General features: G+C 49.0%; 55 protein-coding genes (2 of these 55 only partly in view). 25 read left to right on the top strand and 30 right to left on the bottom strand.

Features of this window, described 5'->3' with window-relative positions; translation table 11 throughout:
* The 6 genes from C9I92_RS14265 to ttcA form a co-directional block, all read left to right on the top strand.
* On the top strand, positions 1-1,110 hold the 3' end of the coding sequence (locus tag C9I92_RS14265) for a heavy metal translocating P-type ATPase (RefSeq protein WP_047885433.1). The gene continues 1,287 nt to the left of window position 1, outside the view; only the last 1,110 of its 2,397 coding nucleotides appear in the window; its start codon lies beyond the left edge, outside the window; its stop codon occupies positions 1,108-1,110.
* Complete coding sequence (gene ccoS, locus C9I92_RS14260) at positions 1,103-1,303, top strand: cbb3-type cytochrome oxidase assembly protein CcoS (protein WP_047885432.1); 201 nt, start codon at positions 1,103-1,105, stop codon at positions 1,301-1,303. The genes C9I92_RS14265 and ccoS overlap by 8 nt, the downstream gene beginning before the upstream one ends.
* Positions 1,293-1,970: a sulfite exporter TauE/SafE family protein gene (locus C9I92_RS14255; protein WP_047885431.1), complete on the top strand. Its 678-nt coding sequence runs from the start codon at positions 1,293-1,295 to the stop codon at positions 1,968-1,970. Before ccoS ends, C9I92_RS14255 begins: the two co-directional genes overlap by 11 nt.
* Positions 1,971-2,045: 75 nt before the next feature.
* Positions 2,046-2,798, top strand: coding sequence for a fumarate/nitrate reduction transcriptional regulator Fnr (gene fnr, locus C9I92_RS14250; protein ID WP_047885430.1), 753 nt, complete (start codon positions 2,046-2,048; stop codon positions 2,796-2,798).
* Positions 2,799-3,069: 271 nt separating this feature from the next.
* Positions 3,070-4,017, top strand: coding sequence for a universal stress protein UspE (gene uspE, locus C9I92_RS14245; protein WP_047885429.1), 948 nt, complete (start codon positions 3,070-3,072; stop codon positions 4,015-4,017).
* 295 nt (positions 4,018-4,312) lie between these two features.
* Positions 4,313-5,242 (top strand): tRNA 2-thiocytidine(32) synthetase TtcA, encoded by a 930-nt coding sequence (gene ttcA / locus C9I92_RS14240; RefSeq protein WP_047885428.1) that lies wholly within the window; start codon positions 4,313-4,315, stop codon positions 5,240-5,242.
* A 138-nt stretch (positions 5,243-5,380) separates the two neighbouring features.
* On the opposite strand, the gene C9I92_RS14235 is transcribed toward ttcA, so the two are convergent.
* Positions 5,381-6,550: a D-alanyl-D-alanine carboxypeptidase family protein gene (locus C9I92_RS14235; protein WP_047885427.1), complete on the bottom strand. Its 1,170-nt coding sequence runs from the start codon at positions 6,548-6,550 to the stop codon at positions 5,381-5,383.
* Between the two features lie 312 nt (positions 6,551-6,862).
* Here C9I92_RS14235 and C9I92_RS14230 point away from each other — a divergent pair, with 312 nt between their 5' ends.
* Positions 6,863-8,347: a carboxypeptidase M32 gene (locus C9I92_RS14230; protein ID WP_047885426.1), complete on the top strand. Its 1,485-nt coding sequence runs from the start codon at positions 6,863-6,865 to the stop codon at positions 8,345-8,347.
* Positions 8,348-8,510: 163 nt separating this feature from the next.
* Here the strand turns inward: C9I92_RS14230 and C9I92_RS14225 are convergent, their stop codons facing one another.
* The 6 genes from C9I92_RS14225 to C9I92_RS14200 form a co-directional block, all read right to left on the bottom strand.
* On the bottom strand, positions 8,511-9,206 hold the full coding sequence (locus C9I92_RS14225; RefSeq protein WP_249037525.1) for an RES family NAD+ phosphorylase: 696 nt from the start codon (positions 9,204-9,206) through the stop codon (positions 8,511-8,513).
* On the bottom strand, positions 9,207-9,611 hold the full coding sequence (locus tag C9I92_RS14220) for an antitoxin Xre-like helix-turn-helix domain-containing protein (protein WP_047885425.1): 405 nt from the start codon (positions 9,609-9,611) through the stop codon (positions 9,207-9,209).
* Between the two features lie 490 nt (positions 9,612-10,101).
* Positions 10,102-11,334, bottom strand: coding sequence for a peptidase T (gene pepT / locus C9I92_RS14215; RefSeq protein ID WP_047885424.1), 1,233 nt, complete (start codon positions 11,332-11,334; stop codon positions 10,102-10,104).
* A gap of 172 nt (positions 11,335-11,506) precedes the next feature.
* Positions 11,507-12,634, bottom strand: coding sequence for an ABC transporter substrate-binding protein (locus C9I92_RS14210; protein ID WP_242551868.1), 1,128 nt, complete (start codon positions 12,632-12,634; stop codon positions 11,507-11,509).
* Between the two features lie 170 nt (positions 12,635-12,804).
* Positions 12,805-14,292, bottom strand: a complete 1,488-nt coding sequence (locus C9I92_RS14205; protein WP_242551867.1) for an ATP-binding protein — start codon at positions 14,290-14,292, stop codon at positions 12,805-12,807.
* Positions 14,293-14,457: 165 nt separating this feature from the next.
* Complete coding sequence (locus tag C9I92_RS14200; protein WP_047885421.1) at positions 14,458-15,162, bottom strand: response regulator transcription factor; 705 nt, start codon at positions 15,160-15,162, stop codon at positions 14,458-14,460.
* A 212-nt stretch (positions 15,163-15,374) separates the two neighbouring features.
* Here C9I92_RS14200 and ptsG point away from each other — a divergent pair, with 212 nt between their 5' ends.
* Complete coding sequence (gene ptsG, locus C9I92_RS14195) at positions 15,375-16,817, top strand: glucose-specific PTS transporter subunit IIBC (protein WP_047885420.1); 1,443 nt, start codon at positions 15,375-15,377, stop codon at positions 16,815-16,817.
* A gap of 109 nt (positions 16,818-16,926) precedes the next feature.
* Here the strand turns inward: ptsG and C9I92_RS14190 are convergent, their stop codons facing one another.
* Together C9I92_RS14190 and C9I92_RS14185 are read right to left on the bottom strand one after the other, a co-directional pair.
* Positions 16,927-17,586, bottom strand: a complete 660-nt coding sequence (locus C9I92_RS14190) for a DUF2987 domain-containing protein (protein ID WP_047885419.1) — start codon at positions 17,584-17,586, stop codon at positions 16,927-16,929.
* A gap of 64 nt (positions 17,587-17,650) precedes the next feature.
* Positions 17,651-18,451: a DUF2189 domain-containing protein gene (locus C9I92_RS14185; RefSeq protein WP_047885418.1), complete on the bottom strand. Its 801-nt coding sequence runs from the start codon at positions 18,449-18,451 to the stop codon at positions 17,651-17,653.
* A 391-nt stretch (positions 18,452-18,842) separates the two neighbouring features.
* Here C9I92_RS14185 and potA point away from each other — a divergent pair, with 391 nt between their 5' ends.
* The 5 genes from potA (at position 18,843) to C9I92_RS14160 (ending at position 24,101) form a co-directional block, all read left to right on the top strand.
* Complete coding sequence (potA, locus tag C9I92_RS14180) at positions 18,843-19,961, top strand: spermidine/putrescine ABC transporter ATP-binding protein PotA (protein WP_047885468.1); 1,119 nt, start codon at positions 18,843-18,845, stop codon at positions 19,959-19,961.
* Positions 19,945-20,802 carry a spermidine/putrescine ABC transporter permease PotB gene (gene potB, locus C9I92_RS14175; protein ID WP_047885417.1) on the top strand — a complete coding sequence of 286 codons (858 nt, stop codon included), beginning with the start codon at positions 19,945-19,947 and terminating at the stop codon, positions 20,800-20,802. Before potA ends, potB begins: the two co-directional genes overlap by 17 nt.
* Entirely contained in the window at positions 20,802-21,572 is a 771-nt protein-coding gene (potC, locus tag C9I92_RS14170; RefSeq protein ID WP_047885416.1) for a spermidine/putrescine ABC transporter permease PotC, read from the top strand. Before potB ends, potC begins: the two co-directional genes overlap by 1 nt.
* A gap of 92 nt (positions 21,573-21,664) precedes the next feature.
* Positions 21,665-22,696 carry an extracellular solute-binding protein gene (locus C9I92_RS14165; protein WP_047885415.1) on the top strand — a complete coding sequence of 344 codons (1,032 nt, stop codon included), beginning with the start codon at positions 21,665-21,667 and terminating at the stop codon, positions 22,694-22,696.
* A gap of 361 nt (positions 22,697-23,057) precedes the next feature.
* On the top strand, positions 23,058-24,101 hold the full coding sequence (locus C9I92_RS14160) for an extracellular solute-binding protein (RefSeq protein WP_047885414.1): 1,044 nt from the start codon (positions 23,058-23,060) through the stop codon (positions 24,099-24,101).
* A 75-nt stretch (positions 24,102-24,176) separates the two neighbouring features.
* Here the strand turns inward: C9I92_RS14160 and C9I92_RS14155 are convergent, their stop codons facing one another.
* Positions 24,177-25,058, bottom strand: a complete 882-nt coding sequence (locus C9I92_RS14155) for a LysR family transcriptional regulator (protein WP_047885413.1) — start codon at positions 25,056-25,058, stop codon at positions 24,177-24,179.
* A 90-nt stretch (positions 25,059-25,148) separates the two neighbouring features.
* On the opposite strand from C9I92_RS14155, the gene C9I92_RS14150 reads away from it, so the two are divergent.
* Positions 25,149-25,571, top strand: coding sequence for a PACE efflux transporter (locus C9I92_RS14150; protein ID WP_047885412.1), 423 nt, complete (start codon positions 25,149-25,151; stop codon positions 25,569-25,571).
* 76 nt (positions 25,572-25,647) lie between these two features.
* Here the strand turns inward: C9I92_RS14150 and C9I92_RS14145 are convergent, their stop codons facing one another.
* The 10 genes from C9I92_RS14145 to C9I92_RS14100 all read right to left on the bottom strand — a co-directional run bounded on the left by C9I92_RS14145 (position 25,648) and on the right by C9I92_RS14100 (position 36,327).
* Positions 25,648-26,019 (bottom strand): VOC family protein, encoded by a 372-nt coding sequence (locus C9I92_RS14145; protein ID WP_047885467.1) that lies wholly within the window; start codon positions 26,017-26,019, stop codon positions 25,648-25,650.
* A 195-nt stretch (positions 26,020-26,214) separates the two neighbouring features.
* Entirely contained in the window at positions 26,215-26,928 is a 714-nt protein-coding gene (gene cobB, locus C9I92_RS14140) for a Sir2 family NAD+-dependent deacetylase (RefSeq protein ID WP_047885411.1), read from the bottom strand.
* A gap of 299 nt (positions 26,929-27,227) precedes the next feature.
* Positions 27,228-28,304 carry a formate dehydrogenase subunit gamma gene (locus tag C9I92_RS14135; protein ID WP_047885410.1) on the bottom strand — a complete coding sequence of 359 codons (1,077 nt, stop codon included), beginning with the start codon at positions 28,302-28,304 and terminating at the stop codon, positions 27,228-27,230.
* A 92-nt stretch (positions 28,305-28,396) separates the two neighbouring features.
* Complete coding sequence (gene fdh3B / locus C9I92_RS14130; RefSeq protein ID WP_047885409.1) at positions 28,397-29,014, bottom strand: formate dehydrogenase FDH3 subunit beta; 618 nt, start codon at positions 29,012-29,014, stop codon at positions 28,397-28,399.
* A 12-nt stretch (positions 29,015-29,026) separates the two neighbouring features.
* Complete coding sequence (locus C9I92_RS14125; RefSeq protein ID WP_047885408.1) at positions 29,027-31,882, bottom strand: formate dehydrogenase subunit alpha; 2,856 nt, start codon at positions 31,880-31,882, stop codon at positions 29,027-29,029.
* 13 nt (positions 31,883-31,895) lie between these two features.
* Complete coding sequence (locus tag C9I92_RS14120; protein ID WP_047885407.1) at positions 31,896-32,096, bottom strand: twin-arginine translocation signal domain-containing protein; 201 nt, start codon at positions 32,094-32,096, stop codon at positions 31,896-31,898.
* Between the two features lie 65 nt (positions 32,097-32,161).
* On the bottom strand, positions 32,162-32,806 hold the full coding sequence (locus tag C9I92_RS14115) for a TorD/DmsD family molecular chaperone (protein WP_047885406.1): 645 nt from the start codon (positions 32,804-32,806) through the stop codon (positions 32,162-32,164).
* Positions 32,807-32,816: 10 nt separating this feature from the next.
* Complete coding sequence (locus C9I92_RS14110; protein WP_047885405.1) at positions 32,817-34,526, bottom strand: 4Fe-4S binding protein; 1,710 nt, start codon at positions 34,524-34,526, stop codon at positions 32,817-32,819.
* Positions 34,527-34,883: 357 nt separating this feature from the next.
* Positions 34,884-35,861: a DUF3306 domain-containing protein gene (locus C9I92_RS14105; RefSeq protein WP_053061832.1), complete on the bottom strand. Its 978-nt coding sequence runs from the start codon at positions 35,859-35,861 to the stop codon at positions 34,884-34,886.
* Complete coding sequence (locus C9I92_RS14100; RefSeq protein WP_053061831.1) at positions 35,851-36,327, bottom strand: DUF3305 domain-containing protein; 477 nt, start codon at positions 36,325-36,327, stop codon at positions 35,851-35,853. The genes C9I92_RS14105 and C9I92_RS14100 overlap by 11 nt, the downstream gene beginning before the upstream one ends.
* Positions 36,328-36,832: 505 nt before the next feature.
* On the opposite strand from C9I92_RS14100, the gene C9I92_RS14095 reads away from it, so the two are divergent.
* The 5 genes from C9I92_RS14095 to C9I92_RS14075 all read left to right on the top strand — a co-directional run bounded on the left by C9I92_RS14095 (position 36,833) and on the right by C9I92_RS14075 (position 42,544).
* Complete coding sequence (locus C9I92_RS14095) at positions 36,833-37,795, top strand: formate dehydrogenase accessory sulfurtransferase FdhD (protein WP_084712563.1); 963 nt, start codon at positions 36,833-36,835, stop codon at positions 37,793-37,795.
* Positions 37,796-37,815: 20 nt separating this feature from the next.
* On the top strand, positions 37,816-38,706 hold the full coding sequence (locus C9I92_RS14090) for a substrate-binding domain-containing protein (protein ID WP_207103694.1): 891 nt from the start codon (positions 37,816-37,818) through the stop codon (positions 38,704-38,706).
* A 613-nt stretch (positions 38,707-39,319) separates the two neighbouring features.
* The gene (locus tag C9I92_RS14085) at positions 39,320-41,308 is read left to right on the top strand and encodes an SDR family oxidoreductase (protein ID WP_047885403.1); all 1,989 of its coding nucleotides are present in this window, start codon (positions 39,320-39,322) and stop codon (positions 41,306-41,308) included.
* 9 nt (positions 41,309-41,317) lie between these two features.
* Complete coding sequence (locus C9I92_RS14080) at positions 41,318-41,836, top strand: DUF2505 domain-containing protein (RefSeq protein ID WP_047885402.1); 519 nt, start codon at positions 41,318-41,320, stop codon at positions 41,834-41,836.
* Positions 41,837-41,911: 75 nt separating this feature from the next.
* A complete protein-coding gene (locus C9I92_RS14075; protein WP_047885401.1) occupies positions 41,912-42,544 on the top strand; it encodes a TetR/AcrR family transcriptional regulator in 633 nt (210 codons plus the stop codon).
* A 122-nt stretch (positions 42,545-42,666) separates the two neighbouring features.
* On the opposite strand, the gene C9I92_RS14070 is transcribed toward C9I92_RS14075, so the two are convergent.
* From C9I92_RS14070 to C9I92_RS14040, 7 genes are all read right to left on the bottom strand, one after another.
* Complete coding sequence (locus C9I92_RS14070; protein ID WP_047885400.1) at positions 42,667-43,305, bottom strand: LysE family translocator; 639 nt, start codon at positions 43,303-43,305, stop codon at positions 42,667-42,669.
* Between the two features lie 203 nt (positions 43,306-43,508).
* Positions 43,509-43,871, bottom strand: a complete 363-nt coding sequence (locus tag C9I92_RS14065; RefSeq protein ID WP_047885399.1) for an MmcQ/YjbR family DNA-binding protein — start codon at positions 43,869-43,871, stop codon at positions 43,509-43,511.
* Between the two features lie 399 nt (positions 43,872-44,270).
* Positions 44,271-45,158: an alpha/beta hydrolase gene (locus C9I92_RS14060; RefSeq protein WP_248827378.1), complete on the bottom strand. Its 888-nt coding sequence runs from the start codon at positions 45,156-45,158 to the stop codon at positions 44,271-44,273.
* A gap of 264 nt (positions 45,159-45,422) precedes the next feature.
* Complete coding sequence (locus C9I92_RS14055; RefSeq protein WP_047885397.1) at positions 45,423-45,782, bottom strand: phasin family protein; 360 nt, start codon at positions 45,780-45,782, stop codon at positions 45,423-45,425.
* Positions 45,783-45,884: 102 nt separating this feature from the next.
* The gene (locus C9I92_RS14050) at positions 45,885-46,571 is read right to left on the bottom strand and encodes a phasin-related domain-containing protein (RefSeq protein WP_084712562.1); all 687 of its coding nucleotides are present in this window, start codon (positions 46,569-46,571) and stop codon (positions 45,885-45,887) included.
* Positions 46,572-46,927: 356 nt separating this feature from the next.
* Positions 46,928-47,209, bottom strand: a complete 282-nt coding sequence (locus tag C9I92_RS14045; protein WP_047885396.1) for a polyhydroxyalkanoic acid system family protein — start codon at positions 47,207-47,209, stop codon at positions 46,928-46,930.
* 210 nt (positions 47,210-47,419) lie between these two features.
* Complete coding sequence (locus tag C9I92_RS14040) at positions 47,420-47,944, bottom strand: lecithin retinol acyltransferase family protein (RefSeq protein ID WP_047885395.1); 525 nt, start codon at positions 47,942-47,944, stop codon at positions 47,420-47,422.
* Between the two features lie 524 nt (positions 47,945-48,468).
* On the opposite strand from C9I92_RS14040, the gene C9I92_RS14035 reads away from it, so the two are divergent.
* On the top strand, positions 48,469-49,518 hold the full coding sequence (locus C9I92_RS14035) for a transglycosylase SLT domain-containing protein (RefSeq protein WP_053061830.1): 1,050 nt from the start codon (positions 48,469-48,471) through the stop codon (positions 49,516-49,518).
* A gap of 247 nt (positions 49,519-49,765) precedes the next feature.
* Here C9I92_RS14035 and C9I92_RS14030 read toward each other — a convergent pair whose 3' ends face one another.
* From C9I92_RS14030 to C9I92_RS14020, 3 genes are all read right to left on the bottom strand, one after another.
* The gene (locus tag C9I92_RS14030; protein WP_146149694.1) at positions 49,766-50,191 is read right to left on the bottom strand and encodes a hypothetical protein; all 426 of its coding nucleotides are present in this window, start codon (positions 50,189-50,191) and stop codon (positions 49,766-49,768) included.
* Between the two features lie 556 nt (positions 50,192-50,747).
* Complete coding sequence (locus C9I92_RS14025; protein ID WP_047885394.1) at positions 50,748-52,793, bottom strand: sensor histidine kinase; 2,046 nt, start codon at positions 52,791-52,793, stop codon at positions 50,748-50,750.
* Between the two features lie 4 nt (positions 52,794-52,797).
* Positions 52,798-54,312, bottom strand: coding sequence for a sigma-54-dependent transcriptional regulator (locus tag C9I92_RS14020; RefSeq protein ID WP_047885393.1), 1,515 nt, complete (start codon positions 54,310-54,312; stop codon positions 52,798-52,800).
* A 326-nt stretch (positions 54,313-54,638) separates the two neighbouring features.
* On the opposite strand from C9I92_RS14020, the gene C9I92_RS14015 reads away from it, so the two are divergent.
* The 5 genes in view from C9I92_RS14015 to C9I92_RS13995 are tightly spaced (at most 21 nt apart) and all read left to right on the top strand, a layout consistent with a single transcriptional unit that may run on beyond the window.
* On the top strand, positions 54,639-55,421 hold the full coding sequence (locus tag C9I92_RS14015) for an ABC transporter substrate-binding protein (protein ID WP_373689487.1): 783 nt from the start codon (positions 54,639-54,641) through the stop codon (positions 55,419-55,421).
* Positions 55,422-55,442: 21 nt separating this feature from the next.
* Entirely contained in the window at positions 55,443-56,144 is a 702-nt protein-coding gene (locus tag C9I92_RS14010) for an ABC transporter permease (protein ID WP_047885391.1), read from the top strand.
* A 12-nt stretch (positions 56,145-56,156) separates the two neighbouring features.
* The gene (locus tag C9I92_RS14005) at positions 56,157-56,861 is read left to right on the top strand and encodes an ATP-binding cassette domain-containing protein (RefSeq protein ID WP_047885390.1); all 705 of its coding nucleotides are present in this window, start codon (positions 56,157-56,159) and stop codon (positions 56,859-56,861) included.
* Complete coding sequence (gene mobA, locus C9I92_RS14000) at positions 56,848-57,435, top strand: molybdenum cofactor guanylyltransferase MobA (protein WP_047885389.1); 588 nt, start codon at positions 56,848-56,850, stop codon at positions 57,433-57,435. Before C9I92_RS14005 ends, mobA begins: the two co-directional genes overlap by 14 nt.
* Positions 57,432-57,671, top strand: the 5' end (the start) of a protein-coding gene (locus C9I92_RS13995; RefSeq protein WP_047885388.1) for a bifunctional molybdopterin-guanine dinucleotide biosynthesis adaptor protein MobB/molybdopterin molybdotransferase MoeA. The gene runs 1,545 nt beyond the window's last position; only the first 240 of its 1,785 coding nucleotides appear in the window; it begins with the start codon at positions 57,432-57,434; the stop codon falls past the right edge of the window. Before mobA ends, C9I92_RS13995 begins: the two co-directional genes overlap by 4 nt.

The following is a 57,671-nucleotide window of genomic DNA, read 5'->3' as shown; positions in this document are numbered from 1 at the left end:
ATTATCGCGGCTGGCACCTGGCTGTTCTGGCATCAGCACAAACCGGAAGATGCGCTTTGGATCACTCTGGCTGTTCTGGTTGCGACCTGCCCATGTGCCCTGTCTTTGGCCACACCGACTGCCCTGACCTGCGCAACATCGCGTCTGGGTCGGATGGGAATGCTTTTACGTCGTGGTCATGTGTTAGAAACCCTGTGCAACGTGAACCAGTTAGTGATCGATAAAACAGGTACCCTGACCGAAGGTAATGTCCGATTGGTTGAAACTCGCTTGTTTTCGTCAAACCTGACGGAGCAAGAGGTACTCACAACGGCGGCCGAGTTAGAACGTTTTGCCAATCACCCTATTGCCCGTGCATTTGTTGGACACCGACTGGAAGTGCCGCAGTTCAGTGATGTGGAGAACATTATTGGTAGTGGCTTGAAAGGTTCTGACCAGGGACGGGAATGGCGAATCGGTAAAGCTGAGTTTGTGCTGGAGCGTGTCGCTGCCGAACACCAACCTGCTGCTGAACAGCTGGAACAGTACCAAGTTTGGCTCAGCCGTGATGACATCTGTATCGCCGCGTTCAAGCTGGATGACCCTATTCGGGAAGACAGCCCTGAGCTGATTCAGCAGTTTCAGGCGGCCGGTATCAATGTCACTATGCTGACCGGTGATAACTCTGCAAACGCTGCCAAAGTAGCAAAGGCGCTGGGAGTTGACCATCTGGTCGCGGGAGCCTCACCAGAAGGTAAACTGGACTATCTGCACAGTCTGGACCGTCATCAGGTTGCATTGATGGTCGGTGATGGCGTCAACGATGCTCCTGTTCTGGCAGGCGCTCACCTGTCAGTGGCCATGGGTGGCGGTACCGATGTAGCCAAGTCCTCTGCCGATATGGTATTACTGGGTGACCAACTTTCCCGAATTCTCCGTGCCAGAGCGCTTGCGCTGAAAACACGCAAGATTATTCGAGAAAACCTGGCATGGGCACTGGGCTACAACGTGGTTATCCTGCCTCTGGCTGTCGCGGGCCTTGTGGCACCGTATATAGCCGTTGCCGGCATGTCAGCCAGCTCAATCATCGTTGTCTCGAACTCTTTAAGGTTGCTAAAAGAAAATGGCTAGTCTGTATATCCTGATTCCCATCGCCATCATTTTTGTCTGCATCGCTGTCGGCATCTTTCTTTGGGCCGTCCGCAGTGAACAATTTGAGGATCTCGAACGTCAGGGCTACAACATTCTGTTTGATGAAAACGACAGCGAACAGAAAGTGAGCCAGCAACACAAACCATCAAACGAGAAGTCGCGTGAACAGTGATTTTTACGCCGCTTTTGTGATTGGTCTGATGGGAGCCGGACACTGTCTGGGTATGTGCGGCGGCGTTGCTGCCGCCATTACACTCGGCATGCCCGGCAACCAGACAACCCGACGGTGGCCCTATCTGCTCTGCTATAACACAGGGCGGATTGTTTCCTACATGATTGCCGGTGCCATCATCGGAGGCGCTTTTGCCGGTATGGCCAGCTTTAGCGGTCACGCCATGGCACTGGTCAGCCTTCGTCTTGTCGCGGCATTGCTAATGATTCTGCTGGCGCTCTACATCGGTCAGTGGTGGTCGGGGGTCAGCAAACTGGAATACGCCGGTAAATGGTTATGGCGTTACGTGTCCCCCCGCGCCAAATCGCTATTACCGCTGAAATCTCCCCTGGCTGCATTGCCGTTCGGCGCGCTGTGGGGCTGGCTTCCATGCGGATTGGTGTATTCCACTCTGAGTTGGTCAGCGGTTTCAGGCAGCGCCATCTCAGGCGCGGCTGTAATGCTGGCTTTTGGTCTTGGTACCTTGCCAGCAATGTTGGCAGTCGGTACGATGGCACAACAATTACAAAAGCTGTTACGCAACCTCTATTTCAGACGAGCAAGCGCCTTGCTGTTATTGATATATGGGGTTCATACTGGTTATATCGCAATCAAACAAATTATGTAGTGTTTTTTAACTCTCGTCATAATGATTCATATTGTGTTAAAATATTGACCTACATCAAATTGGTTAGACAGGCTTATGATTTCGGACAAACTAGCAACCAAACGCGTCCAGGCTGGCGGGTGTGCAATCCATTGTCAGGATTGTAGTATCAGTCAGTTATGCATTCCTTTTACGTTGAATGAGTCTGAGCTAGATCAGCTGGATCAAATTATCGAACGTAAGAAGCCTATCCAGAAAGGACAAGAGCTCTTTAAAGCTGGCGATGAACTGAAATCGCTATACGCCATTCGTTCTGGCACCATCAAAAGCTACACCATTACCGAACAAGGTGATGAGCAAATCACGGCCTTCCATCTTGCCGGTGACTTGGTCGGTTTTGATGCCATTAACGAAATGATGCACCCAAGTTTTGCGCAATCTCTTGAAACGTCAATGGTTTGTGAAATTCCATTCGAGATTCTGGATGATCTGTCAGGGAAAATGCCAAAACTTCGTCAGCAAATCATGCGTCTGATGAGTAACGAAATTAAAGGCGATCAGGAAATGATTTTGCTGCTGTCCAAGAAAAACGCGGAAGAGCGTCTGGCAGCTTTCCTGTACAACCTTTCTCTGCGCTTCTCACAGCGTGGTTTCTCACCTCGCGAGTTCCGTCTGACCATGACACGTGGCGACATCGGTAACTATCTGGGCCTGACAGTTGAAACAATTAGTCGTCTGCTGGGCCGTTTCCAGAAATCCGGAATGCTAAGTGTAAAAGGCAAGTACATTACTATCCTGGATCACGATGCCCTGTCGGCACTGGCTGGCATTAGTAAAGATAAAGCCTAATTTTTATCTTAACTGATTGAAAAGAAGTGATATGAGCTATGAGCCATATCACTTTTTTTATGCCCGCTGCTCCCCAATTTCTCCCCTATACGTTACAGTTATTAGTACCAAATCGATTATCTCTGTAATGGATTTACCTTTAACGATATGAGGCAAATCGTTGATTTGGTAAAGCACTTTATCTGTCAGCGACTTTCTTTAGACAGGTAATATTCCTTTGGGGAACAGAGACTGGTTTCGATGCCAACACAATTTGTGTAAGGGGGCAGTTATGACCAAGTACAAGAATATCCTTGTTGTGGCCGATCCGGCACAAGATCATCAGCCAGCACTATCTCGCGCTATTCATCTCGCTCGTAAATGTGAGAACGTTAAAATTACGCTCTTTCTGGCTATTTATGATTTCTCTTACGAAATGACATCGATGCTGTCCGCAGATGAACGTCAGGCAATGCGTCGTGGCGTTGTGATGCAACGAGAAGCCTGGCTTCAAGACATCATCCGGCCATATGTCGATGATGGTTTTGATATTGAGTTGATCGTGGTATGGCATAATCGGCCATACGAGGCAATTATTGCCGAGGTTTTCAGTAAGCACCATGACTTGCTGATCAAAGCTACCCATGATCACGACAAAATCGGCTCTGTCATTTTTACACCGACAGACTGGCATTTGCTCCGTAAGTGTCCTTGCCCGGTACTACTGGTGAAAGAACACAGCTGGCCGGAAAACGGCAAAGTGATGGCCTGTGTTAATTTGGCTTCTGAAGATGAAACCCATGACAAACTCAACGATGCTATTGTTGAGGAGGGTATTAGCTTTGCCGAGCTTCTCAATGCAGAAGTCAATATCGTCAACGCTTACCCGGCTACACCTGTCAACATTACGATTGAGTTACCTGAGTTTGACCCGGCAACCTACACGGATGCGGTTCGCGGTCACCATCTGAAAGCGATGAAAGCGCTGCGACACAAACACGGGCTTCCTGAAGAGCAGACCCATGTTTTAGAGGGGCTGCCTGAGGATATCATCCCTCAGGTCGCTGAAGATCTGGACGCCGAACTGGTCATTCTGGGCACCACAGGACGAACCGGTTTATCTGCGGTCTTTATCGGGAATACCGCTGAGCACACCATAGACAGCCTTAACTGTGATTTGCTGGCACTGAAACCAGAAGGTTACATCAGCCCTCTGAGCCCGAACCTGACCGATTCATAGAGCCTTGTTACAGCGATTCTATACATAAGACCGTCAATACTTTCAATTAACGACTCAGGCCTCCTTCGGGAGGCCTTTTTCTTGTGAGTTGTGCAGCTGCTAACCTGGTGTTTTTTCATCGAACAAACGGATTTAAGTGAAAAGTTACTGGCATCTGACGAGCTAATCCGTATCATACACGCCACAAACTTTCTGCCCCATAAGCGGCAGAAGAAGACGTCCAAGGTTTCTGAACAGACGGTGAGTGTCGAAATTTACGATGTAATACGACCGTTTTGTCAACGAGAGATTGAGAATGAGCGATACTCAAGAGCTAACCAAAGCTCAGCAATACAACTTTAACAAGCTGCAGAAAAAATTACGCCGTAACGTAGGCAATGCCATTGCTGACTTCAACATGATTGAAGACGGTGACCGCATCATGGTTTGCCTGTCCGGTGGTAAAGACAGTTACGCGATGCTGGATATCCTGCGTAGTCTGCAACGTAGCGCGCCTGTCAGCTTTGAGCTTATTGCTGTCAATCTTGACCAGAAACAACCAGGCTTCCCGGAACATATTCTGCCTGAGTACCTGGATAATTTGGGCGTGGAATACAAGATCGTTAACGAAGATACCTACTCTATCGTTAAAGACAAAATTCCAGAAGGTAAAACGACGTGTTCTCTGTGCTCACGCCTGCGCCGCGGCATTCTGTACCGTACGGCGAAAGAGCTGGGTGCAACCAAGATTGCTCTTGGTCACCACCGTGATGACATGCTGGAAACACTATTCTTGAACATGTTCTACGGCGGCAAAATGAAAGGTATGCCACCTAAACTGGTTTCAGATAACGGTGAGCACGTTGTTATCCGCCCACTGGCTTACTGCCGTGAGAAAGATATTGAACGCTTCAGCGAAATGAAGGCGTTCCCTATCATTCCTTGTAACCTGTGTGGTTCACAGCCGAACCTTCAGCGCCAAGTGATTAAAGAAATGCTACGTGACTGGGACAAGCGTTATCCGGGCCGTATCGAAACTATGTTCACCGCAATGCAAAACGTGGTGCCTTCACATCTGGCTGACTTCAATCTGTTTGGCTTTAAGAGCATTAACAAAGACTCTGGTGCGATTGACGGCGGTGATGTAGCTTTTGATAAGCAAGACATTCCAGCAACACCAGTATCAAGTGAAGACGTTGCTGAGTTTGACCCAAGCCAACAACTGGATGTACTTCAGGTAAACTGATTTTTATCCAGGTCATTTTTCCTGATATTAGGGAAATGGCAGCGAAAACAAAATAACAAAGAGCCGCTAATGCGGCTCTTTCTGTTTCTTATCGGTGTAATTACATCAATAGTGATGAGAAATAGTAACCGACTGTAATTATTTGAACAGGTTGACAAAGAAAAGCTTAATGTAGTCGATCAGTCGGCTGAACAAGCCGCCCTGTTCAACAGACTCTAACGCAACCAACGGAGCCTGGGCGATTTCGGTACCATCAACCTGATAGAAAATCTTACCCACGATCTGCCCCTTTTCAATCGGCGCAACCAGTTCCTGAGTCAATTCAACACTTGCCTGCAAGTTCTTGGCATCATTGCGTGACAGTGTCACGAAAGTATCAGACTGTGTCCCCAGCGCCAATGTATCGGCAGTCCCCATCCAAACTTTCTCGGTCAGAACCGTGGTACCTTGCTTATGTGGCGATACGGTTTCAAAGAAACGGAAGCCGTAATTGAGCAATTGTTTGCTTTCCGCCTCACGGGCTTTCTTGCTGCTAGCGCCCATTACGACCGAAATTAACCGCATATTGCCGGATGTCGCGGACGTTGCAAGGCTGTACCCGGCGCCACTGGTGAATCCGGTTTTCATGCCATCCACATTCAGGCTGCGGTCATACAATAAGCCATTACGGTTGTGCTGGGTTATCTTGTTATATGTGAAGGATTTTTCGCTATAGAGCGAATAAATATCAGGTAAATCCCGAATAATCGCTTGCCCCAACAGAGCAATATCATATGGCGTCGAATACAGTCCATCACTGTCCAGCCCGTGCGGATTAGTGAAAGCAGAATTGGTCATATTCAGTTTCTGTGCCCAACTGTTCATCAGGCTGACAAACGCCCCTTCCGACCCTGCCACATGCTCGGCAATGGCCATACTGGCATCGTTACCTGACTGAATAATCATCCCTCGGTACAGATCCATCATTTTCACTTCGGTATTCACCTCAATGAACATTTTGGACGAATCCGGGAAGTTTCGGGCCCACGCATTACGGCTGATGACGACCACGTCATCTTTACTGATATTCCCCTGCTTCATTTCCTGACCTGCGACATAACTGGTCATCAGTTTGGTCAGGCTGGCCGGGTTGAGTTTTGAATGCGCATTTTTTTCTACCAGAATTTGTCCGGTGTGGTAATCCATCAACACATAGCCTTTTGCTCCGAGTACCGGGGCATCAGGAATCACGCCAGGCGCTGAAAATGCCGAGGCAGAAAGCAGCATGCTGCCGGCCGCCAAAATGCGATAAGTTTTATTGAAAATCATCGTCTTGTTTCGCCATTAGTGGTCAATTACACAGCAGTATATCGAAGATAAATGTCATATCATGTGACCTTTACGAAGTCTTACGTTATTGTAAAAAACGTTACATCTCCCCCCAGTATTCAGGTACCAATTGACACATCCTACATCGGTTTATTGAGACTTCCACCGCATCGCTCACACCGTTTGAACAAGCATTAAAATGCTGTTGCACAAGAAATTCTTTCCCTGCACTGTTATGCTTTGGGAAATGCGGTTATGCTCAGATTGAGTGGTATAATCTGATGCCGATACGAGTCAACAAAAGGATAGGTAATGACTTTTTATCAAAAACTAGCACAACATCATAAGAAACTGTCAAAACTTGACCACTTAGAGGCCATCTGCGGCTGGGATCAGGCAGCAATGATGCCTGAAGGCGGTAATACTGCTCGCTCTGAAGCGATGGCAGAACTGGCAGTGATCAGTCACGAGCTGGCAACCGCACCATATCTGGCAGAGTGGTTTGAGCGCGCAGAGCGCGAAACGTTGACCGCAGAAGAAAAAGCCAGCTTGCGTGAAATGAAACGTCAGTGGCAGCAACACACGGTTGTACCAGCCGACCTGGTTGAAGAAAAATCGCTTGCCAGCTCGACCTGTGAGCATGCCTGGCGGTCACAACGTGCTCAGAATGACTGGCCGGGCTTTAGTGAAAACCTACAAAAGGTTGTCGAACTGGCGCGCCGTGAGGCTCAAATTCGTGCTGAGGCAACAGGTCTCAGTCGCTACGATGCCCTGCTGGATCTCTATGAACCGGGTATGTCCACAAAAGAACTGGACGCACTATTTGCCGATGTTAAGTCATGGCTGCCTGAGCTAATCAGTCAAATCCGAGAAAAACAGACTCACGACCAGATTATTCAGCCTGTCGGTCCTTTCCCGGTTGAGCAGCAAAAGCAGCTCAGTCTGGCAATCATGGATAAGCTGGGTTTCGATTTTAATCATGGACGACTGGATGTCAGCGCTCACCCGTTTTGTGGCGGTGTGCCAACGGATGTTCGTATTACAACACGCTATGATGAGAATGATTTTACCAGTGCCCTGATGGGGGTTATTCATGAAACAGGCCATGCCCGTTATGAACAAGGGCTGCCGGTTAAATGGGCCGGATTACCGGTGGGTAAAGCACGTTCCATGGGGATTCATGAGTCCCAAAGCCTCTTCTTCGAGATGCAGCTCTCTCGCAGCGAGGCTTTTATTGGTATTCTTGCTCCTCTTGCTGCAGAAACATTTGGCCGCACTGACGATCCAGCCCTGACGCCGGAAAACATGACGTTGATTAATACCCGAGTCAAACCAGGCTACATTCGCGTTGATGCGGATGAAGTCACCTACCCGGCTCATGTCATTCTGCGTTACGAAATCGAACGAGATCTGATTGAAGGCAACATTGAAGTCGCGGACATTCCTGAGCTGTGGGACAAAAAAATGTCTGAATACCTTGGTCTTAATACCAAGGGGAATTTTACTGACGGCTGTATGCAGGATATTCACTGGCCGATGGGTAGCTTCGGTTACTTCCCGTCTTATACGCTGGGTGCCATGTACGCGGCACAATTTATGGCGGCAATGCGTCGTGAAATGAACATTGAAAACCTGATTCGAGAGCGTAACCTGCAACCTATCTTCAACTGGCTGGATCGCCATGTCTGGAAACGTGGCTCTACGGTATCAACCAGTAAAGTTCTACAGGATGCGACCGGTGAAACGCTCAATGCCCAATTCTTCAAAGAGCATTTGGTTCATCGCTACCTGAAATAAACGCCAGCGACGATATTTGTTACTAAAAAGCCGCCGTGATAACCCCTCACGGCGGCTTTCTCTTTATATGCTTGTTTACGAAGAGACCCCAACCAAAAACGAATACACTGCATAAGAGACTCGAGATCATGCTGGCGACAGCAAACACAACGCGGTTAGGCGATCAGACCAACTGCATTTCAAAAATCGAGTTAACAGATGTGCCATTCCACTTATATGTGTAATGACGACTCTGGCAAACCTTGCTGACCAGGTTTGGCTTAAACAGTGCAAAGCAGCTGTGCCCCTGATGACGTACCGATTGATAAACCAAACCGTCTTTACTTTGCGATTTAATGCTGCAAGCCAGTGCTTGGGATTGGGCGTAGTTCGTCGGGTGGTACAGCCCGGAGTCCAGATGCGACTGCTCACGAATATCGACCAAATCCGCATTGAACCAGGCTTCAATACAGCGCATCTGAATGTCCTGAGCAGGCTCATTGGTGTATCCCATCACCCGTTCCATATGATGTACCGTTTCTTTAATGGCTGTATTCACTTCCGGTGACGCGTAGTAAACGCCAAAATCAGCCGTGTTAAACCTCGCCCCGTCCGGGTTAACATGTGTGAACGCAGCCATCACATAGCTGCAATGCGGAATACCAACCAGCCGCTCTTCTGCCGGTATACGCCTAAAATCACCGGTTTCTTCTGCCAGCCTCGGATTAGTCAGTGCCTCAATTGCAAACACAGCTTCCAGCTGTTCTGCATCTGCCACATCTTCATACAGATTGATTGGCGGATATTTTGACGGAATCAGGCGATAACAATGCTGATTATTAAAAGACGTCAGCGCGATTGTTTTTTCATCCATGTCCATTTACGACTGCCCGCCTCGCCATGCATTGAGCCGTGAAGCCACCTGATACAAATCGACCACTTTACCCTCACACATCACATCCATCGCGGAACGACCAGCAAAAAACGGATGGCTATTCGATTTCTGCACCCAGTGATAAACACTGTCTTCGGCAGTAAACATAATCCGCAGGCACTTATGAATGTTGAGGATATAACTCATTCTTTCCAATAGATCTTTTGAGACCTTGGCAGATTCTGGGTGTGTGCGGTATTTATTCAGCGTGGAACGACTACTCAGCCCAAGCAATGCCATTTGCTGCTGCTGGCTGCAACACCATTTATCCAGAATATTAAACACCACAGGCAGGACTTTATTCCCTACATCTGTGAGGTCTTGCGAACTTGCGCGATGCGTTGCATTCATCTTCTGGCCCTCATAACTTAGCCAACTCTCAGTGGGTCATCAGACCTATCACCGGATACACACATGTATATTTATGGACAAACTTAGCACATAAGTGTTTTTATATCAAAGCAACCATATCAAAGTGCATTTATCAAAGCGCACTTATCAAAGTACGTATATCAAAATGCTCCATTCATACAGACTCTATGTCTTAACTCGTATCAGTACGTAATTTCTTACTCAGAAATGAGTCTGAAATTTAGATCGATCAGCCGGGGAAATCATTCAGGCACTCAGGTCATTGACGTCCATATATGAACAATATAGTGATTTTTCTCCTGATTGAGCCCTTCTCAGCGCATTGGCATACTGATAGGTGTCAGCTCAGGCAACTAACCACAATGGCGGATGATGCACAAAAAAGCCCCGGCGGAACACGCCAGGGCTGTAAAAAGTGACAAATTCTGGGGATTGATAAAAGCTGACGGCTTATACCGCTAGCAGAAAACTAGCGCCGATAAGCACTGGCCGTATTTTCAGCCAGTTTAACAATTACCTCGACCGCCTTTTCCATTCCTTCCAGGGTAATAAATTCATGAATACCATGGAAATTATGGCCGCCAGTAAACAGATTCGGACATGGTAAGCCCATAAAAGACAGACGTGCACCATCTGTCCCGCCTCGGATAGGCTTGATCAGTGGCTTCACATCACATTCAACCATCGCCTGTTTCGCCAATTCAATGATGTGAGGATGCGGCTCCACCATCTCTCGCATATTGCTGTAATTATCGCGAAGTATCAGTTCGACTCGCCCTTTTTTCAGTTCGCTGTTCAGTGCTGCGACCTGCTGCTCCATGAAAGCTTTGCGACACGCGAGCCCCTCTTGGTCAAAATCACGCAGAATATAATGCAGTTCAGTGCGAGCCACTGATGACGTCATGGTCGACAGGTGATAGAAACCCTCATACCCTTCGGTGGTTTCAGGCGTTTCATCAGCAGGCATCATCATCTGAAAACGAGCCGCAATATTCATGGCATTCACCAGCTTGTTTTTTGCGGTACCCGGATGAACACTCACGCCATGACAGATCACTGTGGCTGCAGCGGCATTGAAGTTTTCATATTCCAGTTCACCAATCGGGCCACCATCGACAGTGTAAGCCCATTGTGCACCAAATTTCTGCACATCAAACCTATCAGCACCACGGCCAATTTCTTCGTCTGGCGTAAAACCAATGCAGATGTCGCCGTGCTTAATTTCAGGATGCGCTATCAGATACTCAATCGCGGTCAGTATTTCAGCAATACCGGCTTTGTTATCCGCCCCCAACAGGGTTGTCCCGTCTGTCGTGATAATGTTGTGGCCATGCAGACCGTTCAGCTCCGGATACTGGATCGGCGACAGCACTTCATCGCCGATGCCCAAGGCGATATCGCCGCCCTGATAGTTTTCCACCAGTTGAGGGTGTACATCTTTTCCCGACGCGTCCGGTGCGGTGTCCATATGGGCGATAAAACCAATTGCCGGCACGGGATAATCTACATTTGCCGGTAAGCGGGCCATCAGATACCCATTACTGTCCAGATCTACGCCAACAAGCCCCAGATCTTTAAGTTCCTGCTCCAGATAGCGGGCAAGAGTTAGCTGTCCCTCGGTGCTGGGACACTGTGAATTAGCGGGGTTAGATTGAGAATCAATGCTGATGTACTGGAGAAAACGCTCAATTAAGTTATCCATATCCCACTCTGCCTTGATAACTGCCATTTATGGACGTCAAGTATCAGGGGATAAGGCACCAAATGAATTGCGATGAATCAGTTTTTAGTGAACTAATTGCGTAAAATGACTTCGCTCTCAAATCAGATTGTTGCCAACTGTTCAGGAAAAATAACCACAAACTCCACTTTGGTTACAGGTTGATCTGGCTCGCCCCCAGATTTTTCATATGCGCGATGACACTTTCTGATGTCACCGATGCATGATTGAAAAAACGGTACAGCTCACTACTTACCGCCTTTTGAATCACCGGACTGACCGCCATCGAATCGATCATGCTTGGAATTAAGGCATGAGTTGATGCAGCGTACTGGAAGTCTGTCATAGACTGTCTGGCACAATGATTGAAACCATTCAGTTCAATGCCCTGCCAGGCAGGAATACCGCCTTTTACCTGATTGAAACGCTGTAAAAAATCGGGGGAAGCAATCCGCTCAGCCAGTTTATTCGCATCATGGCTATCAAGTTGCTGAGTATGGAACAACGCGAAGCTGTCCATGTTATAAATAAACCCCGACTCTTTGGACGGTACCGGATAGCAGGAAATACCTAACGGCAATCGCCCGTTCAGGGCCATTAACTCGCCAGCCACCCAGTCTCCGGTGATCTGAAACGCCCGCCGTCCGGCCATCAGATCTTGTGTTGCGACGTCCCAGGACTGATTACTGAGATCTTCTGCAACAATGTCACTGATCTCGCGAAACAGCGCTAATGCCTGTCGGGTCACGTCACTGTCAATGGCCTTCGGATCCAGTTCGATAAACGCTTGTCGATAGTAAGCCGAACCGCCCAATCCAAACGCGATATTTTCAAACAGCTGCACAATCTGCCAAGGCTCGTTACCAATTGCCAGAGGGGAGACGCCACGACTTTTTAATGTGTGGAATGCCGAGATAATCGCGGGCCAGGTTTCTGGCATTACGATTCCGTGACGATGTAACACATCAGTATTTACCCACAGCCAGTTCAGGCGGTGAATTGTTACCGGTATCGCAACAAACCGACCTTCAAATTGATGAATATCCTTGACCAGCGGCAGCAGTTTTTCGTGCCATCCGCCGTTTTCAGCCGCGCGATTGAGTTGATGAAGAAACCCCAGCGCCGCCCAAGATTTAATCGCGGGCCCCTCGATTAACGCCATTTCCGGTGGATTACCGGCTATAGCTCTGGCCTGTAGAATCGCTTTGGCTGTCGCGCCACCGCCGCCTTCTATAGGAACATTCGCAAGAGCAATATCAGATTCAGACAGTGTTGTTTTCACACTTTCCGCAGCTTTAGTTTCCCCTTTTGACGTCCACCAATGAAGAAAATGGATATCGGCGCTGATCGTTGTCGCTGTTGCAGCCGTTGACCGCATTGGCAGTAATAGAGTGAAAACTAGAGAGATGCACAACTGTGCAGTAGGCCGAGACAATAGCCTGATAATCCGTTTCATGAATTCCTCGATAACGTCAACTCAACAATCAGCCCCTGAGCAGCATGATTTTTCAGAACCAAATCCCCGCCCTGCGTACGGGCAATGCTTCTCGCAATGGTCAGCCCCAACCCAGAACCGTTCGCATCCTTCCGGCCGGCGCGGCAATAAGGTTCAAAGACCTTTTCCTGCATTTTTTTCGGAATACCGGGACCATAATCCCTGAAAGTCAGTAAAATGGAGCTCTGTTGTTCACAAACATCGATTTCCACTCGCTCACCATATTTCACCGCGTTCTCGACCACGTTGAAAATGCAGCGTTTGAGGGCCAAAGGCTTCGCTAAGATGGAAACTGGTTGCTCACACCGGATATTTACACTGGGAAATAGATTACCCCATGAATTCAGGGTGCAAGACTCCAGACGGCAATTACGCTCAGCTAGCTGATTAAAATACTCAGCACAATCACCAAGTAACGTTTGTAAGTCCAGCCACTCTGACTCTTCGTGGATATTTGTCTCCCGCAAGCACTGCAAAGCCCCAGTGAGCATAATATCGACCTCATTGAGCAGCTTTTCGAACTGCTTTTTGGTTGTGTCGTTTTCCAGCATCTCGGTACGAAGCTTTAAACAGGCCAGCGGGGTTTTCAGGTCATGTGACAATGCACTGAACAACATTTCTCTGTCACGAATATAGGCTTTTACCCGCCTGCTCATCTTGTTAAAGGCATGAATAGCACTGCGCGTTTCATTGCTCCCGCTTTCTTCAAGCTCAGGCAGGCTCAATGGCGAGCCTGTCAGCGCTGCCGCCTTGGCCAGTGATTTCACCGGCTTCAGTTCCCGACGGATAATTTGCGAAATGCACATCATCAGCATGACCGATGCCAGAAACAAAAAGATTAATTGCCGCTGACTGATAATCGGCTCGGTTAATACGCTTTCGGGTAGCGGTATGGCAGAGGCGATGTAAAACCACTCATTTTCAGCCATTTCTAATTGCATCACCAAAATCGGCAAATCAAGCTCGCCCAGAGACAAACTGTAACGCGTCCAGATTTCCGGTAACTCAGACAGTCTGATCCCCGAATTAAATAACCGAATATTGTCTTTATCGGTAATGACAACCCTGACATTGCTTAACCCGCTAAATTGATTCGTGATTGCCTGTTCAACGAAACCGGTCAGTTTGGGTAACAGGGAAATATCCTGGATAGGATCGATGTTGAGCGGGTTTTGGTTAATCGAAATGAAAAAACGTGTACCACTCGACTCTCGCAATTGATTGAGGATTAAGTGACGATAATTTTTGGGTAACGACTCGAAATACAAGTAAGTTTCAGAAGCTGCTTCTGCGACATTCATCAGTGTATGCTGTGCACTGGCCTCTCGCGAAGCGGCCGAAGTCTGGTACCAGATCACCCCTGCCAACAGTTCCGCGACCAGTATGGCCCCGAACAATGTAATGCCAATACGGAAGGTAATAGATTGGTAGAACTTCCCTCTCACATCCATGCTCTCCGTTATTACCGCGTTTTAATACTGTTTTAAATCAAGCTTTCTTACCAAGCTTTATGATTGCGGTTGCAAAACAAGTAGCGATAAGCCATTCCCTTTATCGCTTATCCCTATATGGTTTATCTCTGTATACCGTATTAGTTACAACCAAACGGGCTAGCAGTCTGAAATGTGTTCCAGAGCCAGCATATAGCCCTTGTTGCGAACGGTCAGAATCAGGGTCCGATCTTCATCCCGAAGATGCTTGCGTAACCGACTTATCTGAACATCAATGCCTCTTTCCAGCGGATCAACATCCCGCCCCCAGACAAACCGAGCGATATCATCACGACTGACGGTTTGGTTCATGTGCTGCAGCAGAAAACTGAGTAAAGAAAAATCCGCGCCTGACAATTGGATCGTATCGCCATCAATATGAATAAGCTGCCGTTTGACGGTCTCAAACGTCCAGTCCAAAAAGCGAATACGGCGACTTAACGCGCCTTCCGAGCGATACTGGCTCCGCCTTAACAGGGCTTTAATTCTTGCCAGCAGTTCTCTCGGGCTGAAAGTTTTAGTGATGTAATCATCGGCACCGACTTCCAAACCCGCAATTCGATCGATTTCATCACAGACGGCGGTCAACATGATAATGGGCACGTGTGAGTGCTGGCGGATCTCCCTGCATAGAGTGAACCCGTCATCACCGGGAAGCATAATATCCAGAACAATCAGATCAGGCTGATGCTGTTGCAGGACCTTCCACATCTCATCGCCATCTTCGGCGGTAAACACGCGAAAACCAGAACGCCCAAGATATTCACTGAGTGCATCCCTGATATCTTCACTATCGTCGACCACTAATATCGTTTTTGACTGCAAAACTTTCTCTCATCCTGAAGAACAGTGACATTACGAAAAGAGTTTGAATCTGTGAAAGAGTTTATCAACCCCATGAATCACAGATACAGCGGTTTTCATTTTATTTTGTAAGCGTTCTCTTACAAACCGACAACCATATCTTACTTAACGAAGCAGTGAGTTAATTACAGTGATAAGGACTCTGAAAAGACAGCATGAATAAGGAATAAATCATGATAAATGCAACCTTTGGACTCCTACAAAAAATCGGGCGGTCATTAATGCTGCCCGTCGCGGTACTCCCGATTGCCGGGCTGTTGCTCGGAATTGGCTCAGCGAATTTTTCCTGGTTACCGGATCTGGTATCCGACATCATGGCCATGTCCGGCGATGCGGTGTTCAGCAACCTGGCCATTATTTTCGCCATCGGTGTTGCCCTTGGGTTAAGTGACAATGACGGGGTTGCCGGATTGGCCGCCACCGTCGGATTTGCCATTCTGACGGCAACCATGGGAGTGATGGCAAAATTTCACGGAATCGAAACAACCACCGTCATCGGTATACCGACCCTCAATACCGGGGTATTTGGCGGGATTATCATCGGTGCTATTGCCTCAGTGATGTACCGCAGGTTCTACAATATCCGGCTTCCGGAATACCTTGGTTTCTTCGCAGGAAAACGTTTCGTGCCGATAGTTACCGGCATCAGTGCTATCGTGCTCGGTATTGTGTTGAGTTACGTCTGGCCACCTATCGGCGGCGTCATTGACAGTTTCTCTCACTGGGCGGCGTACCAGAACCCGACGCTGGCCTTCGGGATTTACGGCCTAGTCGAGCGATCTCTGATTCCTTTCGGCCTGCACCATATCTGGAACGTACCTTTCTTCTTTGAAGTCGGCGAGTATGTTAATCCGGAAACCGGTGCGGTCATTAAAGGGGAAATTCAACGTTATCTGGCGGGTGACCCGACGGCAGGGAATCTGGCTGGTGGTTATATGTATTCCATGTGGGCTCTGCCGGCGGTTGGCCTGGCTATTTACCGTACGGCACGACCTGAAAACAGAGCGATGGTGGGTGGTATCATGGCCTCTGCCGCACTGACTTCCTGGCTGACGGGGATTACAGAACCAATGGAATTCTCGTTCCTGTTTGTTGCGCCCGTGCTGTATGTGATTCATTGCCTGTTAACGGGAATCGGTTTTGCGCTGGTAAGTGCTCTAGATATCCATCACAGTGTCACTTTTGCCCATGGCGCGATCGATTTTCTTATCTATTATCCGCTTTCACAAAATGCCTGGTTGTTCATTGTTATCGGCCCGATGTGGTTCCTGCTGTATTACACAATTTTCCGCACCCTGATCATTAAGCTCAATCTGATGACTCCTGGACGCGAGTCTGAATCCAAAACGGTAAATGAGCTGAACATTGTCGATTCTGAACTGGCTGAACAACTGATTCAGAAAATGGGTGGTAAAGAGAACATTAAAAGCGTGGACGCTTGTATTACCCGCCTTCGGGTTACTCTGCATGATATTAAACGGGCTGATATCGGTGGAATCAAATCGCTGGGTGCACGGGAAGTGCTGGTGATTGGTGACAACCTGCAGGCAATCTTCGGCACCCAGTCAGATCACATCAAGTCAGAAATACATGTACTGATGGCAGAGAGCTATTAACGCCTGATTTAATACCTACTTCAGTGACAAAAAAACGGCCTGAGTGAATCAGGCCGTTTTTGTTTTAGCGCGTTTAATTGGGCGAGTTGATTATGCGTTCGTCAAACTCTCAGGATTTTGGGATCCAGGGGGTCACCTTAACCACATCATCCGGTAACTTAACCACTTCTCCCGCTGATAGCGCATCAAGTTTCAGGATCACTTTATTACCCTGAGCTTCAGCGACACCGCCACTGGCAAGGCTGATACCAGCCTGCAGAGGCTGGTCAAAATGCAGTACCACACCGCCAACTTTAGGCATGAACCACTTAGAGAACATGCCACCTAAATCCGACAGCAGTTTGTCCATCTGAGGTGCCAGGGACTGTACCTGCGCCTGGCTGATCTGACGGCCGTATTCCGATGTTGCGATCACTTGCATCGACACATCACAGGTAATGCCATCATCGACCACAAAGGTCACATCCGGATTGGCCTGACGCAAGTTTGAATCCAGAGGAACGACCAGCGCATTGTCAGCCGGTATGTTGAGTTCTTCATAATGTTTGTCTTTCTGCATCCAGCCTTTGTGGATTTTACAGACGCTACCGTCACGCTGATCCAGCAGATAAAACGCGATTTTGACATCATCATGCCCTTCTTCGGCATTCTGTTTCAGCTTGCCAAATAAGGTGCTGTAGCGCATCTCAATATTTTGAGCAAATGCTGTCGATGTCATCATCGCAGAGCCGGCGAGGCAACCGACTAACAGCCAATGGGTGTACTTCATCCTATATCCTTGGCACTAACAATCACATGTAAATCCGATTTGGGTGACACCTTACATTGTTCTGTCACGCGTTGAAAACTTTAGAGTTATCACCATTGTCAGAATGGTGATCGTCGTTTCCTTTTTTAACCGTTGTTACCTGCAACGTGATACCGAACAAGTTACGGTAAATAATCGCTTTCACGTTAAAGAAAAACGGCAGCGTCCAGATCAGGCCAATCCCTGCTGTTGCAAACGACACAATGAACATTGTCAGGATCACAACGAAGATGGCGGTCATCGGCAGTAATTTACGTACAGTTGCCATCAACGAGAATTGGATAGCTTTCAGCGGCGAAACACGCTTTTCACACACCAGAATGATCGCCATGCTAAAGCCCATCGACAGCATCAGCCCCAGAATCGGGAACAGCGCGTTGCCGATACCCTGTAACGACGATGCCAGAAGCATGGTCACTATCGACACGATGGTATAAGGGAACCCTTTAACCAGATGGCTGGGTTTACTCGGCAAGCCGACAGCATGGTTCAGTGCCATCAGGCTGACACCGGCATAAAGCGGCGCACTGAGTACATCTGACCAGAAGTTAGCCATATAGCCAGCTTCAACTATCGCACCCGAAATTTCACCACCCTGAATAATGGCGTCAAAGAATACTGCGGGACTTCCCAGCTGAACCTGTAATGCCAGCATCAGCAATGCAAGCTGTGCCAGAAACAAACCAATGATGGCCGGTAAAAAGGTCAGAAAATTTTTGGCGGTAATGCGCCAAGCTTCCTGCAATACATCGAGTGAACGAAGTTCAACTTCACCTTTAACCGCTTTATCGATTGAACCACCGACATGGAATGTTTTGTTATTCATCACATTTTCACTATTTTTTGATACTAAGATTGGAGATTGTACGCCAGACAGCGACGAGAAAGAAATATAGCATGACATCGTCATCAGCCTGACACACCCAACTGGCTGACTAAAGGTGTAAAACTTTATGAAAATCAGGGCTAAAAGCCAATCCATACACCGTACGCAAAAGATACGCTTTGACTTTGATTTTATTATGTTTTTTACCAACCACACCTCATCCTGACGCCCAGAAAAGTTTGAGTGCTAAAGAATGATCGAAATTGGTGAAAAAAATCGGCAAAAAACGCTTTAAATTACACGTTTAGGGGTCTATCATGCGCCCCCTAAATTCATCCAAACAATCAGGGGGGAATGACCTATGACACCCCTAGGTGGAGATCTCGTAGAATTGAACGCTGCAGAAACAACAAAAGCACCGGTAGTTCAGCTTAAAGGGCTGAGCAAAAGCTTCGATGGCAAACAAATCATCGCCGGTCTTGATCTGAATGTTAACGATGGTGAGTTCCTTACCATCCTGGGTCCATCAGGCTGTGGTAAAACAACTGTACTAAGGTTGATTGCCGGCTTTGAAAATGCCGACGAAGGTCAAGTTGTTCTTGCGGGTAAGGATGTGACTTACATTCCTGCCGAGCACCGCAACGTTAATACGGTTTTCCAAAGTTACGCACTTTTCCCACACATGACGGTTTTTGAAAACGTTGCATTCGGTCTGCGCATGCAGAAAGTTGCCGCGAATGAAATCGAACCGCGTGTACTGGAAGCCCTGCGCATGGTTCAGCTGGATCAGTTTGCCCAACGTAAACCCCATCAGCTTTCCGGTGGTCAGCAGCAGCGTGTTGCAATTGCACGTGCCGTTGTGAACAAGCCGAAAGTTCTGCTGCTGGACGAATCGCTGTCAGCTCTGGATTACAAACTGCGTAAGCAAATGCAGATTGAGCTAAAACAGCTGCAACGTAAGCTGGGTATCACTTTCATCTTCGTCACGCACGATCAGGAAGAAGCCCTGTCAATGTCTGACCGTATTATTGTTATGCGTTCAGGTAAAGTTGAGCAGGACGGCAGCCCTCGTGAAATTTACGAAGAGCCGGCTAACCTGTTTGTTGCTCGCTTTATCGGTGAGATCAACGTGTTTGATGCCGTTGTGACAGAACGTCTGGACGACAAACGTATCATGGCGAATGTTGAAGGTCGTCCTGCCCTGCTTCACTGTGATCTGCCTGTTATGGTTGGCGACAGCGTGAAAGTTCTGCTTCGTCCGGAAGATATCCGACTCGAAGAGATCAACAATGGCGATGAAGCGAAAGGCCTGATTGGATACGTACGTGATCGTACCTACAAGGGCATGACACTGGATTCTGTTGTTGAGCTGGAATCCGGCACTTCCGTGATGGTCAGCGAATTCTTCAACGAAGATGATCCGGACGTCGACCACTCCCTGGATCAGAAAGTGGCCATTACTTGGGTTGATAGTTGGGAAGTGGTACTGGCAGATGAAAAAGACGCTTAATCTTCAGAACATCATCATCACAATCATTGTTAGTTGGTTGTTGGTGTTTGTGTTCGCACCGAACCTGATGATCATCGGAACCAGTTTCCTGACTCGGGATGAAGCGAACCTGATCGACATGACCTTCACGCTGGATAACTACATCCGCTTGTTTGATCCGCTATACGCGAAGGTGATGCTGCACTCGTTCTACATGGCGCTGGTGGCTACCCTGCTGTGTCTGCTGGTGGGTTACCCGTTCGCTTATGCGATTGCGAAAATGCCGGAAAAATGGCGTCCGTTCATGCTTTTCCTGGTAATCGTACCGTTCTGGACGAACTCTCTGATTCGTACTTACGGCCTGAAGATTATGCTGGGTACTCAAGGGATCCTGAACCAGAGCCTGATGTACCTGAATATCATCGATCGTCCGCTGCGTATTATGTACACCGAGTATGCAGTCATGATTGGTCTGGTTTACATCCTGCTGCCATTCATGGTGCTGCCGTTGTATTCGGCGATTGAAAAGCTGGATCACAACTACATCGAGGCGGCGCGCGATCTTGGTGCCAACAAGTTCCAGACGTTTATTAAAGTCATTATCCCGCTGACTATGCCAGGGATCATTGCCGGCTCTCTGCTGGTACTGCTACCTGCGCTGGGTATGTTCTATGTGTCTGACCTGCTGGGCGGCGCGAAGAACCTGCTGATCGGTAACGTGATTAAGAGCCAGGTGCTTAATGCGCGTGACTGGCCATTCGGTGCGGCAACCAGTATCGCACTGACTGTAGCCATGGCCGTAATGCTGTATGCCTACTACCGTGCAGGCAAGTTACTGAACCGTAAAGTGGAGCTGGAATAATGGGACGCGCCTTTAAATTCAGTTTTATGACTGTGGTGTATGCTTTTCTGTATACTCCGATTATTATCCTGATTGTGAACTCCTTCAACGCCAGCAAGTTTGGTATGAAATGGGGTGGTTTCACAACCAAGTGGTATCACCAGTTGGTGAGCAACGACAGCCTGATGCAGGCCGCCTGGCACTCGCTGAACATTGCTGTGTTTTCAGCAACAGCCGCAGCCATTATTGGCAGCCTGACCGCCGTAGCCCTGTTCCGCTACCAGTTCCGTGGCAAAAACTTTGTTAACGGTATGCTGTTTGTGGTGATGATGTCTCCGGATATCGTAATGGCAATCTCGCTGCTGGCTTTGTTCATCCTGATTGGCGCAGAACTTGGGTTCCTGACCCTGCTTCTGTCTCACATCACCTTCTGTCTGCCATTTGTGGTTGTGACGGTCTACAGCCGTCTGAAAGGATTTGATGTGAAAATGCTGGAAGCTGCCCGTGACCTGGGCGCCAGCGAGTGGGTGATTCTGAAACAGATCATTCTGCCACTGGCGAAACCTGCTGTTTTTGCAGGCTGGTTGTTGAGCTTTACACTGTCTCTGGACGATGTCATTGTAAGCTCATTTGTGACGGGTCCGAGCTACGAAATTTTGCCGCTGAAGATTTACTCAATGGTGAAAGTCGGCGTGTCACCGGAAGTGAATGCACTGGCAACGATTATGCTGCTGGTATCTCTGGTGATGGTCGTCAGCTCACAGCTTCTTGCACGCGAAAAGATTAAATAATTTGGCAATCAGCCAATAAACGAGCAAGTGGTCCTGTTCAGGCCACTTGTTTTTTATCAGCACCCTAAACGGGTTTTGGAGATGATAATCCAATGAAAAAATGGTCCGCTTTTCTCACCGGTACTGCATGCGCAGCAGCAATGTTCACGAGCTTTGCTCATGCAGAAGACAAGGAATTGGTATTTATGAACTGGGGTCCGTACATTTCTACGGAACTTCGTGAACAGTTCACTAAAGAAACTGGTATTAAAGTGATTTATTCGACTTACGAGTCGAACGAGACTATGTACGCTAAGCTGAAAGCGCACCCTGAAGGTTACGACCTGGTTGTGCCATCAACTTACTTCGTGGCCAAAATGCGCGATGAAGGCATGTTACAGAAGATCGATAAATCAAAGCTAGCCAACTTTAAAGAGCTTGATAAGAACTATCTGGACAAGCCTTTTGACCCGAAAAACGATTACTCAATTCCTCACGTAATCGCGATGACAGGTCTGGCAGTCAACACAGACATGTACAACCCAGATGATTTCGATAGCTGGGCTGATCTGTGGAATCCAGAGCTGAAAGGCCAGCTGATGCTGATGGATGACACCCGTGAGGTGTTCCACATTGCACTGCGTAAATTGGGTTACTCTGGTAACACAACAGATCCGAAGCAAATTGACGAAGCTTACGAAGAGCTGAAAAAGCTGATGCCAAACGTATTGGTGTTCAACTCAGACAACCCTGCTGCGCCTTACATGGCAGGTGAAGTGGGTCTGGGCATGCTGTGGAACGGCTCTGCAGCCGCGGCTCAGCGTGAAGGTCTGCCAATTAAACTGATTTGGCCAAAAGAAGGCGGTATCTTCTGGGTAGACAGCCTGGCAATCGCGAAAAACGCGAAAAACGTCGAGGCTGCTCACAAGATGATTGACTTCCTGCTGCGTCCGGAAATTGCAGCCAAAATCTCTGAAGATACTGGCTACCTGACTGCGGTTGAAGCCTCGAACGCGAAATACAAAGACAACCCTACTCTGTTCCCACCACAAGAAGATCTTGACCGTGGTGAGTGGCAGGACTCGGTTGGCGACATGAACGTCCGTTACGAAAACTACTTCCTGAAACTGAAAGCAGGTCAGTAATCTTCGTTCTGTAACAAGATATTTCAGGCAGCCTACATGGCTGCCTTTTTTGTATCTGATTGCTGAGCTAACTGTGTATTAATACCCCACCTGATAGTGATGGTTTTGATTTACCTTATCTTTTCGTCCCTGTTCCCTGTTATAATCAGTCCTTAAATGCCTGTGTTTAGCAGGCTTTTTGCTGCCAATCGGCGCAAGATGCAGTAGCAGTAATCCGTTCATGATCCGGTCGAACACTGGATTATTCATCACTTTGTAGGAGAAGCGGTAAGTATTCAGCCTATCATGTAATTCATGAACCTATTTGGATACATTCGCTAGAGAGCACTCTCAAAAATCCTGTTAATTGGAGCATATCACAATGAAAAAATGGTCTTCTTTAATGACCGGTGGTGTCTGTGCCATGGCAATGTTTTCCGGCCTGGCTAACGCGGCAGACAAAGAACTGTATTTCTACAACTGGTCTGAATACATTCCTCAGGAAGTTCTGGAGCAGTTCACCAAAGAAACGGGCATTAAAGTGATTTACTCGACTTACGAGTCGAATGAAACCATGTACGCAAAACTGAAGACGCACGGTGACGGTTATGATTTAGTCGTTCCTTCTACCTACTACGTCACAAAGATGCGTGAAGAAAATATGCTTCAAAAAATCGACAAATCGAAGTTGCCGCATTTCGAAGACATCGATCCTAACTTCCTGCACAAGCCGTTTGACCCGCAAAACGATTACTCTATCCCTTACATCTGGGGCGCGACCGGTATTGGTGTAAACACAGAAGTGATGAACAAAGCTGAAATCACCAGCTGGGCAGATCTGTGGGATCCTAAGTGGGAAGGCCAGCTGATGATGATGGATGATGCTCGCGAGTTCTTCCACATTGCTCTGCGCAAGCTAGGTTACTCTGCAAACACCACGAAACCTGAAGAAATCAAAGCCGCTTACGAAGAGCTGAAAAAACTGATGCCAAATGTGTTGGTTTTCAACTCTGATTACCCTGCTAACCCATATATGGCGGGTGAAACGTCGCTGGGCATGCTGTGGAATGGCTCGGCCTACATGGCGCGTCAGGAAGGCGCACCAATCGATATCGTATGGCCGAAAGAAGGCGCGATTTTCTGGATGGACAGCATTTCTATCCCAGCAACCGCCAAAAACGTTGACGCTGCCCATCAGATGATCGATTTCCTGCTACGCCCTGAAAACGCAGCCAAACTGGCTCTGGAAATTGGCTACCCGACACCTGTTGCAACAGCGAAAAAACTGCTGCCAGCGGAGTTCGTGAACGATCCTAGCATCTACCCGCCACAAGCAGTGATGGACGCTGGCGAATGGCAAAACAGTGTGGGTGAAGCAAACACACTGTACGAAGAGTACTTCCAGAAGCTGAAAGCAGGCCAGTAATCGCCTCGCCTATCTGAGACAGCACTTTTTATACCAAGCCCGGTTACCGGGCTTTTTTATATCTGCTTGCTGGAGCTATTTCTCATCCAGCAGCGTCAGTAACGCCTGCCGGAGCCAAGTCGCTGCCGGGCCTGTTTTTAATCGCTTAGGGGTTACACATTCAACCGGTACGCTCCAGGGCTTATGATCAAAAGTCACCGGTAAGGCATGCAGATTACCTGCGGCAATACCGGCTTTCGCCATATGCGTCGGTAAATAAGCCCACCCCAGACAGCGCTCTGTGTATTTCATCAGCATTGCAAAGCTACTGGCGCTCCAAAGCTGCGCGGAAACCTGCTCGAAGTGCGGCTGGATTTTATCGCTGCCGCTCTGGATAACGAGCTGACGATGGGGAATTAAGTCGGTCGGCTCTATCCGCCCCACTTTAGCCAGCGGATGCGCTACACCAACCACAGCCATAAACGTCATGTTGCCGATATAACACACGCTGGCATCCTGGTTAAGCGTCAGCTCGCTCAGCATTAAGCCAATATTCGCCTTCCCCTGACTGATTAATCCGACGATGTCACAGCTGGCCGCACTGATCACATTCAAAGATGTTGAGGGAAACTGCACTGCGAATTCATCAATCACCGAGAAAAGTCGGTCAACTTCCAAGCCATCATCGGTGACCAGTGTCAGCTGAGTTTCTTCCTGCCGACTCAATGCACTGGCAGCGCGCTCCATTTCCTGTGTTTGCTGAAGGATAGCCTCCGCAAAAGACAACAGATGTTGCCCTTCAGGAGTCAGCGTTGGTTTGCGCGTTGAGCGATCAAACAAGGTGACGTTAAGGTCAATCTCAAGGTTGGCGATTCCCTGACTGACCGCCGACTGTACCTTACCTAACTGTCTGGCACAGGCTGAAAATGAACCGGTTCTAGCAACCGCCACAAACATGTTGAGGTGTTCAAGATTCATCGTTCTATCAATAAAAGTGATATTAACTAACTGGTATCAATCATATATCAAGATAGATTAGAGGCATACTTTAGTCAGCAGGAAAACAACATGTCTGTTAAAGAACGTATTCTTCACTCTGTATTATTCGAATTATTTGCACTGAGTCTCATGATGCTGGGCGCGAAACTGTTTACTCAGCATAACCCCGCTGAAATCGGCGCTATCGGTTTTGCCTTGTCGCTTATGGCTATGACCTGGAACTACCTGTACAACTTGATGTTCGACCGCCTGTTCGGTGCAGAACGGTTATCTCGAACGCTGATTACACGTATTTCGCATGCGCTGGGATTTGAAGGCGGGTTATTGCTTGTGACCATTCCGTTCCTGATGTGGGCCTTACAGCTGGATTTCTGGACGGTACTGATTCTGGATATCAGCGTAGTCCTGTTTTTCCTGGTCTATGCGCTGATTTTTAACTGGAGCTACGATCTTCTGCGTGTGAAATGGTTCGGGCAGTACGCTGAAGCATAAAGAACATATCTCGAAACACTAAGCAGTGAACGAGCAGGCGGGACAGTATTTCCGCCTGCTCTGTTTACCTGTTTGTTTACAAAACATAGACACTGACCTCAATCAGGTTCTTATCCGGATCCAGGAAATAGACAGATTCAATGTCCCCAACCGCACCTGACTTGCTGACCGGGCCTTCGACAATCTCTACACCTTCCTGAACCAAATGCGCAATCACCGCTTCAAGTGACCAATGGGTAATCAGACACAGATCCCCCGACCCGACTTGGGCATGATTTCTGGGTTCTTGTCCGAGGGTTTGCAGATTAATTTTCTGATTGCCAAATCGTAATGCCTTCCGCCCGTTAGCAAAACTGATGGCTTCCATACCAAACACCCGCACATAAAACTGCAGTGAAACGTCGATATCAGAGACGGTCAGAACCACGTGATCAATATGACTTATCATTTTCCTTTCATTCATACAACGATCTCCTTGCCTGCTTCTAGCTTGTTCAGCTTTCTCGCATCATTCACCGAAGAGTCAAAAAGCGTTAATCATCCGGAACAAGTATCGTGCTAAATAAAAAAGCATCAGGTTTTGCCTGATGCTTTTTCGTCATGGATATACGTCTGCAAGATACAAGCGAACTAGCGACGTGAATTAGCCTTCCAGAATCTCATGGATATACTCAGGGACGATTACTGAAGCCGGGCCATAGCGTTTTTCAGTAAACTCACTTTCTACCTCACTGGGTTCGAGATTTAACTCAACCGTGTGTGCGCCATGTAAGGCAGCTTCATGGACAAATCCTGCTGCCGGGTATACTGCACCCGATGTCCCGATAGAAATAAACAAGTCAGCTTCCATTAGCGCCTGGTGAATACGGTCCATGCCAATTGGCATCTCACCAAACCACACCACATTAGGTCGTAGTGGCGAAGGCAGCTGACAGCAATGGCAATGATCATCCTGAGACAGGTCGCCACTCCATTCAATTGTCTGGCCGGTTCGGCTGCATTGCGCTTTCAGCAATTCACCATGCATGTGGATGACGTTTTTACTGCCAGCTTCTTCATGCAAGTTATCAATATTCTGCGTGACGACCGTGACTTTACCGTCCAGCTCTTTTTCAAGGCGAGCCAAAGCTTTATGCGCAGCATTGGGAAACACCGTCCCGCTTTCCAGCTGCTGCCTGCGTTGATTATAAAAGCTCTGCACCAAACCCGGATCTCGGTGGTAGCCTTCCGGCGTAGCCACATCTTCTATACGGTGGTTTTCCCATAAGCCGTCCTGATCTCGAAAGGTACGAATGCCTGACTCAGCTGAGATACCGGCGCCGGTTAACACAACAATATTTCGATATGGGAATTTCATGATGGCATCCTTACAAAATCATTCTCCTATAGACTTTATACCATTGTTTTTATGTTGATATAAGTTTGAGGCTTACGACATTAGTCTTAAAGTTATCATCAAATACAAAGTTATAGTGCACTAGACACCTTTTTATGAAGATACAGACCGACAAACACAGCAGAAATAAAAACAGGCCAACCACGATACGTAGTTGGCCTGCTATGCCGAGTGTATTCCGTTTGGGTTTCAATTCATCCATTGCCACTGCGACAAGACGTAGCGGCTATGACTCAATGAACACCCTCCGGCGTAAATGGTTACACGTTATCCTTTACGGTCTTCCCTTTACGGGCAGCTTCAGCGTTTACATCATAACCCGGCTGGTTTTCAGGCAGATCTTTGACCTCTTCATACCACAGATCATGGTGCTCTTTCGCCCATGTCTCATCCACTTCACCTGTGACCATGCCATCAAGGGCAGCTTCCATCCCGAACAGACCGATGTATATGTGGAAGATAAATCCACAAATCAGAATCAGTGCTGAGAACATATGCACCAGATTAGAAAGCTCCATATCAGCACGGGTCTGCCCGAAGATAGGAAAATCCAGCACAAAGCCGCTGACAGCAATGAACAGACCGAAGAAAATCAACAGCCAGTAAATCACCTTTTCACCGCCATTCGAGAATCCGGCTGACGGATGCGACCCTTTGTGTTTCCCCATCATGCCGCCCATTTTCATGAACCATTGCAGATCCACTTTGGTAAATAGGCTCTTTCTCCACCATTTCAGCAACATCACAGTCAGCAGTACGGCAAACAGCGGCCCCATGTAGTTATGGTACTGTTTGGCTGCATAGATAATCCAACCCCACAGTTCCGTTGGTACCACAGGCTTAATAAAGTGTTTGCCGTACACAATAGTGAGGCCACTGAAAGCGAGCGTCAAAAAGGTAAAGGCCATACTCCAGTGCAGTGCCCTGTCCCAGCGACTCCAGCGCTTGATTTTTCGCCCGGTTTTCGGGGCGCTCAGTTTGATGGGTCCGACCAAAACGTAAGCCAGCCCAACCAGTACCAGGCTGCCGAAAATCGCCAGTGCCCCTAACGGCGACATCCATTTTTCTTTCAGAATGTACCAGGTCTGCCCCGGCACCCGAATCAACACGCCATGTTCTGGTGATTTTGACGTGGTATAGCCTTCCTGGCCATCTTTTACCATGCGCCAGTAGTCAGCCCCCGCAAAGCCAACGGCTTCACGCTGTACAACCGATTCACCCAGACGCGTACTTTCTTTGCTGGCATCGGATTCGTCGGCGGCGAACACCGATACAGAAAGCATCAACACAAAAGCGGTGCAGAGCATCGTCAGCCAGCGTTGCATTCGCTTAGTCATAAAACTCCCGACTGTAAAAAACAGTGTTAACTCTGAGGCTGACCAGCCCTGCCCCTGTCAGAAACAAGCTCAGAGTCGGTCAGCACGTTCACTCAGGCTTTGCGTACCTGACCGGCGTCGTACGCCAGATCATCCGCATTGGCCCATCCGGCTTCTTTCGCTCCACGCGCAACAACACGCTGGCGATAGACGTCAGAGATTTTCGCCGCATCACCAGCCAGCAGCGCTTTGGTTGAACACAGAGATGCACACATTGGCAGTTTACCTTCCGCAATACGGTTGGCTCCGTATTTCTGACGCTCTTCCACCGAGCCGTTTTCCACTTCCGGCCCACCGGCGCAGAAGGTGCACTTGTCCATCTTGCCACGTTCAGCAAATGCCGTTTGTTTCGGGAACTGCGGCGCACCAAACGGGCAAGCAAACAGACAGTAACCACAACCGATGCAGAGATCTTTGTTGTGCAGCACAATGCCATCTTCCGTCTGAACAAAGCAGTCAGCCGGGCACACCGCCATACAAGGCGCGTCACTGCAGTGCATGCAGGCAACGGAGATTGAATTTTCATTCGGCTCGCCGTCGTTCAGTGTCACCACGCGGCGGCGCTGAATACCCCATTCCAGTGCATCATCGTTTTCGTTTTTACAAGCTGTCACACAACCGTTGCATTCAATACAACGCTTTGAGTCACAAAGAAATTTCATACGTGCCATCTGAGTGACTCCTTATGCTTTACTGATTTTACAAAGGGTAACTTTGGTTTCCTGCATCTGAGTCACAGGGTCATAACCATAGGTTGTCGCGGTGTTAGCCGCCTCACCGGAAATATACGGTGCCGAGCCTTCCGGATAATTCGGACGCAGGTCGGTGCCTTCGAAATACCCACCGAAGTGGAAAGGAATGAAGGCCATTCCCGGTTTCACCCGTCGGGTTACCATGGCTTTCACGCGGATACGGCCCTTCTCGGCACCTTCTACCCACACCATGTCACCATCTTTGAAGCCGATATCGTTGGCATCTTTCGGGTTCACTTCAACAAACATTTCCTGCTGCAGCTCAGCCAGCCAAGGATTCGAGCGGGTTTCATCACCGCCTCCTTCATATTCCACCAAACGACCGGAAGTCAGTACGATTGGGTATTCGCCGGACACATCTTTATCTTGGATAGACTTGTACAATGTCGGCAGACGGAACATTGCCTGACTGTCTTCCCAGGTCGGATAATCCGCGACCAGATCGCGGCGAGGGGTATACAGCGGCTCACGATGCAGAGGAACGGCATCCGGGAATGTCCAGACCACCGCACGGGCTTTGGCGTTACCGAACGGAATACAACCATGTTTAATCGCAACACGCTGGATACCGCCGGACAGATCGGTCTTCCAGTTTTTACCTTCCGCCAGCGCTTTTTCTTCCTCGGTCAGATCATCCCACCAACCCAGTTGCTTGAGCATTTTGTCGGTAAACTCGGGGAAGCCATCTTCCAGCTCACAACCCAGCGAGAAGCTGTCTTCAGCCAGCAGGCTTTCTCCGTTGCGTTCCACACCAAAGCGGGCACGGAAGTTACCGCCCCCACGGGCGACGGTTTTGGATGTGTCATACAGGATATGGGTGCCCGGGTGCTTCATCTCCGGGGTGCCCCAACACGGCCAAGGCAGACCATAGGTTTCCCCGTTGGCCACACCACCCTCTGCTTCCAGCGTGGTCTTGTTAAAGGTGTGCCAGTTCTGCTGGTGCGCTTTTAGTCGCTCCGGACTTTGACCGGTATAACCGATCGTCCACATTCCTCGGTTGTATTCACGCACGATGTCTTCAATAACCGGCTGGTTATTTTCCACCCGAATGTTTTTACACAGCTGCTCGGCCAGACCAAGTTTCTTCGCCAGCAGGTACATAATTTCATGGTCAGGTTTTGACTCGAATAGCGGCTCAATCACCTGATCTCGCCACTGAACTGAACGGTTGGTTGCCGTCACTGAACCTGTGGTTTCAAATTGGGTTGTCGCCGGCAGAATGTACACATTGTCTTTACGGCCATGCATTACGGCGGCAACGCCCGGATATGGGTCAACAATCACCATCATATCCAGTTTTTCCATCGCCTTTTTCATCTCAGTACCACGGGTTTGCGAGTTCACCGCATGGCCCCAGAAGAACATGGCGCGGATGTTGTCGTTCTGCTCGATGTTGGCTTTATCTTCCAGCACCCCGTCAATCCAGCGTGATACCGGAATACCGGCACTGTTCATCGGTTTCTTGCCGTTATATTCGTTGTTATCGAATCGCGATTTCAGCCACTCATAATCCACACCCCAGACGGTTGACCAGTGCTGCCATGCCCCATCCGCCAAACCGTAGTAGCCCGGCAGGTTGTCAGACAGCACGCCAAAGTCCGTCGCGCCCTGTACGTTATCGTGACCACGGAAAATGTTCGCGCCACCGCCCGACTTGCCGAGGTTACCCAACGCCAGTTCAAGAATGCAGTACGCACGGGTGTTGTTGTTACCTGTGGTGTGCTGAGTCCCCCCCATACACCAAACCACACAGCCCGGACGGTTTTCAGACAGCATTTTTGCGGTCTGATACACATCGGATTCAGCCACGCCGGTGACGCGCTCTACTTCATCCGGTGTCCAGCGCGCAACTTCTTCGCGCACTTGATCCATTCCCCAGACACGCTGACGAATAAACTCTTTATCTTCCCAGCCGTTTTTGAAGATGTGGTACAGCACGCCCCAGATAAAGGCCACGTCGGAACCCGGACGTAAAGACACATACAAGTCCGACTTCGCCGCGGTGCGCGTACGACGCGGGTCAACCACCACGATCTTGCAACTGTTCTGCTCTTTAGCGATCAGAATATGTTGCATCGCAACCGGGTGAGCTTCCGCCGGGTTAGAGCCAATGAACAGGATCGACTTACAATTGTGCATGTCGTTCAGCGAGTTGGTCATCGCACCGTAACCCCAGGTATTGGCTACCCCGGCAACCGTGGTGGAGTGACAAATACGCGCCTGGTGGTCAATATTGTTGGTTCCCCAAATCGACGCCAGTTTACGGAACAGGTAAGCCTGCTCATTGTTGTGTTTTGCCGAACCCAGCCAGTACACAGAGTCCGGGCCGGATTCTTCACGAATTTTCATGATCTGCTGGCTGACTTCGTCCAGTGCCTGTTCCCAGCTCAGCTTTTTCCATTTGCCGTCCACCAGCTTCATCGGGTATTTCACCCGGCGTTCACCGTGTCCGTGTTCACGCAGCGCGGCCCCTTTCGCACAGTGGCCACCGGCATTAAACGGGTGATCAAAGGCTGGCTCCTGCCCCGTCCAGACCCCTTCCTGAACTTCAGCATAGATACCGCAACCCACCGAGCAGTGTGAGCAGATTGTCCGTTTAACTTCTGTCGGAGACTGGGGATCGACGGTTTTAGCTTCGGCTTTTTTCATCATTCCCGGCGCAAATAAACCGGCACCGGCAACACCACCAGCCGCAGCCAGTGACGAGTTACGCAAAAATGAGCGACGTGAAATACCAAACTGGTTTTCATCCTTGCTTACGTTGTCGGAACGTTTTGTCAATTTCATGGATGGCTCCGCCTTACAAAGTCTCGTAATAATCACGAACGTGCTGCGTTTCGCGATATCGGGTTTCGTTGTTATTGTTGTTTTCCTCAGGCTGAATCACTTCAGCGTGAACGATTCGGGTGGTTCCGGCTGCCACAGCACCTGCCGCAACAGTCAGGCCAACACTTTTCAGTAACTGACGGCGGCTCTGATTGGTTTTCTTCTGCTCACTCATAAGAAGATTGCTCCTTAATGTCGTCTCCCGATCTCAGTCTGCGCTTTTTTCGGGCGATCTTAATGTTAGTGGTACGCAGCAAACTGCGTTTTCTCCAGATTCAGAAATTGCAATGCCAGCTCGGCAACCGCGCTGTAAAACACGGCGCTCTGGGCGGCTTTCAGATCGCTGCAAAGGCGTTCAAACCAGGTGGCAATGTGGCGATTAAAAAACTGTTGCTGTTGTTCTTTAGTGCCGCTTTCCACCAACATCGCCATCACTTCCAGCAGTGCTGCAATATGGTCTTCGGGCTCTTTCACGCTTTCATCGCGCTCAAACCCCATCATCGCCAGATCCCGACGCAGATGCGCCAGTGGCATTTCCATCAGCGAACCGGTCAGATACCAGGAGCCAAATGGCACAATTTCGCCGCGACCGATACCGATAAACAGATCCTGATATTCTTCTTCAACAGCGAGCAGCGAGGTAGTCTGGGCTGCCAGTCGAAGTACCGGCCAGGTCGCAGCCATTCCCTGCATCTGCGCTTTGTCGTGCATCGAGCCTTCCGGCATCTGCACATCCAGTTCTGAAAGCCAGGTTAGGATCTGCTGATTGGGCGGCTGTCTGAATAAACGCGCCAGCATGGCGTAAATATCGACGCGCAAGGCGATATCGTCTTGCTGTCTAGCGGGTTGCAGCAGCGTCTCTTGGGGTGAATTTGGTTGAATCATTAGTGCGCTCCTAAACCCTTAACTGACTTTCCGGGTCATCAACAATCGTGCTGAAAATGTCACGAACACGGCAATCTTCACACATGGACAAACGCCGAATCGCTTCTCCCTGAAAATGCGAATGCCCCTGAAGTTTTTCTGTCAGCATTTTCACCATAGATGCTGGTGCAAACGCCTTCCCGCAGGTAATACAACAAGCGGCTTCTTCTTCGTGAATCAGACGTGATGCCTGACGCGCGTCAGCGTCCCAATTCATACCAGGCGCCAGGGAAATAACTTTTTCCGGACAGGCTTTTTCACACAAGCCACATTGAACACAATCTTGTTCAACAAAAAGTAAACCCGGGCGATCACCAATGGCATGCAATGCACGAGTCGGACAAACTGCCACACAGCTCATGCACAAAGTACAATCGTCTGTCTGACAAGTGACCGAACCATAAGGAGCGGTAGCCGGAACCGAAGACGTGGCAGGTTGCTCAGGCGCAATGGCATAGAGTGCATCCAGGGCTGCAAACAATTTGTCCCGTTTTGAACCATCAAGAGCTGAATCAGTCGCTGGGTTATGGGTAAGTAATGGCGCATTAAATCCGGCATACGGAGACTGTTCATTCAGATCAAACAGATCCAGACGTCTTTCGTCATACCCCATCGCCGTTAAAAACGCATGGGCAGTCTGCAACTCATGTGCAAGAACACGATCGATGGTGGGTGGAATGAAAGCAGTGTGCGTCGCCAGTAAAACCTGATGTGCACCATAAACCAGCGCACTGAACCAGGTATCAATACCTACCGTTGCCAACTCTTCCAGTGCAACAGGCAAAACACAGGTTGGCAGGGTTTCCAGACGTTTGCTGACAGAGGCTTCATCACGCTGGCCATAAAACATCAGAACCGGTGATTCGCCACCAGCCTGACGATAATTGGCCAGTAGCTGATACACAAAATGTTGCGTCTTCTCTGCTTCAGGTAAAGCATATTGAATAGCTTCAGTCGGACAGGCCGTTGCGCACGTACCTACGCCCTGACATAGGTAGGGATTGATTTCAATGGAATGACCGGTACTGGATAGCGCGCCAGCCGGACATGCATCCAGACAGCGATCACATCCTTCAACGCCACGGGAAGAATGCGCGCAGAGATCAGTGTTCAGACGAAAGTATTTAGGCTTATCAAACGTGCCCATCATATCTGGCAAGTCTTCAACAATTTGTGCCAGATCTGCCTTGCCTGCCCCAATGGCATAATACCCCGGAGGCGGAATTTCCGACGCAATCACACCGGTTGGTGTCAAATCAACGACAAGGTCGAAACACTCACGTCCGATAGCCACTTTCGCCAGATTCGCTGCCAGCACCTCGCCCTGAATGTCACACTCAACGTCAAACGCGCCCAGGTAGCCTTTGACTCTCGGGGCGTTGGCAAAATACACATTGTTTCGATTCAGAGTGTCACTGTCAGCATTGCCACGGCGTTCAGGAGTCTCAGCCACTTCCGTCGCCAGTAATGTGACAGAATTCAACGCTGAGAATTGCGGAGCCAGAGCAACAATTTCAGCTTCAGCCCCGATAATGACCACATTCCCCCGACTTTCATAAGAAACCGTTGGCGGAATGAGGTTGGCAAGCTCAACCGTGCCCTTTAAGGCCGTGAGTCGTGCTTGCCCGTTGCGATCAGCAAATAAGCTGTCCGCATATGCTTCTAGTGTAGTTTTTAACATTGCTATTCCTGTCTACTCGTCACCGTGTTTCAGTGGCGATTAAAACGCTTCAGCTTTCTGATAGTTATGAGTTAAATTGAAAGCCTGCATTGAGCGCCCCTTATAAAGGCAATAACCGATCCAACTTTCCACGGAAGAAAATGACACTGAAGGAGTCAGAGTCTGTTCAAAGCAAAAACAACATCGGACACTGGGACATTTTGACGCACCGCATTTTATGAACTGCGCCAAAATGTCCCGATTATCAATAAGGGTATTTTCCCCTTTTTGTCCCAACTCCGCTTTTTTGTTCGCCACTGGCGTTTTATGACTGACTTATTTTTAGAATTCTGGAAATGAGTAAACGGGCTCACCCGTTCATGATTGGGTCTTAGTAAGATTAGGACGTGTTACCGGAGAATCATCTGGCAAGGCAGTGATAGGGTTTGCCTTTACAGATTTGACAGATTCCGCAGGTTGCGCATCAGCCATGTCGCCATTTGTTAGTGCGACAGACACCGCTTCATCTGTATCAATCGCCTCCTTTTTCTCATCATTCCCCGCTTTGCCATCAGAATCAGGCGATGTTTCAGTAGTTGCAGTAGTTGCAGTAGTTGCAGTAGTTGCAGTAGTTGCAGTATAAGATCTTGATGCCTGACTTTGCGATTCAAGCGTATGTGGTTCAAGCATGTGCAATTCAGTGGCTTGAAGTTCCGCATGATCAGCTCGGGAGACAGTCTGAGGACTCGCTTGCGTCATTGCATCTGTCACTTCTTTTCCGGCCTCGTTAATTGCTGTTTCTACTTTGTCGCCAAACCAATTACGCAGTTGTTGGGTAACCCCTTTATCCAATACAGGCACATTAGAAAAATCTTCCGTATGGTCATCCATATCACTGATATAGTTGAACTCTTCAGAATGAAACAATTTACGCAGAGCGGCTTTTTTTACCGATTTATCCACGCCTTGCTGCATAAACGACGTCACACCGGATTCATACGAAACGCGTGAAACGTCTGCCAATGTGGGTAACGGATCGGCAACGACCTCACCGCCTTCTGAAAGAGCTTCTTCTGAAACCGCTTTTGAGCGATGTTCTGAATCATTCTCAGAAACAGAACCCACATCCAACGCGGAATCGCTTGCCGTATCCTCACTTGCAGTGGCTGCAGCAGTGCGATCCAAATTCTCAGAATCAGCATGTTCCGGATTTTCCGTCTGACCACCAGAGGAAGCAGTACACCCTTCTTCGGTTTGTGCTGTCGCTTGCTCCGTTCCCAGTTCGGTCTCCTGCTCTGTACTCTCCCGGGCTTTGAGCTTGCGACTCGACCAGCGCTGGAAAAAATTAGTTGCCACTAATCAACCCCTTTTTCTCTTTACGCTTGTCTTTGTTTCCCTTACGACGAACATCCAGTTGCTCACCATGCCGCCCGATAAAGGCTTCCATCCAGGCCTGAACAGGAAGCGGAATCGACATATCGAGGATCTGATATTCGCCATCCATATACCCTGCAGCCAGACCCTGCGCAGCCGTTATCAACAGCGGTTTAAGCCGCTCTCCCTCTTCTGAGCAAACGACAAACAGATGAGGATCGCGTGAACTCAGGTTAAACCGATAGTCGCTCCGCTCATATAATTGAAGCTGAAGCGGCAGTACGTAACCATCAGGCTGTTGCGCCAGCGTTGTCTTTTGTTCCTCACCATACAGGCAGACATCTTCAATCGTCCAGACAACGGTCATCCAGCGGCCAACCTGTTTTTCTTTACCCACCAAACGGAATCCGATTGGCCAGACTGATTCATCTTTCAGTTGTTCCAGCACGTCCGCTCCTTTCTTACTAATTTCTCAATCCAACATTATCTTGGTTCACACGCAGGGCGATTTGCTCAAACCAAATCTGCGTAACGTCATCACCGTGACGAGCGAAAACCACCAGCGGCATAAACCTGTACCATCAAACACTATGCAATTAACCTCTGCCATCAACCTATGCCATAGAGCTGTGCTATCGACCTTTATCAGAGATCAGAGAATAGTATTTATCGATGACATGATTAACGCTTTATCCACTTAAGCATTAAGCAAAGATTAGACCAACTTTTACCAATCGTTCTGTTTGACCAATAGTTCTGGAACGATCTTTGCTTAACTGAATGAAGTGACGGGCAATAACTGACTCTGCGACTACCGTTCCGGCATACTCTTAAAGATTTGTCGCTTTCGGGTTTTCATTAGTTCTCATTGCTTAACAGTTCTGAATGCTTACCAGATCATCGCGTACCACAGAGTCAGTCGGCCCACTTTGCAAGTTGAAACAGGAAGGTTCATGAACCAGTTGCCAAAAATCATTAAAACCAAGTCCTCGGTCAATCAGACGATGGCGGTAAACGTCATGGATGAATATGGCGAGATGATGGAAAAACATATCGCCTGCGAGCACCCGCTGACGGTTTACCTTAACTGGATTGAAGTGGTCACGCTGATGACGCTCGGTGAACGACCGGCTGCGCTGGTATTGGGCTACCTGAAAAATCAGGGATTCATAGAAGACATCAATGCCATTGAGTCTGTCATTATTGACTGGGAGACCAACTCTGCCGCAGTCATCACCCGAGAGAACACCGCCGGTCTGGAGAAAAAGCTGGAAAAGAAAACCGTCACCTCCGGCTGTGGACAAGGCACCATGTTTGGCAATGTGATGAAAAAGCTGGAAGGTGTGACGCTCCCCCAGCCGACGCTGCCACAATCGATGCTCTATGGCCTGCTGGAAGCGCTGACCCATCATAATGAAACGTACAAAGCGGCAGGCGCCGTGCATGGCTGCGCTGTGTGTCAGGGTACCTCCATTCTCTCTTTTGTCGAAGATGTGGGCCGTCATAATGCGGTGGATACGCTGGCGGGTGAAATGTGGTTGAAGGGCGAATCCGGTGCCGACAAAATTTTCTATACCACCGGGCGCCTTACTTCTGAAATGGTAATTAAAGTCGCGCAGATGGGCATTCCTGTGCTGCTCTCACGATCCGGCGCAACTCAAATGGGTTACGAACTGGCCAAACAGTTGGGGATTACCATGATCGCCCGCGCAAAGGGTCATCGTTTCCAGGTGTTTAACGGGATGGAAAATTTGGTTCTGGATGTGAAAGGTGGCTGTGACACCAACGATACTCGCCCTGACATGCAGCCCGGCGACCGCGATAAACCGGACCATAAAGGCGAAACTGATTCTGATGCTCTGCCGCAGAGACTGACCCAAACCCAGAAAGATCCTTCGCGAGGAAGTGCGCAGTGACTGAGGCTTTCCCGACATTCATGAATGCGAAGCAGGTCGCAGAGTACCTCGACCTGAACGAAAAGAAAGTGTATGCCCTTGCCAATGATGGCCTGCTACCTGCGACCAAAGTCACCGGCAAATGGTTATTTCCGCGGGCAATGCTCGATAAGTGGTTGTTGGAGTCCTGCCACCATGGCGCGCTGACCGATCGCCTGCTGATCGCGGGGTCTGACGATCCGCTATTACAGATGGTCGTTGGCGAGATGGCCAATAAGCTGGGCAGCACCGCACTGGTCGGCTATACCTCAACCGGAACCCGTCAGGGGCTGGCTATGCTGAGCAAAGGCCATGTGGACATGTGCGCAATTCACTGGGGACATGCAGAAGAAGCCGCTTTGCGTCATCCGGCTTTAATCCAGCAGTACGCAGGACATAAAAACTGGGTGCTGATCCATGCGTTTGAACGTCAGCAAGGTCTGGTGGTGGCGCACGATATTGCAGAGTGCGTCAATAACCGTTCTATTCTGCCGCAGGAGTTACTGGCTTCACGCTGGCGCTGGGCGATGCGTCAGGAAGGGGCCGGGAGCATGCGGGCGCTGAGTGAGTGGCTGCATAACCATGCCTGCACGTTGGAAATGTTGAACCAGGTCGATGTGTGTAACAGCGAGCGTGAACTGGCGTCATGTATTGCGCGTGGTCAGGCTGATGTCGGCTGTGCCAGTCAGAGTACCGCCGGAGAATTCGGACTCGGGTTTATTCCCCTCTGTACGGAAGCCTTTGAACTGGTGTTGCCCCGTAATATTTACTTCCGAACCCTGCAACAGCAACTGTTACAGCTTTTGTCCGAACCGGATATTCAGGCCAAAGGCGATCAGCTTGGTGGCTATAATTTTGCCAGAACCGGTCGTCAGGTCTGGAGCGGCAAATAATCCCGAAACCGAAAATCAGGCCGAAGACCAGAATCATTCAATTGATGGCATTTTACAGCAAGGCGAATAATTGAGCCCCGGGTAAATTGCCATCTTTTCTAAACCAACAAAACATCCCGCCTTAAATATGCTTTCATTATCCTTTGATTACCACAGTCATAAAATATACCCCAGTAATAAAAGTGACCGCGCTTTTATTTTCGACGTTTAATCAGGGCTGTGGTTTGGGAAATAAACAGCCTGTCTAGAACATCATTCTAACAAGCGATAACTCAACAACACATTTACATTACCGCTACACACCAAAGCTATAAAGAAAAACAGGTTCAGGATTAGAAAAGTGATAGAAATCTCTATAGCCTGAAAAAATTCCCTGCTAGTTGAGATAGTTACGACCGCATCTATCACTGGTCTGATGAGATCAATGAAACGAGCTGTACTTTTTGTGAGCAAACACTCCAATCCTGAAAATTCCCGAAAGGAATCTTGAGCCAGCGCAATTTTTATTCAGGTTTCGTTTGAGGAAATGCCCGGTGCGCTGCACACTTAAATCAGGTCATCCGACCAGTTAATTACTCTGCAAATGAATGTCAAATACGCGTAAGGAGTGGTCATGAATTATTTCATTACCGGCGCTACAGGATTTATCGGCTCTCAGTTGTTGCAACGGCTGGCAAAACGGTCTGGCGATATTTACCTTCTCACCTATGACAAGACGTCAGAAGACAGGCTGCAGGCCCTTCTTGAGAAGCACCGGCTACCGAAGCACAAGTTTCACTGCGTTCGAGGATCGATAACCGAGCCCAATTTGGGTGTCAGCACCGATACTATCAAAGCCCTGACCGGCAACATCGCCCACTTTTTCCATCTGGCCGCAATTTACGATTTAACGGCCAGTGAAGAAGATATGATGCGCGCCAACATCGAAGGGACAGAAAATACACTGCGCTTCGCCGAGCGGCTGAACGCGGGTTGTTTTCACTACTTCAGTTCGATAGCTGTCGCAGGTCAGTTCCGGGGCTGGTTCCGTGAAGACATGCTCAATGAAGCCACCGGGCTGGATCATCCGTATTTCACGACCAAACACAACGCAGAAAAAGTGGTTCAGGAATCTGCGACCATTCCATGGCGGGTTTACCGTCCGGGGATTGTCATTGGTGATTCCAAAACCGGTGAAGCCGCACGTATCGACGGTCCGTATTATTTCTTCAAGCTGATTCAGAAAATCCGCCGTGCGCTGCCTGAATGGGCCCCGTTGCTGGGTCTGGAAGGTGGCCGCTTGAACCTGGTGCCGGTCGATTACGTGGCTGACGCGATTGATCATATTGCCCACAAAGCGGAGTTAGATAACCAGTGCTTCCATATTGTGGACCCAGATCCCTACCGCTCCGGCGAAGTCCTCAACATTTTTGCCGAAGCCGGACACGCCCCACGGATGGCAATGCGGCTTGATATGCGGGTGTTCCGGATGATTCCGTCGCATCTCTGGAATCAACTGGGGCAGATTCCGGTGCTAAAACGCTTTATTGATGCAATCAGCAACGAAATGGACATCCCGAAAGATGCACTGGGCTTTTTCAACTATCCGACGCAGTTTGATTGCTCCAATACGTTGAATGCGCTGGCTGACAGCCAGATCACCTGCCCTCGTCTGCCGGATTATGCCGATAAGATTTGGGATTACTGGGAGCGCAACCTGGATCCGGATCTGCACGTTGAAAAAACGCTGAAAGGTTGTGTGAACGGAAAGGTCGTGGTCATTACCGGCGCGTCTTCCGGTATCGGCTATGCGACCGCACTGAAGCTGGCACCAACCAAAGCCCGACTGGTGCTGATTGCCCGAGACCTGGAGCGCCTTCAGCAAACCCGCAATGACATTGAGCGCCTTGGTGGACAAGCCTTTATCTACCAGAGCGATCTGGCACTGGATGACAGTGCGGCAGCGACACTGGAGCAAATCCGAAAAGATCACGGCAAGGTGGATATTCTGATTAACAACGCTGGTCGCTCAATTCGCCGTGCGGTTATCCACGCCACAGACCGCCTGCATGATTACGAGCGTACCATGCAGATTAACTACTTCGGTTCCCTGCGCATGATTCTGGGCTGTCTGCCGGGCATGGCTGAGGCCAAAGAAGGCCACATCATTAATATTTCATCCATTGCGGTACTGACTAACCAGCCACTGTTCTCGGCTTACGCTGCCTCGAAAGCAGCGCTGGACAGCTTTTCACGCACCGCCAGCATCGAGCTGGGCAGTCAGGGCATTAACTTTACCACCATCAACATGCCGCTTGTGGAAACCCGGATGATTTCGGATCACTACCGCCAGAATGAAGGCGGCGTGCCGCTGCTGACTCCGGGAGAAGCCGCAGATCTCATTGTGAAAGCAATTATCGAAAAACCGAAGCGGATAGCGACTAAACTGGGGCTACTGGGCGCGTTTGTCCATGGTGTCTATCCGAAGCTGGGTGAGTTGCTGATGGCAACCGGCTATGACCCTGATGACGATGGCGAGCAGGATAACCCTGACGCGAAATCAAAAAAACCAACCGCCGACGTTGTGGCTCTCTCTAGCATCATGCGTGAAATACACATGTAAGGATACCCTATGCAAGTTACCGCTATTCACGACTACAAAGAAGATCTGGATACCCTGCTACGGTATTTCAGCGAAGAAGACCTGATCGCCGAAAAGTATCAGGCTCTGGGTGCCAAAAACATCTCCGTCACGGACATTACCGACACTGAGGACGGTTTCTCGGTACGAACCCAGCGTGACATGCCGGCCAATGTGCCGGGCGTACTGAAAAGCCTGCTGGGCAGTTTTAATACCATCAAGCAGTCTGAATCCTGGCACTGGCAGGAAAACGGCCAGCTGTTGTGTAAGTTCAACGTGGACATTGTCGGCGTCCCTGCCACCATTCAGGGACAGATGAACTTCAGCGAGCCAACTGCACGCCCGGGTGTGGCGACATCCAACCATGTATCGGTAGAGGTTCACTCTTCTGTCCCTCTGGTTGGCAGCACGCTGGTATCTTTCATCTGTAACGACATTAAAAACCAGATGCAGGCTGAATATGTGTTTCTCTGTGACAAACTGCCACAGCTGATGACAGAAGAAGAATAGTCATTCCGACAGCAAGCAAACCGGGCCCGGCACACATGGAGTTCAATGTCGGGCCTGACAAGCAAGGAAAGAACGATGAAAACCAAAGATCGGATTTTAGCGGTCAGCCTTGAGTTGTTTAATCGTGATGGCGTTGCTCAGGTCAGCACACTGATCATCGCGACCGAAATGGGGATCAGCCCGGGTAACCTGTACTATCACTTCAGAGGCAAGGACGAAATAATTGCAACGCTCATCAATGAGCTGCAAAACTCTCTGACCCGCGTCTGTAACGAGTACGCCGACCAGGTAAAAGATTTCGATGATTACTGGCCGTTCATGCACACCGTGATGGCTTTATTTACCCATTACCGGTTCTTGTTCCGCAACCTGGATAATCTCAACGGCCAGAATCCGCAAATCAAGCGTAAAATCAGAACCCTGATTCTGAAACTGCGTCATCTGAGTAATGATATGCTCAAACATCTGGTCGAACTGGGCAAACTGCGGTGTGATGAAAGCAGTCTGCCATTACTGGCCGATAACCTGCTGCTGGTTAGCCTGAACTGGCTGAATTACCAGACGCTGCTGGATGACCATTACAGTGAAAGTGAACTGGTGCGCACCGGGGTGTTACGCCTGATCTCCATGGTAGAACCTTACCTGACAGAAAATGCCACCTCCCCGTTCTTTACCCATCAGGATCTGGTTGACGAGTTAGTCAGCTGAGACTCACCAATCCACCAGCCTGGCTGCTCACTCAGTCAGGCTTTTCTTTTTAGACCCGCTATGCTTGGTAGATCAGTGTCTCTTCACCGAGCACGACAGGGCCACTGGCTCTAAACCCGTCACTATGAGCTTGTGTTTTTAACGTAAAAAAGACTGGTTCCCATTCCGACAAACAGCCCCCCACTTACTCGAGTAAACCAGCGCATCGTGTCAGGTTTTGCCAAATACCCCGAGGCTTTACCCGCTAAATACCCATAGGTAGACAGTGACAGGAATGAAAACAGCATAAAGATTAGCGTCATCACTATAAACTGGAAAAATATCGGCTGACTGGTATCAATAAACTGCGGGAACAACGCCGTGAAAAAGAGGATCGGTTTCGGGTTCGTCACGGCGACAAAAAGCCCCTCCCTGAAATAAGACAACAAACTGGAATGATGCCTGGCCGGCGATTGAACAGAGTGTGCGCTTTTCTTAAAGCTGGATTTCAACTGTTTGCAACCAAGGAAAATAAGATAGCTGGCACCAACAATTTTGAAGACCATGAACAACGTCGACGATGCCAACAAGATGGCGCTTAACCCACTGATAGATAGACTGGAGAGCAGCATCAAGCCTATGATGTTACCTAGCGCCGACGCCATCACCGACTTTACTCCGTTCATTGAACCATTATAAATGGCCAGGAAAATCGCCGGCCCGGGGCTGATGATATAAAAGAATGATACAGCACAGTACAATGCCAGTGTTTCGATGTTCATTGATACTCCTTAAATAGAGCGGCCGCTTAAATAGTGTGCCCCTCTTAAATAGAAATCCATTTCCCGATACAGCCATAACCCCCAACAGACAAAACGCTGAGCTGAGCTGAGCTGAGCTGAGCTGAGTATAGAATGGGCAAGGTTTACAGTGTGTCAGGCTGACAGTAAGACAAATCATCCCTGCCTGTGCGTGCTGCACGGATTTATGCCCCTAATAGCTGTAACCGCTTTTGCTGCGCTTTTGGTAGAGTGCTGACCACCAGCTTATAAGATTGCGCCGCCAGATCCCTTATCATCCCGTCATTCACATCGCTTTCAAGTGACACTGTCACCCAATGCTGTTTATTCATGTGATATCCCGGAATAATGCCTTTAAACTGACTGACGAGCAGTTCATTGTCCGCTGGTGTACCCTTCACAGTCATACTGAGCTCACCCCGATGAATGGCCAGCAATGCAAACATTTTACCCAACACTTTATATACCCGGGCTTCAGGGCCAAATGGATAGCCGCTTTCAGCCTCAGGAAACAAGTCCAGGTAGTCTTCAATTTCTTGCTGTAACATGGTGTCGTCCTTTTGATATCTCTTCTGACTGGATAATCACACTGAATAACTTGGTAAGGCCGTTTTTGATGCTTGTTAGTAAAACCTTCTGGCGTTTGTTCTCAGTTTGTTCTCGTAAGATACCGAGTCGAAAACGGCGGAGAACACTAGCGGTATCAGGTGAGAACATGGCACAAAATGATGATCACGCACAGCAATAATCTGCTAACGACAAAGTTCGGCTGACTGAGTTTACCTGACACTCCGCTGAATACAGAAAACTCAATAGCATTCAGCTATTCAGCTATTCAGCTATTCAGCTATTCAGCTATTCAGCTATTCAGCTATTCAGCTATTCAGCATATGCTTGGAACACATGCAGGTGGGCTACTACATCTACTTGGATAGTCTGGAATCGGGTTAACTGGCTTTTTTGTCCATAGACTTGGCTTGTTTGAACTTGTCATTAACAAAACTGGCCATCAGTTTAAGTGCTTCACGTGATTCGCTGAGTTGATAAAACAGCGGGTAAACATGTGGGACGCCTTTGGCTATATGAATCGTCACATCATTACCCGCCTCACCCATTCTTTCGGCCAGCCGGATACCATCATCCATCAATAGCTCTTCCGTTCCAACCGTAATAAAGCTTGGCGGAAGATCACGAAGATCCGCATAAAAAGGTGATATATCAGGCTCACAGGGATTACGCATCCCGATATAGTTATTGCGCATCAGAAGCAATGTACTTAAGTCAAAGAACGGATCGTCTTTACATTTTTTAAACGCAGATTCACCGGTGACAGCCATATCAGACACCGGAGAAAGCATAATTGCCCCGGCCGGTTGAGGTAGCTTGGCCTCCCTTAGGCGTAGCATCGTCGTCAAAGCAAGGTTTCCCCCGGCAGAATCGCCTGCCAGAAAAATCTGATGAGGTTGATACCCCTTTACCAGCAAAGCACGGTAAACCGCGAAACTGTCATCCGGTGCTGCCGGATATGGGTGTTCAGGTGCTAAGCGGTAATTGACCATTAGGCCACGCGATTTGGTCAGCCCCGCCAGTCTGGCGAGAAAGGCATTATGAATTCGGGGACTGTGAAAACAAAATCCGCCACCATGAAAATACAGAATGATTTTGTTGCCGCTGCTGGACGGCATGTCCACCCAGTCACAAGGAATTTTAGCCAGTTTCGTCGGCACTACGTCCATTCCCTTTGGCGCAGAGATAAACGGCCCATAGTTATCAATGGATAAGATCAGATCTCGCATTTCCAATGTGGAAGTACAGTTTGCAAGACGCTGCCGCATGATCCGGAATAAAACCTTGTTAAAAGCTCTATTTCGCCAACTATCCATAAGCGCCACCTTTCTTACAACTCAATTACAAAGTTAGATTTAATTGAGGGGTTTGGTCAAATTTGGCCACGGATCATCAGGTTAATAAACGAAAAAAGGTGCGCGTGCATGGCCCACGCGCAACCTGAAAGGCAAGCCACCAGCAGACTGGGTTAGGCGGCTGTGCCTCGGGGCTTCGATGATCTGGCTGGCTGAGATCGAGCCCCGTATCGGCAGTTACTCTGCTGCTGCCAATTTCTCAACGGCTTTTGTCAACTTATCGATTTTCTCGTCCATACGTTCGAGTTTTTCACGGTCGACGCCGCTCAGTCGGTAAAACAGATCATTCATACCTGCTTCGACTTCTTCTGACGCTTTTTCAGTGTTACGACCAATGCATTCTTTCGCCTGCACCTCCACTTCTTTACCGCGTTCTACCAGCTCATCAAACACATTGCTGGTTTTTTCATTCAGCTGTTGCGCTTCTTCCAGGCTACGGCTGTATAAACCCAGCCCCGCAAGCCAGATGTTGCGCGCAATGCTTTCACCGCTTTCAACGACATTTTTTGCCGCTTTCACAACTGTTTTATCGCTCATAATTCAATCTCCCCTGCGTTAAGACGCACTCTTTGCTTTTCCTGTCACATACCTAAAAGCCCACAGGGTATATGACGACAATACTTTACTGGGTAGAACCGGTTAGCTGGCCACTTCGGTTTTCGTTACCGTCTCAGTCGATGCACTCGTGGAAGCTGAAACGGTATCAGTCTTTACCGGCGGCTTTTCCGCCTGCACTGCAGCGGCTTTTACTTCAGCGTTTGTCGGTGCATTAGTGTTGGCTTCTTCAACCTTAACGCCCGCCCCATCAACATTAGTGCCATCAGCCTTTGCTGCCTGAACCGGCTCAGCCGCTTTGACATTCTTACGGCGAGCCACACTTGGCTTTTTCGCAGCCGGCGCATCCGCTTTGGTGCTGGCTTTGGCTGCTGCGCGTTTACGTGGCGCCGGTTTTGCAGCTTCAGCCTCTTGCTGGCGAGCCAGAAGCGCTTCAATGCTTGCGGTTAGTTGATCAATTTTGTCATCCACACGATCCAGACGATCGTTATCAATCCCGATAAACTTCTGCACCATAGAATGCATACGTTCTTCAATGGCAACTGATGTTTGGCTACGTGCAGTATGAACACGCTCTTTAGTTTGCGATTCCACAGCGCGACCACGCTCAATCAGTTCATCAAATAAACTTTTCCCTTTACCGGAAATCTGATTCACTTCTTCGCGGCTTTTGGCGTAAGCACCTAAACCGGCCAGCCAAATGTTGTAAACCATCGCGTCGCGAATGTGCTCTTTTTTAGATTGCCCCGCAGCCTGTTTAAAGATGCTCATCCTTATCCCCTCCATTCGATTGCAACTTTGCCAGCCAGTGGGTTTCTCTTTCCTGACTGCTTATGTGTAATGTACAAATTGCAATTAGAATGTTCGTCCTAAAACCCCGTGATTGAGTGATCAGGATCATCTTTTTGATTAATGACAACCCACCTCGCAAATTTAACATTAAAATCAAAGAGTTAAATAAGATAGCGGAACATCTTATTGCTACAACATGTCGGGCGATACGATAGATATATGGATATCAAACAGAAGAAGAAGCAGAAGAAATAACACGCAACAACGATACTTATAAATAAAAAAACCAGCGAAAACACTGGCTTTTTATTTATTTGGAAAGAGGAAAACTGACATCAGCCAATGGCGTTAAACACTCGGTCCAGCCGCTCATTAATATGGCTTTCAATCGCACCAGAAAAAAAGCTGGCAGCGAACCCCAATTGCAGACTGATTGTTATCTTCCCCTCTTCAGCATGCAGATACCCTTTTGCCGACGAATGCTGGATATGAAGTTTATCTTCCTGCCAGGTCCACCTCAGGCCGTATTCACGGGCAAGCTCCCCTGCGATTTGCTCGGATATTGATGTGATATCTTCAGGGGTACGGTCATGACGACGTTCAATTAAAATTGTCACAGTGGCTCTCACAGATTAGTGTTTTTACTCAGTCACCTTTTTTTAACATAACGGTATTCCGACCAGAAATCTGTGGACGAGATCCAACAATCAGTACTTACCTCTCAGGACTCATGTCAGACCGATTGAGACTGAGTGAAATCAATAAGGCTCTTTAGACTTGTAAGCGGTTTTGTGACTAACGCGCAGAGTGTTGCACCAATTCACCGATCAGCGCTTTTTCAGCAGCGTTCGGTATAACGTCGTGAGTATCAGCCCTGACCCAACCGCCAGACGCGCCCCTGCAGCCGCTTTCGGATAGGGTGTCATTTCAGATGATGCAGAAACAGCGCCCACCAACATCCCAATTCCCGCCAATCGCTCCAAATGCGATTCTGCCTTCAGAGTAAGATAGCCTCCGGCAGCCGCCGCCAGCAGACGTTGAATTTGCGTGCATTCAGCCGGCAATCCATGAGCTTCACGCACAAACTGCTCACAGTTGTGCTGCAATAAATCATACGGACGGCCTATCTGACTGGTTGCAAGGGCAACAGCCTGATCTGGGTCATCCCCCTTGATTTTACTGACTTCTATAGCGCGACCTTCCGCAAATTCAGTTTCCGGTTCCCGCCGTACTTCCCGCCATTTTTTGGAATTATGAATAACACATCCTTGCCCATCGGCAATCCCATAATGCCAATAGGTACTGAACCGAACGCGCAGCACAGTGCCTGCCGGATAGTGAGTAAACTGCATACTTCCTCTCCCCACTCACAGTCACCTCAGTAAGCCTACGTCTTAACCTGTGCTTACAACCCAGCGTTGATGACTGATCTCTTTTAACTGTAGTTACAACTTTAGTGTCTGCTGATCTTCAGCACACTGTGATCTGTGTCTCTGTGTTGAGATGCATGTTGAAGTTTCAACAATCGCCGTTTTTCTCTCAGCCTCGACCTCTCTTCTCCAACTTTCACTGCTACGCTTGAAGGCAGATGACAAAATTATGACGAACGTTTTAGCAAAATTTTATACGTTGTAAATTGCTTATGTTGAAACAATGTCTGCTTTTAATCTGTCTCACGCTGACAATAACGGCATGCCAGACCTCACCTGACAGGTACTCGCAAGCCAACATGTCGCCAACAACCAGACAAGACCGCTCTCCGGCTTATCAGGTCAGCCCCTTACGCCCGAATTTTAGGCCGGCAGACATCCATCAGTGCTCAATCACCCACGAACATACTGACGGACGCTACATTGCGACCCAACCCTGGCAGGTCATGCCTTTAACTGACGCTTTACCAGACGCCGAAAGTCTGGATACCGAAAAAAATGCACTCACTCTAAACAGCTCAACGTCAAGTCAAAATGATTTGTGGTCAGAAATAGCCAATCAGTTTTCATTCAAAGTGCCGAAAAATAACAGAGTCACTAAATACAAGCGCTGGTTCCTGGAGAATCCACTTCACGTTGAAACCGTCACAAACCGGGCTGAACCTTTTCTTTACTACATATATCAACAAGTAAAAGCCAGAGGGCTGCCGGTTGAACTGGTTTTGCTGCCTTTTATTGAAAGCAGTTTCGATCAGTTTGCCTATTCGCCCAAAGGTGCAGCCGGGCTGTGGCAAATCACCGCGCCCACAGGCAAAACATTTGGTCTGGAAATGGCTCAGGGCTACGACGGCAGACGTGATGTTATCGAGGCTACGCAGGCTGCGCTGGACTTATTAGAGTACCTGTATGATAAGTTCGATAACAATTGGCTTCATGCCATTGCGGCTTACAATACCGGCGGAGCACGGGTTCGCAATGCGATCAAACAAAACCGACAGCAGGGCAAAGCCACTGATTTCTGGTCACTGCAATTACCCAACGAAACGCGACAATATGTACCTAAACTGCTGGCCATGGCAGATTTGATTAAGCATCGCCACCAGCACGAATTACCTATTGTCGCGATAGAAGCAAAACCGGTGGTGGATGAAATTGTTGTCGATCGCAGGGTGCGATTAAAAACAATCGCCAACCATGCTGGTATCAGCAGTAAACAGCTTTATCAGCTTAACCCGGGATATACCGGTGGGTATACGTTCAAAAATCGGGAAAATAAGATTCTTCTGCCTCGGACACATAAAGCAACATTATATGAAAATGAAAAAAGCTACCATTATGTGAAAAATAAATTCGAGGTTTATGATATTCAGGCGGGTGATACGCTAAGTGAATTGGCATCATTAAATGACACTTCTGTTTCACTAATAAAAGAAATAAACAACTTGCCGGATTCAGTTATTTTTGTCGGACAGAAACTGTTAATCCCAAGACAATGAAATAAGACTGCAATGCAATAAAGAAAAAATCGGGAATGATAAAGCAGTAACAGAAGAAATTTCGTGATATCCAGGCAGCCTTTTCTCTCAGTATCCTTTTCTTTACATAAGATTTTCTATGTAAATTAAATTCCCCTCTGTTTACTGCATTAAAAGGTAGCAAGTATCTGGATTTCAGGTGCAATCAACGGACACCATAACGCTATGGCACATTATTCTTGAAAGCCTTACCCTCGAAAACGATACCCTAAAAAGCCGTACCCTCGAAAGCCAGATCGATGTTCTGCACTACAGGGATAGCGTCAGGCGATAATGGTAACGGCTCAGGTACAATTTCGGGACGAAAAGGAGAATCGGTGTCTGCGGGGACAGGCACCGGCTGAAACTTCCCATTGACTATCAAATGAACAGTCAGGAAAAAATCTCCCTGCAAATGCGTGAGTATCTGCCTGTCAGCCTGGTTATGTGAAAGCGACAACCCGATCACAACCCCGGCCAGTAAGCAAACGGGGGCAACCAGCCCATTAAACAGAAGCAAGCCAACTAAAGAAAGCACTACCAACAACGTAGCTAAGTAGATATTTCCATAAAACTCTTCGAAAAAAGCAATATAAAGCGCTATTAATTGCAGCATCAGACCAAATAATAACATAGTCAGCTTTAACGTCTTCATTCTACATCCCATCATGTTCTCGTTGACATAAAAACGGCGAATCATATTTTTCAAGAACACCACGCTCAACGTTTTCCCTTATCTGATTGACAAACTTTGACAACCTTACGGGGCATGTCGATATTTGCTCTGAAAATATTTTGTATTAGGTTGAAAACTTTGAACTACTATTAAGATGTAACACAAAAATTAAAAATGTCATCCCGCTGTCACAAGGAGGTAAAAAATGCACCAAGAAATCATTCATCCTACCCATGTCGGCATTATTACACGTTCTGTATTAATCGCCTTTTCATTTATGTTGCTGGGTTTAATTATCATGTAAACGTTACGGGATTTTCTCATGCAGCCTTTAACCGGCGAAAGTAAGAAATAAAAAAGGCATGTTACGACATGCCTTTATAATTACACCAGCTTGTCTAACTTTAATGACAGCGTTATTTATCCACTTTTATTAATCCACTGATCGTTTTATCCCATTTTATCTCAGCGTTCAGACCAAAGCTTAGTCCAAAGCTCTTAGCACTGAATCCAAGCCCTTGGCCCCGAATAAACCTCACAGATTTTCCAACGCCAGCAGGGTTCGGTTACTGCAAATCGCTTTTTCAGGCAGATAAACCGAAAAAGTTGAGCCCTCACCAGGTACCGAGACAACAGAAATCTCTCCGCCTATGCCGCTGATGATGCCCTGACTGACAGAAAGTCCCAGCCCGGTACCACTGCGGCGAGTCGTGAAGAATGGGTCAAAGATACGAGGCAACACATCCAAGCTGATACCACAGCCATGATCGGTAATGTGCACAACAGCCCCCAACGTCTCGCCATGTTCATTTACCCAGTCTTCGGTTTTCACCAGTAATTGTCCTTCATCATCCATGGCATGCACCCCGTTCATTTGCAGATTTACCAACACCTGCAACAGCTGATGCCGATTGACTTCCACACAGCAATGCGCATCCAGCTGGGAATCAATCCGGACGGCCATTTTCTTGGTGCCGGAGCGAACCAGCGTCAGACTTTCTTCAACAATCGGATTCAGGTGTTGCCAGGTGACTTCATCCTGTACCCCGCCCTGACGGCTGTATTGCAGCAAACTACGGGTGATGTTTCGGATGCGATCGATCTGCTCATGAATGGCCGTCAGCTCTTCTTCCACCCGATTTACATCATCGCCCAGCTCGTATTGCAGCAGTTCCACGTTCCCCAGAATCACAGCGGTCGGGTTATTAATTTCATGCGCGATGCCTGCCGTCAACTCGCCAAGTGCAGCCAGCTTTTCACTGCTGACTAACCGGCTGCGGGCCTGATTCAACAAGTGAATGTGCTGCTCCAGCTCCTTCGTTTTTTCCTGCAGACTTTGAGTTCGTTCCCGGACTTTGTCCTCCAGCTCCAGAGAAGCGCGTCTGATCGCCTCATTGCGCTGACGTAGCTGATCCAGCATCGTATCGAATTGCTGCCCCAGAATTTGCAGTTCATGTTGCGGTGTCAGGTTCAGCGAGCCTATCCGTTTATCCAGCCCCAGCTTGTTAGCAATGACCACCTTATGCATCCTTTCAATCGGACGAAACAGATCTCGGGCACCACGGTATACAATCACACCGGAAATCAGCAGGATAATGAGAATACCAATGCCCAATTCGACAATATTGGTCAGGTAAATCCTCATCATCGGCCATTCCAGATAGCCGGTATACAGCATGCCGATAGCATGCCCCTGATGATCACGCAAAGGCTCATAAGCCGAGATATACCAGTCGTCATAGACGAAAGCGCGATCTACCCAGGTTTCTCCTTTTTTCAAGACAGCGTCGTGTACATCCTGCGAAACCCGGGTACCGACCGCTCTGCCATTTCGTTCCAGACTATCAAGCGGCACATTGGTACTGACCCGAATATCGCCTAAAAACAAGGTTACCGTACCGATACTGCCTTCAGGGAGTGTATTTGCGGCATAAACCAGATCCCGCATCTGATCCACCAACTGGGTGCTGTTATTGAGCAGGATGCCGCCATCAACGATCCATTTTAGTTGCTGACGGGCATCGAAAACCGGGATCAGACTGCGGCTGACCAGCCCTTTGGTCATCACCGTATTTTCCTGCAACAGCGGGATTTGCGCCTTCGCCGGCAAATCCGGATGCAGTGCACTCAGCGCATCGGCATCCAGAACTTCAAAAAAAGTCTGCTCTTTTCCGGCAAGCAGTTGCTGACGGCTGGATTTGGAAAACTCACCGATGGCCGATGCCGGATGCACTTTGACAAAATCCAGTTCATTCTTCTGAAACTGCTCCCGTGCCCAGTAAGTCAGTTGCTCAGGGTGTTCCCGCAGAAAATACTGAAAGTCGTATGATCGGGTTAATGCAATAAGCCGCATGCGCTGCTCCTGCTGGAGCAACACCATACTGTGATGGGCCACGGCCAAATCTGCCCGCACGTTCATCAGGGCGCTCTGCCAGGTGTATCGCACAGTCCAGTACATGGTGAGAGCGATTAAAACCAGCAGCGTCATAATGATTGGAACAGAAGTCAGTAATAACAGCCGATAACGGACCATGGTACGAAACCGGCGAATCCACATTGAAAAAAACTGTCTCACTGACATCCCTTTAATCCCTGTAATCAGTCTCTGATTCTTCTGCCCACTCTTTAAATTTGCGCTCCAGCGTTTTTCTCGCCACGCCTAATTGGCGGGCGGCCGCCGATTTGTTGCCCTGCATGGCATCCACAACCTGAAGAATATGCGCTTTTTCCACATCTTTCAGTGACCAGTCAGAGGGATAGCAACCGCAGCCAGCGTCAAAGCTGCGTCCTTCATCAGAGGAGAGGATTTTTTCAGCGTGTTCAGGTTCATCATCCAGCAAAGCATCCAATGATTCAGGCTCTGATGAAGCCAGAGAGACGGTAGACAGATCGACGGATGGCTGACGGAGACTGCCGTCCATACCCAGTTCGTGCCAGTGTTCTGCCGGGGGTTTGCCTAACAGCAGACAGCGTTCCATCAGGTTTCTTAGCTCACGAATATTCCCCGGCCAGTCGTAACACTGCATGGCGTGAATGTCTTCGTGAGTCCAGCTAACCGGCTCCAGCCCCATGTCCCTTGCCAGTTGCTGTGTGAAATGGTGCGCCAGTGCCGGAATATCATCCAGCCGGTCGCGCAGCGGCGGCAGATCAATCGTCAGCACATTCAGGCGGTAGTACAGATCTCGACGAAAGCGCCCGGCTTCCACTTCTTCTTTCAGATTCCGGTTAGTCGCCGCCACAATGCGTACATCAACCTGAACTTCCCGCTCGGCTCCCACTGGACGTATGGCTTTCTGCTCCAGCGCCCGAAGCAGGGACGATTGCATGGCAAGGGGCATTTCCCCGATTTCATCCAAAAATAAGGTGCCGTTGTTCGCGACCCGAAACAGCCCTTCACGCCCTTTCTTGGCACCGGTAAAAGCCCCAGAGACATGACCAAACAACTCGCTTTCCAGCAAATCCGGCGCAATGGCACCGCAGTTCAACGGCACAAAAGGCCCGCTGCGCTTACTGAGCTGATGCAGCGCACGAGCCACCAGCTCTTTACCGGTGCCGGATTCCCCTTCAACCAAAACGGCAGCCGGAGACGGTGCAATGCGGGTGATTAGCTGTTTCATATGCAGGGTACTGGCGGCATCACCAATAATGTCCACTGGGAAGCGACGCTCGACATCGCGCTTTAACGCAAAATTCTGACGCTCAACCAGCCGACGTTCTATACAGCGTTCAACCGACTGCATCATCTGATCCAGATTGAAAGGTTTGAGAATGAAATCAGACGCACCGGCACGCAACGCCTTAATCGCGGTATCGAGATCAGCATACCCGGTCATGAAAATCACATCGCTGCGACGACTGGAGGGGTCAAAGGCCTCATGCCATTCAATGCCGGAGCGTCCCGGCAGGTTTATGTCCACAATCAGCAAATCAAAATGGCAGCGTTTACGCAGCGCTTCCGCCTCTTCAATGCTGCCGGCCACATCCACCTGGGCAAACTGCTTGCTCAGGGCTTTTTTAAGAATTGCCCGCATTCCCGGTTCGTCGTCAACCACCAGAACAGAAACTGCAGACCATGACAAAGACGCTGTGTTTTCGGACATATGTACTTACTTATACTAGGGTTTTGTATGGGACATTTTGTCCCAGTATCGACAGAGCTGTCAAAGAGCATAGCTGATGTTCCGTCATTCCTTCGGATTTCATCTGATTTATTTGTTTTAAATCATAACTTTAATGATTTATCTATCTATATGATATGACGCAAAACCAAGCTGGCACTATATTTGCTTTATCTACGGCGTAACTGCTTTGCGTTAACTGCACTGGGTCATTCTTACTTTTGGTATGACCTTGAATTCTTATTCTGTTTATTTTTTAACCGCAGTCAGGAAGACCTATGAAACTATTCAAATCTGCTCTGGCCATCATGGCCCTGATCACAGCGACCACGCTGCACGCTGCAGAAGACATGACCATTCGCCTTGCCACAACCACCAGCACCTACCACTCCGGTCTGCTGGACTACTTGTTGCCTGAATTTAAAAAAGACACCGGTTACAGTGTCGAAGTGCTGGCGGCGGGAACCGGTAAGTCGCTGCGCATGGGGGAAAACGGTGATGTGGATCTGGTGATGACGCACGCGCCTAAAGCGGAAGCAGAGTTCGTTGAAAAAGGCTTCGGCGTCCTGCCGCGTAAACTGATGCACAATGATTTTGTGATTGTCGGCCCGAAAGCGGATCCGGCGCATATCGGTGAACTGAAAGATGTCAGCATCGCACTGAAAAAAATCGCTGACGATAACCTGGGCTTTGTCTCCCGCGGTGATGATTCCGGCACCCATAAAAAAGAACTGTTCCTGTGGTCTCAGGCCGCCATTGCGCCATCATTTACCAACTACAAAGCAGTTGGTCAGGGCATGGGGCCAACACTGAACATGGCTTCTGAGCTGCAGGCTTACACCATGACCGACCGCGGTACCTGGCTGGCGTACCAGAACAAACTGGATCTAAAGATTGTTCTGCAAGGCGATGAACGTCTGTTCAACCCGTATCAGGTGATTCTGGTCAACCCAAGCCGTTACCCAGACATCAACTATCAGGGTGCTAAGGCCTTCAGTGACTGGCTGGTAAACACCAAAGCCCAGAACCTGATCAACAGCTACAAGCGCCACGGCGAGCAACTGTTTGTTGCCGATGCGCTGACCCAATAATGCGGGATTTGTAGTAACTTCATGGATATTTGGCTAACGACACAACAGGCAATTCAATTACTCATGAGCGGCGACAGTGCACTCTGGGGGATTGTTGGTGTGTCCTTTTCCGTATCGCTGCTGGCAATCAGCCTTGTGCTGTTGCCAGCATTGCTGTTGGGGTTTGCCCTCGCCTATGGCCGCTTTCCCGGCCGCTGGCTGATTCTGTCTTTGTTCAACACCTTCCAGTCAATCCCAACCGTGGTGATTGGGCTGTTACTTTATATGCTGCTGTCGCGCGCCGGGCCGCTTGGCGACTGGAAAATGCTGTTTACCCAGCAAGCAATGATCCTGGGACAGATGCTGATTTGCCTGCCTATCCTGGTTTCGATGATGCACGCCGCATTTCAGAACAGTGATCGCCGCGCCTGGGAAACCGCCTTAACATTAGGTGCCAGCCTTCCCCGCGCGTTTATGAGCCTGATGTGGGAAAGCCGTTTTCCTCTGCTGGCAGCCGTGATCGCCGCTTTCAGCCGCATTATTACCGAAGTAGGCTGCTCCATGATGGTCGGCGGTAACATCATGAACGCGACCCGGAACATTCCGACGGCTATTGCGCTGGAAAGCTCCAAAGGTGCGTTTGCGCAAGGCGTCGCCTTAGGAATGGTGCTATTGATACTGGCTCTGGGGCTAAACTTCTTCTTATCTGTCGCGCGTGGCAAAGCCCATTTGCGAACTAACTAGCCAGGGAAATTGATGACTCAGCTTTCGATTCAGGCCAATGATCTCTCAGTCAGATTTAAAGACCGGCTACTTTTTCATATCCCGCAATTGTCGCTGGGACCGCAAGATGCCGTCTACCTCACCGGCGACAATGGTGTGGGGAAAACCACGCTGCTTAAGGTATTAAGCGGCCTGCTGAAACCCACGACCGGGACTATTAACCTCAGTCAGCAAGGCTGGCTTCACCGTCTGTTTTACGCCCAAAGCCACAGCGGCGTGATTTACATGCACCAGACGCCTTATATGTTTGACGGCAGTGTACTGGACAATGTCAGTTACGGACTGAAATTCAGTCTGCGCAATCGCCGCGAACGCCGATCGACCGCCATCAATGCCCTGCGCATGGTCGGTTTAGAAACCCTGGCCAACGAACACATTTCGGTATTGTCCGGCGGTGAACGCCAGCGGGTCGCCATGGCGCGCGCCTGGATACTAAATCCGGGAGTTTTACTGATGGATGAATCAAGTGCCAGTCTGGATCAAGAATCCATTGATCGCATGGTGTTACTCTGCAAAGATCTGTTATCCCGTGGGACAAGTCTGGTAATCACCAGCCACCAACAAAATGCGTTAACTGCTTTGTGCCGCCGTCAGTGGACCATTGCAGACGCCAAACTTATCGAACGCACAGAATTACAACTGGTAGACGGGGAAAAAAACAACTATGCCTACGCCTGACAACACTCGCTGGGTGATCCTGGCGGGTGGACAAGCGAGCCGGATGGGCGGCAATGACAAAGGCCTGATTCCACTTGCGAGCCGTACCTTAATCGAGCATGTGATCGACCGCCTTAAACCGCAAACATCCGCTATCTCTATCAATGCCAACCGTAACAAGGAACGTTACAGCCATTTTGGTTTCGTATTCGGGGACAACATTCAGGATTATCCGGGGCCTCTTGGCGGGATGCACGCTGCCCTGCACCAGTATCCGGACAGTGAGTGGATCGGATTCGTACCGTGTGACTGCCCGCAGTTACCGGTCGATCTGGTGGCCAGAATGAGCCGCGCCTGTAATGCTGACACCGATATTGCAGTAGCCCACGACGGCGAGCATATTCAGCCGGTCGTGACCCTGCTCAATCGCCGTATTCTGCCCAAGCTGGAGCAGTTTCTTGCCGCCGGCGACCGAAAAATTATCCTGCTGTACCGCCAATGCAACATGGTCACCGTTGATTTCAGCGATCAGCCTGATGCCTTTATCAACCTCAATACCCCAGAAGAACTCGAACAATTCGGACAAGCGCTATGACTCAGATAACTGCGAATCTTCCCCTACTGGGCTTTGCCGCTTGGAGCGGAACCGGTAAAACCACAGTCCTTGAAGCCATGCTGCCAAAGCTGGTCGCGCGTGGTATCCGTGTCGCTGTAATCAAACATGCTCACCATAATTTTGACATCGATAAAGAAGGCAAAGACAGCTACCGCTTACGTAAGGCCGGCGCTGCACAAATGCTGATTTCTTCCCGCTATCGCCGCGCAATCGTT

This window comes from Photobacterium ganghwense (assembly GCF_003025595.1).
In the GTDB taxonomy this organism is placed as follows: domain Bacteria; phylum Pseudomonadota; class Gammaproteobacteria; order Enterobacterales; family Vibrionaceae; genus Photobacterium; species Photobacterium ganghwense.
This window is presented reverse-complemented; position numbering and strand designations above follow the sequence as displayed.

Bases quoted from the DNA above. Each gene is read 5' to 3' on its own strand.
- mobA (WP_047885389.1), top strand. From the start codon at position 56,848: ATGCCTACGCCTGACAACACTCGCTGGGTGATCCTGGCGGGTGGACAA.
- C9I92_RS14190 (WP_047885419.1), bottom strand. From the start codon at position 17,586: ATGAAGTACACCCATTGGCTGTTAGTCGGTTGCCTCGCCGGCTCTGCG.
- C9I92_RS14135 (WP_047885410.1), bottom strand. From the start codon at position 28,304: ATGACTAAGCGAATGCAACGCTGGCTGACGATGCTCTGCACCGCTTTT.
- C9I92_RS14220 (WP_047885425.1), bottom strand. From the start codon at position 9,611: ATGAATGCAACGCATCGCGCAAGTTCGCAAGACCTCACAGATGTAGGG.
- C9I92_RS14160 (WP_047885414.1), top strand. From the start codon at position 23,058: ATGAAAAAATGGTCTTCTTTAATGACCGGTGGTGTCTGTGCCATGGCA.
- fdh3B (WP_047885409.1), bottom strand. From the start codon at position 29,014: ATGGCACGTATGAAATTTCTTTGTGACTCAAAGCGTTGTATTGAATGC.
- C9I92_RS14085 (WP_047885403.1), top strand. From the start codon at position 39,320: ATGAATTATTTCATTACCGGCGCTACAGGATTTATCGGCTCTCAGTTG.
- C9I92_RS14025 (WP_047885394.1), bottom strand. From the start codon at position 52,793: ATGTCAGTGAGACAGTTTTTTTCAATGTGGATTCGCCGGTTTCGTACC.
- fnr (WP_047885430.1), top strand. From the start codon at position 2,046: ATGATTTCGGACAAACTAGCAACCAAACGCGTCCAGGCTGGCGGGTGT.
- C9I92_RS14035 (WP_053061830.1), top strand. From the start codon at position 48,469: ATGCCTTTAACTGACGCTTTACCAGACGCCGAAAGTCTGGATACCGAA.
- C9I92_RS14145 (WP_047885467.1), bottom strand. From the start codon at position 26,019: ATGATAAGTCATATTGATCACGTGGTTCTGACCGTCTCTGATATCGAC.
- C9I92_RS14230 (WP_047885426.1), top strand. From the start codon at position 6,863: ATGACTTTTTATCAAAAACTAGCACAACATCATAAGAAACTGTCAAAA.
- C9I92_RS14040 (WP_047885395.1), bottom strand. From the start codon at position 47,944: ATGCAGTTTACTCACTATCCGGCAGGCACTGTGCTGCGCGTTCGGTTC.
- C9I92_RS14235 (WP_047885427.1), bottom strand. From the start codon at position 6,550: ATGATTTTCAATAAAACTTATCGCATTTTGGCGGCCGGCAGCATGCTG.
- C9I92_RS14005 (WP_047885390.1), top strand. From the start codon at position 56,157: ATGACTCAGCTTTCGATTCAGGCCAATGATCTCTCAGTCAGATTTAAA.
- C9I92_RS14075 (WP_047885401.1), top strand. From the start codon at position 41,912: ATGAAAACCAAAGATCGGATTTTAGCGGTCAGCCTTGAGTTGTTTAAT.
- ttcA (WP_047885428.1), top strand. From the start codon at position 4,313: ATGAGCGATACTCAAGAGCTAACCAAAGCTCAGCAATACAACTTTAAC.
- pepT (WP_047885424.1), bottom strand. From the start codon at position 11,334: ATGGATAACTTAATTGAGCGTTTTCTCCAGTACATCAGCATTGATTCT.
- C9I92_RS14150 (WP_047885412.1), top strand. From the start codon at position 25,149: ATGTCTGTTAAAGAACGTATTCTTCACTCTGTATTATTCGAATTATTT.
- potC (WP_047885416.1), top strand. From the start codon at position 20,802: ATGGGACGCGCCTTTAAATTCAGTTTTATGACTGTGGTGTATGCTTTT.
- potB (WP_047885417.1), top strand. From the start codon at position 19,945: ATGAAAAAGACGCTTAATCTTCAGAACATCATCATCACAATCATTGTT.
- C9I92_RS14110 (WP_047885405.1), bottom strand. From the start codon at position 34,526: ATGTTAAAAACTACACTAGAAGCATATGCGGACAGCTTATTTGCTGAT.
- C9I92_RS14225 (WP_249037525.1), bottom strand. From the start codon at position 9,206: ATGGACATGGATGAAAAAACAATCGCGCTGACGTCTTTTAATAATCAG.
- C9I92_RS14010 (WP_047885391.1), top strand. From the start codon at position 55,443: ATGGATATTTGGCTAACGACACAACAGGCAATTCAATTACTCATGAGC.
- C9I92_RS14080 (WP_047885402.1), top strand. From the start codon at position 41,318: ATGCAAGTTACCGCTATTCACGACTACAAAGAAGATCTGGATACCCTG.
- cobB (WP_047885411.1), bottom strand. From the start codon at position 26,928: ATGAAATTCCCATATCGAAATATTGTTGTGTTAACCGGCGCCGGTATC.
- C9I92_RS14185 (WP_047885418.1), bottom strand. From the start codon at position 18,451: ATGAATAACAAAACATTCCATGTCGGTGGTTCAATCGATAAAGCGGTT.
- ccoS (WP_047885432.1), top strand. From the start codon at position 1,103: ATGGCTAGTCTGTATATCCTGATTCCCATCGCCATCATTTTTGTCTGC.
- C9I92_RS14125 (WP_047885408.1), bottom strand. From the start codon at position 31,882: ATGAAATTGACAAAACGTTCCGACAACGTAAGCAAGGATGAAAACCAG.
- C9I92_RS14115 (WP_047885406.1), bottom strand. From the start codon at position 32,806: ATGATTCAACCAAATTCACCCCAAGAGACGCTGCTGCAACCCGCTAGA.
- C9I92_RS14055 (WP_047885397.1), bottom strand. From the start codon at position 45,782: ATGAGCGATAAAACAGTTGTGAAAGCGGCAAAAAATGTCGTTGAAAGC.
- C9I92_RS14095 (WP_084712563.1), top strand. From the start codon at position 36,833: ATGAACCAGTTGCCAAAAATCATTAAAACCAAGTCCTCGGTCAATCAG.
- C9I92_RS14155 (WP_047885413.1), bottom strand. From the start codon at position 25,058: ATGAATCTTGAACACCTCAACATGTTTGTGGCGGTTGCTAGAACCGGT.
- C9I92_RS14060 (WP_248827378.1), bottom strand. From the start codon at position 45,158: ATGCGGCAGCGTCTTGCAAACTGTACTTCCACATTGGAAATGCGAGAT.
- C9I92_RS14090 (WP_207103694.1), top strand. From the start codon at position 37,816: ATGAATGCGAAGCAGGTCGCAGAGTACCTCGACCTGAACGAAAAGAAA.
- C9I92_RS14030 (WP_146149694.1), bottom strand. From the start codon at position 50,191: ATGAAGACGTTAAAGCTGACTATGTTATTATTTGGTCTGATGCTGCAA.
- C9I92_RS14070 (WP_047885400.1), bottom strand. From the start codon at position 43,305: ATGAACATCGAAACACTGGCATTGTACTGTGCTGTATCATTCTTTTAT.
- uspE (WP_047885429.1), top strand. From the start codon at position 3,070: ATGACCAAGTACAAGAATATCCTTGTTGTGGCCGATCCGGCACAAGAT.
- C9I92_RS14050 (WP_084712562.1), bottom strand. From the start codon at position 46,571: ATGAGCATCTTTAAACAGGCTGCGGGGCAATCTAAAAAAGAGCACATT.
- C9I92_RS14015 (WP_373689487.1), top strand. From the start codon at position 54,639: ATGGCCCTGATCACAGCGACCACGCTGCACGCTGCAGAAGACATGACC.
- ptsG (WP_047885420.1), top strand. From the start codon at position 15,375: ATGATAAATGCAACCTTTGGACTCCTACAAAAAATCGGGCGGTCATTA.
- C9I92_RS14020 (WP_047885393.1), bottom strand. From the start codon at position 54,312: ATGTCCGAAAACACAGCGTCTTTGTCATGGTCTGCAGTTTCTGTTCTG.
- C9I92_RS14120 (WP_047885407.1), bottom strand. From the start codon at position 32,096: ATGAGTGAGCAGAAGAAAACCAATCAGAGCCGCCGTCAGTTACTGAAA.
- C9I92_RS14065 (WP_047885399.1), bottom strand. From the start codon at position 43,871: ATGTTACAGCAAGAAATTGAAGACTACCTGGACTTGTTTCCTGAGGCT.
- C9I92_RS14165 (WP_047885415.1), top strand. From the start codon at position 21,665: ATGAAAAAATGGTCCGCTTTTCTCACCGGTACTGCATGCGCAGCAGCA.